Annotated in this window: 54 protein-coding genes (2 of these 54 cut by a window edge); 20 read left to right on the top strand and 34 right to left on the bottom strand. The window is 69.4% G+C overall.

Annotation, left to right across the window (positions count from 1 at the left end; genetic code table 11):
• A protein-coding gene (locus AC3EO7_RS21605; RefSeq protein ID WP_431966204.1) for a stage II sporulation protein M crosses the window boundary here: on the bottom strand, nucleotides 1–412 show its beginning. The gene continues 599 nt to the left of window position 1, outside the view; 412 of the gene's 1011 nt are visible here — the first part of the coding sequence; the start codon lies at nucleotides 410–412; its stop codon lies beyond the left edge, outside the window.
• Between the two features lie 44 nt (nucleotides 413–456).
• On the opposite strand from AC3EO7_RS21605, the gene AC3EO7_RS21600 reads away from it, so the two are divergent.
• Complete coding sequence (locus AC3EO7_RS21600; RefSeq protein ID WP_435592228.1) at nucleotides 457–1233, top strand: RDD family protein; 777 nt, start codon at nucleotides 457–459, stop codon at nucleotides 1231–1233.
• Nucleotides 1234–1329: 96 nt separating this feature from the next.
• Here the strand turns inward: AC3EO7_RS21600 and AC3EO7_RS21595 are convergent, their stop codons facing one another.
• The 5 genes from AC3EO7_RS21595 to AC3EO7_RS21575 form a co-directional block, all read right to left on the bottom strand.
• A complete protein-coding gene (locus AC3EO7_RS21595) occupies nucleotides 1330–2616 on the bottom strand; it encodes a DUF58 domain-containing protein (protein ID WP_435592227.1) in 1287 nt (428 codons plus the stop codon).
• 2 nt (nucleotides 2617–2618) lie between these two features.
• Complete coding sequence (locus AC3EO7_RS21590; RefSeq protein WP_431966210.1) at nucleotides 2619–3599, bottom strand: AAA family ATPase; 981 nt, start codon at nucleotides 3597–3599, stop codon at nucleotides 2619–2621.
• A 144-nt stretch (nucleotides 3600–3743) separates the two neighbouring features.
• A complete protein-coding gene (locus AC3EO7_RS21585) occupies nucleotides 3744–4769 on the bottom strand; it encodes a DUF4129 domain-containing protein (protein ID WP_431966212.1) in 1026 nt (341 codons plus the stop codon).
• The gene (locus AC3EO7_RS21580; RefSeq protein WP_435592226.1) at nucleotides 4766–5563 is read right to left on the bottom strand and encodes a hypothetical protein; all 798 of its coding nucleotides are present in this window, start codon (nucleotides 5561–5563) and stop codon (nucleotides 4766–4768) included. Before AC3EO7_RS21580 ends, AC3EO7_RS21585 begins: the two co-directional genes overlap by 4 nt.
• Before the next feature lie 203 nt (nucleotides 5564–5766).
• On the bottom strand, nucleotides 5767–6312 hold the full coding sequence (locus AC3EO7_RS21575; protein WP_431966216.1) for a TetR/AcrR family transcriptional regulator: 546 nt from the start codon (nucleotides 6310–6312) through the stop codon (nucleotides 5767–5769).
• A gap of 88 nt (nucleotides 6313–6400) precedes the next feature.
• On the opposite strand from AC3EO7_RS21575, the gene AC3EO7_RS21570 reads away from it, so the two are divergent.
• Nucleotides 6401–7948 (top strand): MFS transporter, encoded by a 1548-nt coding sequence (locus AC3EO7_RS21570; RefSeq protein WP_431966218.1) that lies wholly within the window; start codon nucleotides 6401–6403, stop codon nucleotides 7946–7948.
• A gap of 181 nt (nucleotides 7949–8129) precedes the next feature.
• Here AC3EO7_RS21570 and AC3EO7_RS21565 read toward each other — a convergent pair whose 3' ends face one another.
• Both AC3EO7_RS21565 and AC3EO7_RS21560 read right to left on the bottom strand, forming a co-directional pair.
• Nucleotides 8130–9683, bottom strand: coding sequence for an adenylate/guanylate cyclase domain-containing protein (locus tag AC3EO7_RS21565; RefSeq protein ID WP_435592225.1), 1554 nt, complete (start codon nucleotides 9681–9683; stop codon nucleotides 8130–8132).
• A gap of 138 nt (nucleotides 9684–9821) precedes the next feature.
• Nucleotides 9822–11606: a DUF4407 domain-containing protein gene (locus AC3EO7_RS21560; RefSeq protein WP_435592224.1), complete on the bottom strand. Its 1785-nt coding sequence runs from the start codon at nucleotides 11604–11606 to the stop codon at nucleotides 9822–9824.
• A gap of 192 nt (nucleotides 11607–11798) precedes the next feature.
• On the opposite strand from AC3EO7_RS21560, the gene aroQ reads away from it, so the two are divergent.
• From aroQ to AC3EO7_RS21540, 4 genes are all read left to right on the top strand, one after another.
• On the top strand, nucleotides 11799–12374 hold the full coding sequence (gene aroQ, locus AC3EO7_RS21555) for a gamma subclass chorismate mutase AroQ (protein WP_435592223.1): 576 nt from the start codon (nucleotides 11799–11801) through the stop codon (nucleotides 12372–12374).
• 721 nt (nucleotides 12375–13095) lie between these two features.
• Nucleotides 13096–17742 (top strand): glutamate synthase large subunit, encoded by a 4647-nt coding sequence (gene gltB / locus AC3EO7_RS21550; RefSeq protein ID WP_431966226.1) that lies wholly within the window; start codon nucleotides 13096–13098, stop codon nucleotides 17740–17742.
• A gap of 59 nt (nucleotides 17743–17801) precedes the next feature.
• Entirely contained in the window at nucleotides 17802–19271 is a 1470-nt protein-coding gene (locus tag AC3EO7_RS21545; RefSeq protein ID WP_435592222.1) for a glutamate synthase subunit beta, read from the top strand.
• A gap of 302 nt (nucleotides 19272–19573) precedes the next feature.
• Entirely contained in the window at nucleotides 19574–20470 is an 897-nt protein-coding gene (locus tag AC3EO7_RS21540; RefSeq protein WP_431966230.1) for a cutinase family protein, read from the top strand.
• A 64-nt stretch (nucleotides 20471–20534) separates the two neighbouring features.
• On the opposite strand, the gene AC3EO7_RS21535 is transcribed toward AC3EO7_RS21540, so the two are convergent.
• Both AC3EO7_RS21535 and AC3EO7_RS21530 read right to left on the bottom strand, forming a co-directional pair.
• A complete protein-coding gene (locus AC3EO7_RS21535) occupies nucleotides 20535–20840 on the bottom strand; it encodes a hypothetical protein (protein WP_431966232.1) in 306 nt (101 codons plus the stop codon).
• Between the two features lie 163 nt (nucleotides 20841–21003).
• The gene (locus AC3EO7_RS21530) at nucleotides 21004–21615 is read right to left on the bottom strand and encodes a histidine phosphatase family protein (RefSeq protein ID WP_431966234.1); all 612 of its coding nucleotides are present in this window, start codon (nucleotides 21613–21615) and stop codon (nucleotides 21004–21006) included.
• Nucleotides 21616–21788: 173 nt separating this feature from the next.
• On the opposite strand from AC3EO7_RS21530, the gene AC3EO7_RS21525 reads away from it, so the two are divergent.
• Nucleotides 21789–22358, top strand: coding sequence for a Uma2 family endonuclease (locus AC3EO7_RS21525; RefSeq protein WP_431966236.1), 570 nt, complete (start codon nucleotides 21789–21791; stop codon nucleotides 22356–22358).
• 116 nt (nucleotides 22359–22474) lie between these two features.
• On the opposite strand, the gene AC3EO7_RS21520 is transcribed toward AC3EO7_RS21525, so the two are convergent.
• Nucleotides 22475–22780, bottom strand: coding sequence for a hypothetical protein (locus tag AC3EO7_RS21520; protein WP_431966238.1), 306 nt, complete (start codon nucleotides 22778–22780; stop codon nucleotides 22475–22477).
• 133 nt (nucleotides 22781–22913) lie between these two features.
• Nucleotides 22914–26237, bottom strand: a complete 3324-nt coding sequence (lysX, locus tag AC3EO7_RS21515; protein ID WP_435592221.1) for a bifunctional lysylphosphatidylglycerol synthetase/lysine--tRNA ligase LysX — start codon at nucleotides 26235–26237, stop codon at nucleotides 22914–22916.
• Between the two features lie 273 nt (nucleotides 26238–26510).
• On the opposite strand from lysX, the gene AC3EO7_RS21510 reads away from it, so the two are divergent.
• A complete protein-coding gene (locus AC3EO7_RS21510; protein ID WP_068066219.1) occupies nucleotides 26511–26732 on the top strand; it encodes an RNA-binding S4 domain-containing protein in 222 nt (73 codons plus the stop codon).
• A 10-nt stretch (nucleotides 26733–26742) separates the two neighbouring features.
• Here AC3EO7_RS21510 and rraA read toward each other — a convergent pair whose 3' ends face one another.
• From rraA to AC3EO7_RS21465, 9 genes are all read right to left on the bottom strand, one after another.
• Nucleotides 26743–27228 (bottom strand): ribonuclease E activity regulator RraA, encoded by a 486-nt coding sequence (rraA, locus tag AC3EO7_RS21505; RefSeq protein WP_431966242.1) that lies wholly within the window; start codon nucleotides 27226–27228, stop codon nucleotides 26743–26745.
• Between the two features lie 122 nt (nucleotides 27229–27350).
• On the bottom strand, nucleotides 27351–27716 hold the full coding sequence (locus tag AC3EO7_RS21500; RefSeq protein WP_431966244.1) for a DUF5313 family protein: 366 nt from the start codon (nucleotides 27714–27716) through the stop codon (nucleotides 27351–27353).
• 95 nt (nucleotides 27717–27811) lie between these two features.
• Nucleotides 27812–28192: a DUF5313 family protein gene (locus tag AC3EO7_RS21495; protein WP_431966246.1), complete on the bottom strand. Its 381-nt coding sequence runs from the start codon at nucleotides 28190–28192 to the stop codon at nucleotides 27812–27814.
• Between the two features lie 54 nt (nucleotides 28193–28246).
• Nucleotides 28247–28702 carry an SRPBCC family protein gene (locus tag AC3EO7_RS21490; protein ID WP_435592220.1) on the bottom strand — a complete coding sequence of 152 codons (456 nt, stop codon included), beginning with the start codon at nucleotides 28700–28702 and terminating at the stop codon, nucleotides 28247–28249.
• A 37-nt stretch (nucleotides 28703–28739) separates the two neighbouring features.
• On the bottom strand, nucleotides 28740–29669 hold the full coding sequence (locus AC3EO7_RS21485; protein WP_435592219.1) for a CopD family protein: 930 nt from the start codon (nucleotides 29667–29669) through the stop codon (nucleotides 28740–28742).
• 7 nt (nucleotides 29670–29676) lie between these two features.
• The gene (locus AC3EO7_RS21480) at nucleotides 29677–30222 is read right to left on the bottom strand and encodes a copper resistance CopC family protein (RefSeq protein ID WP_431966252.1); all 546 of its coding nucleotides are present in this window, start codon (nucleotides 30220–30222) and stop codon (nucleotides 29677–29679) included.
• Nucleotides 30219–30869, bottom strand: coding sequence for a YcnI family copper-binding membrane protein (locus tag AC3EO7_RS21475; protein WP_435592218.1), 651 nt, complete (start codon nucleotides 30867–30869; stop codon nucleotides 30219–30221). Before AC3EO7_RS21475 ends, AC3EO7_RS21480 begins: the two co-directional genes overlap by 4 nt.
• Nucleotides 30870–30909: 40 nt before the next feature.
• Complete coding sequence (locus AC3EO7_RS21470; protein ID WP_435592217.1) at nucleotides 30910–31629, bottom strand: hypothetical protein; 720 nt, start codon at nucleotides 31627–31629, stop codon at nucleotides 30910–30912.
• Nucleotides 31630–31643: 14 nt separating this feature from the next.
• Nucleotides 31644–32273 carry a DUF6474 family protein gene (locus AC3EO7_RS21465; protein ID WP_431966258.1) on the bottom strand — a complete coding sequence of 210 codons (630 nt, stop codon included), beginning with the start codon at nucleotides 32271–32273 and terminating at the stop codon, nucleotides 31644–31646.
• 303 nt (nucleotides 32274–32576) lie between these two features.
• Between AC3EO7_RS21465 and AC3EO7_RS21460 the strand changes: the two genes are divergently transcribed.
• The 3 genes from AC3EO7_RS21460 to AC3EO7_RS21450 all read left to right on the top strand — a co-directional run bounded on the left by AC3EO7_RS21460 (nucleotide 32577) and on the right by AC3EO7_RS21450 (nucleotide 37542).
• Nucleotides 32577–34256 (top strand): TM0106 family RecB-like putative nuclease, encoded by a 1680-nt coding sequence (locus tag AC3EO7_RS21460; protein WP_431966769.1) that lies wholly within the window; start codon nucleotides 32577–32579, stop codon nucleotides 34254–34256.
• A 46-nt stretch (nucleotides 34257–34302) separates the two neighbouring features.
• Entirely contained in the window at nucleotides 34303–36261 is a 1959-nt protein-coding gene (gene htpG, locus AC3EO7_RS21455; protein ID WP_435592216.1) for a molecular chaperone HtpG, read from the top strand.
• 552 nt (nucleotides 36262–36813) lie between these two features.
• Nucleotides 36814–37542 (top strand): TMEM165/GDT1 family protein, encoded by a 729-nt coding sequence (locus AC3EO7_RS21450; RefSeq protein ID WP_431966262.1) that lies wholly within the window; start codon nucleotides 36814–36816, stop codon nucleotides 37540–37542.
• Nucleotides 37543–37667: 125 nt separating this feature from the next.
• Here AC3EO7_RS21450 and AC3EO7_RS21445 read toward each other — a convergent pair whose 3' ends face one another.
• Nucleotides 37668–38339 (bottom strand): TetR/AcrR family transcriptional regulator, encoded by a 672-nt coding sequence (locus tag AC3EO7_RS21445; protein WP_431966264.1) that lies wholly within the window; start codon nucleotides 38337–38339, stop codon nucleotides 37668–37670.
• A gap of 63 nt (nucleotides 38340–38402) precedes the next feature.
• Nucleotides 38403–39290, bottom strand: a complete 888-nt coding sequence (locus AC3EO7_RS21440; protein ID WP_431966266.1) for an SDR family NAD(P)-dependent oxidoreductase — start codon at nucleotides 39288–39290, stop codon at nucleotides 38403–38405.
• A 196-nt stretch (nucleotides 39291–39486) separates the two neighbouring features.
• On the opposite strand from AC3EO7_RS21440, the gene AC3EO7_RS21435 reads away from it, so the two are divergent.
• A complete protein-coding gene (locus tag AC3EO7_RS21435) occupies nucleotides 39487–40254 on the top strand; it encodes an SDR family NAD(P)-dependent oxidoreductase (protein WP_357448794.1) in 768 nt (255 codons plus the stop codon).
• Nucleotides 40255–40318: 64 nt separating this feature from the next.
• Here AC3EO7_RS21435 and AC3EO7_RS21430 read toward each other — a convergent pair whose 3' ends face one another.
• From AC3EO7_RS21430 to AC3EO7_RS21420, 3 genes are all read right to left on the bottom strand, one after another.
• The gene (locus tag AC3EO7_RS21430; protein WP_435592215.1) at nucleotides 40319–41137 is read right to left on the bottom strand and encodes a class I SAM-dependent methyltransferase; all 819 of its coding nucleotides are present in this window, start codon (nucleotides 41135–41137) and stop codon (nucleotides 40319–40321) included.
• 147 nt (nucleotides 41138–41284) lie between these two features.
• The gene (locus AC3EO7_RS21425; protein ID WP_431966270.1) at nucleotides 41285–41812 is read right to left on the bottom strand and encodes a peptidase; all 528 of its coding nucleotides are present in this window, start codon (nucleotides 41810–41812) and stop codon (nucleotides 41285–41287) included.
• A gap of 209 nt (nucleotides 41813–42021) precedes the next feature.
• On the bottom strand, nucleotides 42022–42645 hold the full coding sequence (locus tag AC3EO7_RS21420; protein WP_067844217.1) for a superoxide dismutase: 624 nt from the start codon (nucleotides 42643–42645) through the stop codon (nucleotides 42022–42024).
• Between the two features lie 197 nt (nucleotides 42646–42842).
• Here AC3EO7_RS21420 and msrA point away from each other — a divergent pair, with 197 nt between their 5' ends.
• Nucleotides 42843–43547 (top strand): peptide-methionine (S)-S-oxide reductase MsrA, encoded by a 705-nt coding sequence (msrA, locus tag AC3EO7_RS21415; protein ID WP_431966771.1) that lies wholly within the window; start codon nucleotides 42843–42845, stop codon nucleotides 43545–43547.
• Between the two features lie 70 nt (nucleotides 43548–43617).
• Here the strand turns inward: msrA and AC3EO7_RS21410 are convergent, their stop codons facing one another.
• Nucleotides 43618–44229, bottom strand: coding sequence for a hypothetical protein (locus AC3EO7_RS21410; RefSeq protein WP_431966272.1), 612 nt, complete (start codon nucleotides 44227–44229; stop codon nucleotides 43618–43620).
• Between the two features lie 606 nt (nucleotides 44230–44835).
• Here AC3EO7_RS21410 and AC3EO7_RS21405 point away from each other — a divergent pair.
• The 4 genes from AC3EO7_RS21405 to AC3EO7_RS21390 all read left to right on the top strand — a co-directional run bounded on the left by AC3EO7_RS21405 (nucleotide 44836) and on the right by AC3EO7_RS21390 (nucleotide 48122).
• On the top strand, nucleotides 44836–45201 hold the full coding sequence (locus AC3EO7_RS21405; RefSeq protein ID WP_435592214.1) for a rhodanese-like domain-containing protein: 366 nt from the start codon (nucleotides 44836–44838) through the stop codon (nucleotides 45199–45201).
• An 84-nt stretch (nucleotides 45202–45285) separates the two neighbouring features.
• A complete protein-coding gene (locus tag AC3EO7_RS21400) occupies nucleotides 45286–46347 on the top strand; it encodes a DUF4328 domain-containing protein (protein ID WP_435592213.1) in 1062 nt (353 codons plus the stop codon).
• Nucleotides 46344–47111, top strand: a complete 768-nt coding sequence (locus AC3EO7_RS21395; RefSeq protein WP_431966278.1) for a glycerophosphodiester phosphodiesterase — start codon at nucleotides 46344–46346, stop codon at nucleotides 47109–47111. Before AC3EO7_RS21400 ends, AC3EO7_RS21395 begins: the two co-directional genes overlap by 4 nt.
• Nucleotides 47112–47201: 90 nt before the next feature.
• On the top strand, nucleotides 47202–48122 hold the full coding sequence (locus tag AC3EO7_RS21390; RefSeq protein ID WP_435592212.1) for a DUF5926 family protein: 921 nt from the start codon (nucleotides 47202–47204) through the stop codon (nucleotides 48120–48122).
• A 262-nt stretch (nucleotides 48123–48384) separates the two neighbouring features.
• On the opposite strand, the gene AC3EO7_RS21385 is transcribed toward AC3EO7_RS21390, so the two are convergent.
• The 5 genes from AC3EO7_RS21385 to AC3EO7_RS21365 form a co-directional block, all read right to left on the bottom strand.
• The gene (locus AC3EO7_RS21385; protein ID WP_431966282.1) at nucleotides 48385–48933 is read right to left on the bottom strand and encodes a ferritin; all 549 of its coding nucleotides are present in this window, start codon (nucleotides 48931–48933) and stop codon (nucleotides 48385–48387) included.
• Between the two features lie 70 nt (nucleotides 48934–49003).
• A complete protein-coding gene (locus AC3EO7_RS21380) occupies nucleotides 49004–49549 on the bottom strand; it encodes a ferritin (RefSeq protein ID WP_431966284.1) in 546 nt (181 codons plus the stop codon).
• A 9-nt stretch (nucleotides 49550–49558) separates the two neighbouring features.
• On the bottom strand, nucleotides 49559–50743 hold the full coding sequence (locus AC3EO7_RS21375) for an LCP family protein (protein WP_435592211.1): 1185 nt from the start codon (nucleotides 50741–50743) through the stop codon (nucleotides 49559–49561).
• A gap of 507 nt (nucleotides 50744–51250) precedes the next feature.
• Nucleotides 51251–52039 (bottom strand): CPBP family intramembrane glutamic endopeptidase, encoded by a 789-nt coding sequence (locus AC3EO7_RS21370; RefSeq protein WP_431966288.1) that lies wholly within the window; start codon nucleotides 52037–52039, stop codon nucleotides 51251–51253.
• Between the two features lie 43 nt (nucleotides 52040–52082).
• Entirely contained in the window at nucleotides 52083–52844 is a 762-nt protein-coding gene (locus AC3EO7_RS21365) for a DUF2470 domain-containing protein (protein WP_431966290.1), read from the bottom strand.
• A 123-nt stretch (nucleotides 52845–52967) separates the two neighbouring features.
• Here AC3EO7_RS21365 and AC3EO7_RS21360 point away from each other — a divergent pair, with 123 nt between their 5' ends.
• From AC3EO7_RS21360 to AC3EO7_RS21350, 3 genes are all read left to right on the top strand, one after another.
• Nucleotides 52968–53393, top strand: coding sequence for a hypothetical protein (locus AC3EO7_RS21360; RefSeq protein ID WP_435592210.1), 426 nt, complete (start codon nucleotides 52968–52970; stop codon nucleotides 53391–53393).
• A 229-nt stretch (nucleotides 53394–53622) separates the two neighbouring features.
• Nucleotides 53623–54537 (top strand): prephenate dehydratase, encoded by a 915-nt coding sequence (gene pheA / locus AC3EO7_RS21355; protein ID WP_431966294.1) that lies wholly within the window; start codon nucleotides 53623–53625, stop codon nucleotides 54535–54537.
• 5 nt (nucleotides 54538–54542) lie between these two features.
• Nucleotides 54543–55208 carry a histidine phosphatase family protein gene (locus AC3EO7_RS21350; RefSeq protein ID WP_435592233.1) on the top strand — a complete coding sequence of 222 codons (666 nt, stop codon included), beginning with the start codon at nucleotides 54543–54545 and terminating at the stop codon, nucleotides 55206–55208.
• 70 nt (nucleotides 55209–55278) lie between these two features.
• Here the strand turns inward: AC3EO7_RS21350 and AC3EO7_RS21345 are convergent, their stop codons facing one another.
• Together AC3EO7_RS21345 and AC3EO7_RS21340 are read right to left on the bottom strand one after the other, a co-directional pair.
• Nucleotides 55279–56112, bottom strand: a complete 834-nt coding sequence (locus tag AC3EO7_RS21345; RefSeq protein ID WP_435592209.1) for an ESX secretion-associated protein EspG — start codon at nucleotides 56110–56112, stop codon at nucleotides 55279–55281.
• Nucleotides 56109–56867, bottom strand: partial view of a PPE domain-containing protein gene (locus AC3EO7_RS21340; protein ID WP_435592208.1) — the 3' portion only. 402 nt of this gene lie beyond the right edge of the window; 759 of the gene's 1161 nt are visible here — the last part of the coding sequence; the start codon falls outside the window, past its right edge; its stop codon occupies nucleotides 56109–56111. Before AC3EO7_RS21340 ends, AC3EO7_RS21345 begins: the two co-directional genes overlap by 4 nt.

Raw genomic sequence — 56867 nt, 5'->3', positions numbered from 1 at the left:
CGGAGTTGTCGGCGGGAATGCCGAACAGCTCGCGAGCCCGGCCCGATCCCTCGATCCAGATCGCCAGCCATGCCGAGACCGCGACGAACAGCGCGGCCACCGACGCCCACCACGGCCACGCCCGGTAGACCGCGGCAGGGAAGCGGTGGGTGAAGAAGTGACCGATCTCACCCCAGGTGTCGGCGCGGGTGCCGAGCACCCGTCCGCGCGCCCTGGCCAGCAGGGCGCTGAGCCCGGCGATGAGTTCCGGATCGGGACTATGCGATTGCAGCCTGGCCAGCTGCTGTGACGTCCGCCGGTACAGCGCGACGAGTTCGTCGGACTCCGCCCCGCTCAGCTTGCGCCTGCGCGACAGCTGATCCAGCCGGTCCCAGGACCGCCGGTGCGCGTAACTGTATGCGTCTACGTCCATATCGGTTGCCTCCCACTACCGCCGGTCGCAAGAATGCTATCGAGATGGCTGAGTTCACCACCGGCGAAGCGGTCGCCCTCGAGCTTCCGATCGCGCGGATACCGACACGCGCCACCGCGTTCCTCATCGACCTGGTGGTGCAACTGACGCTGGGCGTGCTGTGCGTGGCCGTCGCGGGCCTCCTGGTGGTGCGCAGCGGCGCCGACCCGGCGTGGGGTGACGCGATCATGCTGACGACCGTCGTCGCGGTCCTGGTCGGCTATCCGGTGGCGTGGGAGACGCTCAGCCGCGGCCGGTCGCTCGGCAAGCTGGCGCTCGGGCTGCGGGTCGTCCGCACCGACGGCGGGCCCATCGATTTCCGCCACGCCATGACGCGCGGTCTGGCCGGCGTCATCGTCGACTTCTGGATGCTCGGCGGTTTCGGCGCCATCGCCGTGATCACCTCGATGTGCTCCCCGAACGCCCGGCGCGTCGGCGACGTGCTCGCGGGCACGGTCGTCGTGCACGCCCAGCGCGGACTGCCCGCGCCCGCCCTCGCCTTCGCGCCGCCCTGGCTCGTGGGCTGGGCCGCACGCCTCGACCTCTCCGGCATACCGGAGGATCTCGCCCTGGCCATTCGCCAGTACCTGACCCGCCTGCGCACCCTCACCCCGGCGGCCCAGGCGACCCTCGGCCAGGCTCTGGTCACCGCCCTCTGCGCCCACCTGCGCGTGCCCGTTCCACAGGGCTACCCGCCGATCCAGATCCTCGGCGCCATCGTCGCCGAACGCCAACGCCGCGCCCTCGCCCCGCAGACCCCCGGCCTCGTCCGCGTGGCGTAGAGAGCGTTCCCACAGACCGTTCTCACGCCTCACAAGGCTGATGCCTACGTGAGGCGTACGAAGGGTGTGTGAATCCAGCCGGGGACGGCGGGTGGTTCAGAGGGAGCCGGACTGTTTGAGTTCGAGGTATTCGTCGGCCAGCGCCTCGGGGAGGCGGTCCGGGGGTGCGGAGACGACCGCAATGCCCTTGCGGCGCAGGGATTCCTGTACCAGGGCGCGTTCGGCGAGGATCGTTTCCGCGGCGGCCGCGGCGTAGATGTCGTCGCGGGTGGTGGCGGCCGCGGCGACGTCGGGGTCGATCACCGAGACGATGAGGACGCGGTGGCGGTGCGCGAGGACGGGCAGCACCGGCAGCAGGTTCTCCTCGACGGCCGCGCCGTCCAGGCTGGTGAACCACACCACCAGGCTGCGGCGGCGAGCCCGTTCGATGGTGGCGCGCACCAGCCCCGCGCTGTCGGTGTCGACGAGCGCGGGGGTCACGCCCGCCAGCGCGTGCATGAGCTGGAGTTGCAGGCGGTTGCCGCGCACGCCGCGCACCTCGGTGCGGACGGTGCGGTCGTAGGCGAGCAGATCGACGCCGTCGCCCGCCGCCGCGGCCAGCCCGCCGAGCAGCAACGCGGCTTCGATCGCGGCGTCGAGACGGGTGCCTTCGCCGACCCGGCCCGCGCTGACCCGCCCGGTGTCCAGCAGCATCAGCACATGCCGGTTGCGCTCGGGGCGCCAGGTGCGCACCAGCACGTCGGTGGCGCGTGCGGTGGCGCGCCAGTCGATGGAGCGCACATCGTCGCCCGCGACGTACTCGCGGAACGAATCGAATTCGCTGCCCTGGCCGCGGGTGTTGGCGACGTTGCGGCCCTCGAGGTGTTGCAGCCGCTTCACTTTCGAGCGCATCAGCCGCTCGCTGCGGAACGCGGGCAGCGCCCGCACCCGGGCGGGCACGGTGCGCCTGGTCTGCCTGCCCGCCAGGCCGAGCGGGCCGAGCAGCCGCAATGTCACCGGACCCGCGACGCGGTCGCCGCGGTGCACCGGCCGCAGCGAGGTACGCAGCCGCACCTTGGTGTTGGGCGCGAGTTCCAGGGTGTGCCTGCGGTTTTCGGTGCGCGCGCTGCGCGGCCAGTCGTCCCAGAGCAGGCCACGCACCGTGTGTGCGCCGGTGTTCACGACGGTGAGCTCCACCTCGGTGGCGCGGCCCTGCCGCACGGCGGTCAGCTCCGGCCTGGTCAGCGTCAGGTCGCCCGCCGCGCCCGCCGCGACCAGGTCGACGAGCACCGCGATCGCCAGCGCGGCGCACGCCAGCGCGACGCCGTACCAGGACGGCAGCACGACAGCCACGAACAACCCGAGCACCGCCGCGACGGTGACCAGACGACCGGTGACGACCACGGCTAGACCGGAACCGGGACCGAGCCGAGCAGCGAGGACATGACGCCCTCGGTGGTGACACCGTCCAGCTCCGCCTCCGGCCGCAAGTGCAGCCGGTGCCGCAGCACCGCCACCGCGACGAACTTCACGTCGTCGGGCGTGACGAAGCCGCGCCCGTTCAACCACGCGAACGCCCGCGAGGCCGCCATCAGCGCGGTCGCGCCGCGTGTCGACGCGCCGTGCTGCACGGCGGGCGCGGTGCGGGTGGCCCGGCACAGGTCGACGGTGTAGGCCAGCACCTCGGGACTGATCGTCACGGTGGCGATGGCGGCACGCGCGGCGGCGATGTGCGCGGGCCCGGCCACCGGCCGCAACCCGGCCGCCGCGAGATCGCGCGGGTCGAAACCGGCCGCGTGCCGTTGCAGGACGCGGAATTCGTCGTCGCGCCCGGGCAATTGGATGTCGACCTTGAACAGGAACCGGTCCAGCTGCGCCTCCGGCAGCGGATAGGTGCCCTCTTGTTCGATCGGGTTCTGCGTGGCGATCACGACGAACGGGTCGGGCAGCGGCTGCGGCTTGCCGTCGACCGAGACCTGCCGCTCCTCCATCGATTCCAGCAGCGCGGACTGGGTTTTGGGCGGCGTGCGGTTGATCTCGTCGGCGAGCAGCAGATTGGTGAACACCGGGCCGTGCCGGAAGGTGAACTCGGCCGAATGCGGGTCGTAGATCTGCGATCCCGTGACATCGCCGGGCATCAGGTCGGGCGTGAACTGCACCCGCGCGTACTCCAGATCGAGCGCGGTGGCCAGCGCGCGGACGAGCAGCGTCTTCGCCACGCCCGGCACGCCTTCCAGCAGCACGTGACCGCGGCACAGCAAGGCGAGCACGAGGTACATGACCGCGTTGTCGTTGCCGACCACCGCCTTGCCGATCTCCGCGCGCAGCGCGCCGAACGCCGCACCGGCCTGCTCGGCGGTGGCGGCCTTCGTGATGTCCGTGGTCATCCGACCTCCTGTACTCGGCGGGCGTTCCCGCGTCTCGTCGGCCGGGTGAGCGCGAGGCGATAGTCGCTCATGCCTCCGCCTCGCTGGCGCTCCGCTGCGGCATGCGCGCCGCGCGCTGGCACATGATTCGCTCACTTCGTTCGCTCATCCGATCTCCGTCTCGATCCATTCCAGTTGTGCGGCGACGATGTGCAGCGCGCCCGCGTCCGGCACCGGGCCGAAGAACGCGTTCCCGACCAGCTGCCGGTCCGCGCCGATGCGTGCCGTGACGGCCGCGACGAGCAGGTCGGGCGGCGCGTCGGCGCCCATCCCGAGCAGCGGCCGCAGCCTGCGTAGCGTGGCCGCGCGCAGTTTCGCCGCGACGTACTCGTGGTCGCGGGAGCGGCGATACAGCGCGGCCTGGCCCGCGAGCAGTTCGTTCGCGGCGACCTCCACCGGGCGCGGTTCGCCGACCAGCGCGCCACGCCGCCGGGCCCGCCACCACACCAGCAGCGCGGCGGCGATCAGAAACTGCAAGCCGCCGAAGGCGAGCGGCGCGGGCAGCCGGGCGAAGATCGAGTCCTGGCCGGGGCCGATGTCCGGCCGGTCGATATCGCCGTTGGAGGGCGGCGGCTGCGGGGGCGGGATGTCGGGCGGCGGTTTCGGCGCGGTGGGCGCGCCGCAGGATTGCATCGCGCCGTAGACGATCAGCAGGAGCACGGCCACCGCGGCGAGCGCGGCCCAGAACTTCGGATCGCGCAATAGTGCAGGCAGCGGCGGCAGCTTGCGGCGGGTGCGTGGCGCGGTCTCCACCGGCGTCAGCTCGGTGGGTTCGGCGACGGGAGGCGGGGCCTCGGCCGAGAAGCGGTCGGCGTATTCGAGCCTGCGGTACTCGTCCTCGGTGGCCGTGCGGCCGCCGTAGACCACCTCGTCGAAACTGCGTGCGGCGGGCTGGAGTTCGGTGGTGACCTCCAGCGGCAGCACCGACGAGACGTCGTCGACCGTCTCGTCGGCGGTCCGGGAGCGGCGCACTTCGAGCACACCGCGTTGTTCCATGCCGCGCAGCACGGCGCGGAAGCGCTCGCGCAGCGCGCGGTCGTAGTCGCGGCGCTGGGCGGCTTCCTCGGCGGCGGCGCGGTGGTCGGCGGCCGGACCGAGGCGCGGGGGCGGCGGGGTCTCGGGATGCGTCACCGCGCGCCTCCGGACGGGATCCGGATGTCCAGACCTTCGCGGCGGCACCGCAGATCGATGTAGGACGCCACCCGCGTGCTGGCCTCGACGATCTCGCCGAAGGCGACGAGCAGCAGCGCCGCCGAGGTGAGCAGCACGATCACCGGCCAGCGGTGGGTGCCGGAGAAGTCCGAGACGAACCACGGAATCGCCAGCAGCGGAACGGCGAGCAGCGTGAACAACAGACGCTGACTCAACCACAGCCCGGTCAGCGACCATTCCGAGCCGCCGACAAGGAGTTTCGTGCGGCGCACCGCGTTGCCGTGCGAGCCGTGCTCGGCGAACAGCACCGGCGCGACCAGGAACCGCTTGGCGCGCAGGTAGCCGAGCCAGATCACCGCGAACGGAAAGGTGATGATCAGAATCGCGCCGACGGACAGGACGCCGATACCGACGAGGGTGAACAGCAGCTGCCCGATCAGCAGCGCGGGTGCGTTCCCGCGCAGCCGGACCAGCGCGGCCCGCCATCCGATACGCTCGCCCGCGATGCTCGCCAACCCGACCGGCACCGTCACGCCGCGCAGCAGCAGGCGGAGGAACCACGCGCCGACCACGGTCGACAGGATCGCCGCCCACGCGGTGCCCGCGTCGGACCCGTCGGTCGCCTCGGAGACGCTCGCGGTGATCACCACGACGACGACCTCGGCCACCACCAGTCCGGCCGCCGCCGTACCGGCCAGCGTGGCGATGTTGGCCTGAATCAGGGCGAACGGCAGGTCGAGCAGTTCGCGGAAGGTCAGCGGCCGGATCGGCACCGTCGTTCCAGGGGACCCTGGTACCGGATCGCTCCCCGCCCCAACGGCACCGGCCGGGTCAGCGGCTGGTAACACGCGGCCGAGTCTAATGGGCACCGCGGCCGGGCGTCAGGGCTGGAGGAGGCAGCGCAGCGTAATCACGCAGGCCCCGAGGCTGTCACACCATTGGGTACAGCGGCACCGAGCCCGCTATCAGGTTCGCGTCAGCGTTCCAGCAGACGAGCGACCACATGGCGGTAGCGCTCCGGGTCGATCGGCGGGATGCCGAGCAGCGCCCGCAGGTACACCCCGTCGCCGACGAGCCGGATGATGTCGGCGCGCACCGGGTCGTCGATCTCGGCGTCCAGGCTGTCGGACCAGGAGGTCATGAGTTCGGTCAGCGCCCGCTGGACATTGTCGAGGTCGGGACCGGAATTGGCGTCGATGGTGCGCATGGTGGCGAGCAGCGAGCGGTAGAGCTCGAGTTCCACGGCATCAGCGGCGTTGTCCTGGTTGGGGGTTTGGAGATACCACTCCGTCGCGGAAATGCCTTTGGCTCGCGCGTCGGTGAGCTGCTGGGTGGCCCGTTCGCCGACTCGGCGGACCAAGCCCGCGAGCAGCGAGTCCTTGCTCTTGAAGTGATAGAGCAGCCCGCCTTTGGAGACGCCCGCCGCGGCGGCCACGTTCTCCAGCGTCACCTGGGACATGCCTTTGTCCAGCAGCAACGTCTCCAGTGCGTCCAGGATCCGGTCGCGGGTGTTTGCCGTCACGCGAGGAACTATACCGGCTGGACGGTAAGGTGCTGTACTGTACCGTCTGGACGGTAAATGAACCTGACGACGAAAGTCGAGAAAGTCGATGAACGCCCAGACCTCAACCGCGGCCACCGCCGCGTCGACAACCACGCCCGCCCCGCCGCGCGCCACCGCGCGCGAGTGGGCGGGCCTCGCCGTACTCGCCCTCGCCCTGCTGCTGCTCGCGGTAGACGCCACCGTTCTGGACCTCGCGGTGCCCGCCATCAGCGCCGACCTCGCACCGACCACCCCGCAGCTGCTGTGGATCATCGACGTGTACTCGTTCGTGCTCGCCGGTCTGCTCGTGGTGATGGGCAATCTCGGCGACCGGATCGGGCGGCGCAGGTTGCTGCTCATCGGCGCGGTCGGCTTCGGCCTCGCCTCCGCTGTCGCGGCATGGGCGGTCTCGCCGCACATGCTCATCGCGGCGCGCGTGCTGCAAGGCGTCGCCGGCGCGACGTTGATGCCCGCGACCCTCGGCCTGATCCGGTCGATGTTCCTCGATCCGCGTCAGCGCACCGTCGCGATCGCGGTGTGGAGCGCGATGGCCGGTGGCGGCGCGGCGGCCGGTCCGCTGCTCGGCGGCTGGCTGCTCGAGCACTACTGGTGGGGTTCGGTGTTCCTGGTGAACCTGCCGGTCATGCTGGTGCTCGTAGCGCTGGGTCCGGTGCTGATCCCGGAATCACGCGACCCGAATCCGGGCCGCTTCGATCTGCCGAGCGCGGTGCTGTCGATGCTGGCCCTCGTGCCGCTCGTGTACGCGGTGAAGGAAGCCGCGGCGCACGGTCCGAGCGCGGCGCTGGTCGCCGTCGGCGCGGTGGGTGTGCTCGCGGGCGTGCTTTTCGTGCGCAGGCAGCGCAGGCTCGCGCACCCGATGCTGGACCTGAAGCTGTTCGCGCTGCCCAGGTTCCGCACCGCGGTGGTGACCAACCTGCTCGCGGTGTTCGCGTTGGCGGGCGTGCTGTTCTTCGGCTCGCAGTATCTGCAGCTGGTGCTCGGCAGGTCACCGATGCAGGCCGGTCTGCTGTTGCTGCCGGGGCTGGTGGCCAGCGTGGCCGCCTCGCTCGCGGCCGCCTGGCTGCTGCGGCGCTGGCGGCCGGGCGCGGTGCTGGCGGGCGCGCTGGTGACGGCGGCCCTCGGCGCGGTGCTGTTCCGCTGGCTCAGCCCCGACGCCGCGACCAGCACGGTGCTGTTCGTCCTCGGGTTCCTCGGCATCGGCGCGGGCGTCGGTGTGGCGCTGACGGTGTCGTCGGACCTGGTGATCAGCTCCGCCCCGGCGGAGCGAGCGGGCGCGGCGGCGGCGGTCTCCGAGACCGCCTACGAGACCGGCATCGCGCTCGGCGTCGCGCTGCTCGGCAGCGTGGTCATGGCGATCTTCCGCAACGGTCTCGACGTGTCCGAGTTGCCCGCGGAGTCGGCTGGTCCCGCGTCCGAATCCCTCGGCGCCGCCACCGAATTCGCCCGTCAGCTCCCGGAAGCCGCGGCCGAGACCTTCCTGGTCTCGGTGCACGAGGCCTTCGTCTCCGGCATCCACCTGGCCGCGCTCGGCACCGCGTCGGTGCTGCTGATTGCCGCCTGGGTGGCGTTCCGCCTGCGCGCGGCGCGTTCGTGATGCAGCGAGGACTCGCACCCCCGGTGGGTGCGAGTCCGTCGCGTTCGTCGTGTGATCACTTCAGCAGGGCCGTGCTCGGTGCGACAGGGAGACCCGGCCTTCAGTGCGGGTGGGTGGTCGGCGTCACGAGGCGGCGCGTCTTCCCGAGTTCCGATCAGGAAGCGCTGTGGCGCCGTCGGTTTCAGCGGGGCCGTGCCAGGGTGGTCGGTGCGATGCGGCCGCGCAGGGTGACCGACTCGCCCAGCTGCCAGTGCTCGCCCTCGCCCGCGTCCGCGGCGGCGACGGTCGACCCGGACGCCAGCAGCAGCCCCGAATCCTGTTTGGCGAGTTCGCACAGCCGCGCGGCCTCGTTGACCGCGTCGCCGATGACGGTGAATTCGTAGCGCTGGTGCGCGCCGACATTGCCCGCGACCACGCGTCCCGCCGCCACGCCGAGACTCGCGGTGAGCTCCGGGATTTCGCCGAGACGCGCGCGGATGGCGCGGGCGCAGGACAGGGCCGCGCCCGCCGCGTCGGGCAGGGGAGTGGGGGTGCCGAAGACCGCGAGCGCCGCGTCGCCCTCGAACTTGTTGAGCAGCCCGCCGCAGCGCTCGACCTCGTCGACCACGAGCCCGAAGAAGCGGTTCAGCAGGGCGACGGTCTCGGTGGCGGATCGGGTCGCGGTGATCGTCGTCGAGCCGATGATGTCGATGAACAGTGCCGCCGCGTCGGTTTCCACGCCGCCCAGCTCCGGCTCGGCGGCCAGCGCGGCGTCCGCGACGTCTTGGCCGACGTGCCTGCCGAACAGGTCGCGGATCTGTTCGCGCTCCCGCAACCCCTGCACCATGTGGTTGAAACCGCTTTGCAGCTCGCCCAATTCGGTGCCGTCGTACACCGCGAGCCGGATGTCCAGATCGCCCTTCTCCACCTGGCGCATCGCCTGGCGCACCCCGCGGATCGGCGCCACGGTGGCGGCCAGGGTCTGGGTCATCAGCAGCAGGCCGAACACCAGCGTGGCGCCGCCGAGCGCGAGCACGCACACGGCCAAGCGCTCGGCGCTCACGTCCGAACGGCCCAGCGCGAGCACGGCGATCACCATCAGTCCGGCCACCGGCACGCCGGAGCCGAGCATCCAGGCCAGCAGCGAGCGCCCGAAGACGCCGATGCCGCGGCGGCGATGGGCGGGCGCGGCCTCGAGCACCCGCGTCGTCACCGGTCGCAGCGCGAACTCGATGATCAGATAGCTGTTCGCGCACACCACGATCGCGCTGATGCCGACGGCGAACGCGACCTTCGGGATCAGTTCCGGATCCGCCAATCCGTACAGCGTCGTGAGCAGGACGAGCCCGCCGAACCACAGCAGACCCTGCTGCACCACCAGCGACCGGGGCACGGCGGCCGCGGCCGCCTGTTCGGCCTCGGTGGGGACGTGATCGAGATCGGTCGCCCAGCGCAGGGCGCGCAGTCCGCGCGTCGTGCCCCACCCCATGCCGAAGGCCATCGCCAGCCCGGCGTAGACGGGTGCGGCGATCACGTCGAGCAGCAGCAGGTCGCGGGTGAACACCGAGGGGCCGGGCAGCACGAACCCGCCGAGCGCGATCGAGACGACCATGCCTGTGACGTTGGCGAGGAGCAGCGGCACCGTCAGCAGCAGCTGAATTCGCAGCCGGCGCATCCGCGAGGATTCCTGCGCTGACCCGAGCAGCCGCGAACCCCACGGCGCGGTCCGCGTCGACACCTCACCCACCACCGGCATGCGTGCAGAGTAGAACGCCGCGCGCGAACCCACTCGGAGATCTCTGGCGGACGGGATGCAGGCCAGTGCGCGCTCGGCAGGATCGGGTCTCCGCACGAACGGCGCGACATCGCCCGGACCGCGCGGCCGATCGCTCGATCAGCGGCCGGGAGGAAGCTCCCGTCGGCCGGAGCCCGGCAGTTCCCGCTGCTCGCGCGCGGTCAGCTCGTCATGGTGCGCGACGGGCGGCAGTCCGTAGTACGGCCCGTATCCCTGGTGGAGCGCGGCGTACCGCGGATCGTGCGCCGCCGGGTGCGGCGCGTCGACCACGGTCGAGGCGATGCGGTGCGCGTGCCAGGCCTCCGGCGAGCCGGGCGGCAGCTGGTAGCCGGCCTGCGGCGCGACCGCCTGCGGCTGGGCCGGTGCGTGCGAATCCTGCGAGTCCACCGTCACCTTCCTGGTGCGGCGCAGCGTGAAGGTGATCTCCTCCACCTCCTCGAACGCCTGCCGCGCGGTGCGCAGCGGGTGCGTCGCGGTGTCGATCGCGTTGGCGACGAAGGAGGGCACCAGCGGCCGGATCCAGCGTGCCGCGGTATCGGTGAACGGCACGGTGCCGATGATCGGCAATTCCAGGCCGCCGCCCTTGGGCTCCTCGGTTCTCGGCGCGACCGGGGCGAGCGCGCCCGCGCCCGTGATCGGTGCGAGCGGAGTCGCGCCGACGGTCGCGGGCAGGTTCGGTGTCACGATCCCGTCCTGAGACACGGAACTGTCCTTTCGATCGGCAGCCGGTGCGGCTGGCAGTTCGGGGTGCCTCGGCTTGTCGAGGCCACGCGGTTCGGAGATGCCGATCTCCAGCCCGCCGATGGCCGCGATGATCCGGGTGCGCTGGCGCTCCCTGTCGATGGCGGTGTCGGCCTCCACGGCGAGCCGGGCGGCGGTGAGCTGCTGTTCGGCGCGCATCTGCTCGGCCTCCGCGCGCACCTCGGCCTGCTTGATCGCGATGGCCGCGTCGGCTTCGCGTTCGGCGCGGTCGACCACGGCGCGGGCGGCGGCGTGCCGGTCGAACGAGGTCTCTCCGCGCCACCAGCGCAGCAGCAGCGGCAGCAGGGCGAGCAGCACGAAGGAGATCAGGCTCGCCAGCCGCAGCAGCAGCGCGCCGCCGGTCGCCGCGGTGTGGTCGTTCATCGCGACCCAGCGCGCGCCCAGCCCCCGATCACCGTCCGTGAAGGCGGCGGATCGGGCTGCGGCCGTTGCCCTTTCGGCCTCGGTCAGGCGCTGGTCCAGCGCGGCCGCCCGGTCCTGCGCCGCGGCGAGCCGGTGGCGGGCGTCGTCGAGCATCTCGTTGGCGGTCTGGGATTCCGGTCCCCGGCCTGGCACGCCGGTGATCCGGGTCTGCGGGCATTCCGGGGTCGGATTGAATTCGCACCGCGCGATCACCAGTGCGCGGTCGATATCTGCCTGCGCGGCGGCGATGGTCTGATCCAGCGCGGTGCGGTCGGCGCGCGCCCGGTCGAGGTCGGCGCGGGCGGCGGCCACCGCGGGTGCGGATTCGACGGCGGCGTGGGCCTTTTCGTCGAGTACGCGGTTCACCGAACCGCCGAACAACGCCGTGCTCGCCAGTTCGCCCAGCAGCACGCCCGCGAGGATCGCCACCGCGATGCGCCCGGCCAACCCGAGCCGGTCGGGCATGCGGCCGGGCCGCGCGGTGGCGAGCGCGCGGCCGACGGTGCCCGCGAGCAGCGCGACGATCAGCGCGACCGGCACGATGGCGAACAGCGGCCAGCCGTCGGTCACAGCCAGCGCCAGGGTCGTCACGACCCCCGCTACCAGCGCGAACAGTGCGACCGCCGCACCGGTGACGGCGTAGCTGGCGTGTTCGTGGCGTTCGGTGAGTTCACCGGTCTGACCTCCGCCGAGCCAGGTGAACAAGCCGGTGACGGTCATGGGATCTCACATCCTCTACGTCCCAGTCGTATGGCAGCTTGGCGAAACTGTCACAGATTCGTTGTCCCAGCGTGACAGGCAGTAGCCCGACACACCGAGTACGGCCCAGTGGATGTGGCAAGGCTCACAGCGAAGGCGGCGGTTTCGCCTAACCTGACTGGGTGATTCGTTGTCCAGCGAACGGGCGGGAGTATGCGCGCACTCGCGGCGGCACTGCTGTCGGCGGTGCTGCTCGTGTGGGCCGCGGGTAGCGCTCGGCCGGTTCCCGGCGAGCCGATGGACAGGTCACTCGACCGGCTCGTCGTCCTGATCGCCGAGCGTCTCGACACCGCCGACGCCGTCGCCGCCGCCAAGTGGGCCGACGCCGCGCGCGACGGATCGGCGCCGACCATCGACGACCCGGCCCGCGAGGCGGAGGTCTACGACGCGATGGCGCGCCTCGGCGTGGCCAAGGGGCTGCCCGAAAACTGGGTCAGGCGGGTGTTTTTCGGCCAGATCGAGGCCAGTAAGACGGTGCAATACGGCCTGATCACGCGCTGGCGGTTCGACCCCGCGGGCGCCCCGAGTACGCCACCGGATCTGACCGACGTGCGTCCGACGATCGATCGGCTGAACGCGGCGATCATCGACCAACTTGCCGAGCACCGGGCCGAACTGGCCTCGCCGGACTGCATGGAACGGCTGTCGCACGGCGTGTTCGCCCTGCTCGAGGCCATGGATCCGCTGCATCGGCTGGCACTGATCCGGGCCGCTTCCGCACTGTGCTGAGCGACGGTCGCCGAGCGTCCGGCGCGGTGTGTTCAAGACCACTGATCTTGTTTGCTGAAAATGTGCTGTAAAGCACAAAGCGCAAAAGAACCCGGACGGTCGGATACCTCCTGAGGCTTGTCACACCCCTGTCGCAAATATCTCATCGAGGTCGCGCGCGAGTTAGCCGCAGCACAAGTGGTTTGCCGTCCTCCGGGCAGGGGAAATCATCTTCGATGCAGGTGAGCGCCTGTTCTCGGGGTTGTTCGGCCTCGCGGGGCGGTCGCGCGGTGGGCCGTGTCCACCACTCGGCACCGGGTGCCGGGGGATCGATCCAGGTCCATTCGCTGCTTTACACTGGACGACGCGCACACGTGGAGGACCGTATGAAGAAGCCCAGCTAGACCAGGTTATTAGTGCTACCTAAGTTGGTTGGGCCCCGGACCTGACTTATCGTTTGCTCTTACGCCGAACACGAAAAGCTCGGCAACCATCGCCCGCTCGGGCTCACCAAGCAGGTGCCCAGAGTAGCGGGTGAACACCCGCGCGGAGGTAAGGAACACGTAAGCGTTCCGTTACCTACGAGCACCCACTTATCCATCGCGGGTGGACAACTGGAGACGTGACTGCACGCCGAAGACCATCAGCGCGGCTGGCTTCGGAACGTACGGGCGCAGTCTTGACGGAGGCGTTCGACGAAAGGCCGTTTTTCATCGAAGGCCACTTTCTTGAAGGCAGAGGCATGACGCAACTTCCTGGCCACAGGTCACCTGGACCCATCGGTCTCTACGACCCGGCGAACGAACACGACGCTTGCGGCGTCGCATTCGTCGTCGATATGCACGGCCGCCGCAGCCGCGACATCGTGGACAAGGCTATTACGGCACTGTTGAACCTGGAGCACCGTGGTGCTGCGGGCGCCGAGCCGAACTCCGGCGACGGCGCGGGCATCCTGATCCAGATCCCGGACCGTTTCTTCCGCGCGATCGTGGACTTCGAGCTGCCCGCCGAAGGGTCCTACGCGTCCGGCATCGCCTTCCTGCCGCAGGCCCGCCGCGAGGCCGCGCGCGCCGCCTACGGCGTGGAGAAGATCGTCAAGGAAGAGGGCCTCGAGGTCCTCGGCTGGCGCGAGGTGCCGATCGACGAGTCGTCGCTCGGCGCGCTGTCGCGCGACGCCATGCCGACCTTCCGTCAGATCTTCATCGCGTCCCCGCAGGGCGCCGCCGAGCAGCTGTCCGGCATGGACCTGGAGCGTCGCGCCTACGTCATCCGCAAGCGCGTCGAGCACGAGCTCGGCTCGGCGGGCGCGGGCCAGGGCGCCGTCGGCAAGGAGTCGGTGTACTTCCCGAGCCTGTCCGGCCAGACCTTCGTCTACAAGGGCATGTTCACCACGCCCCAGCTGCGCGCCTTCTATCTGGACCTGCAGGACGGCCGGGTGGAGTCCTCCCTCGGCATCGTGCACTCCCGGTTCTCCACGAACACCTTCCCGTCGTGGCCGCTCGCGCACCCGTTCCGCCGGGTGGCGCACAACGGTGAGATCAACACCGTCACCGGCAACGAGAACTGGATGCGCGCCCGTGAGGCGCTGCTGAACAGCGACGTGTTCGGGACCGACTCCGCGGGCAAGAACCGCTTGGAGAAGATCTTCCCCGTCTGTACCCCGGGGGCGAGCGACACGGCCCGCTTCGACGAGGTGCTGGAACTGCTGCACCTCGGCGGCCGCAGCCTGCCCCACGCCGTGCTGATGATGATTCCCGAGGCCTGGGAACGCAACGAGAACATGGACCCGCAGCGGCGGGCGTTCTACGAGTACCACTCGATGCTGATGGAGCCGTGGGACGGCCCCGCATCGGTGTGCTTCACCGACGGCACCGTGATCGGCGCCGTACTCGACCGCAACGGCCTGCGTCCGAGCCGGATCTGGGTCACCGAGGACGGCCTCGTCGTGATGGCCTCCGAGGTCGGCGTGCTCGACATCGACCAGTCCAAGGTCGTCAAGAAGGCCCGCCTGCAGCCGGGCCGCATGTTCCTGGTGGACACCTCCAAGGGCCGCATCGTCACCGACGACGAGTTCAAGACCGAGCTCGCCGCCGAGCACCCGTACCAGCAGTGGCTGGACGAGGGCGTGACCCGCCTGGCGGATCTGCCGGACCGTCCGCACGTGCACATGTCGCACGACCGCGTGCTGATCCGTCAGCAGATCTTCGGATACACCAACGAAGAGCTGAACCTGCTGATCTCGCCGATGGCCAAGTCCGGCCTCGAGGCGCTCGGCTCGATGGGCACCGACACCCCGATCGCGGTGCTCTCGGCGCGCCCGCGCCTGCTGTTCGACTACTTCTCGCAGCTGTTCGCGCAGGTGACCAACCCGCCGCTGGACGCGATCCGGGAAGAGGTCGTCACCAGCCTCAAGCGCAACATCGGTCCCGAGGCCGATCTGATGCACCCCGGCCCCGAGTCGTGCAAGCAGATCGCCATCGAGCAGCCGATCCTGGACAACGACGAGCTGGCCAAGCTCGTGCACATCAACGACGACGGCTCGCGTCCCGAGCTGCGTTCGGTGGTCGTGCGCGGTCTGTACCCGGTGAAGAAGGGTGGCAAGGGCCTGCGCAAGGCGCTCGAAGCCATCAACACCCAGGTCTCGGCGGCCATCGACGGTGGAGCGCGGATCATCGTGCTCTCCGACCGCGAATCCAACGAGAAGCTGGCGCCGATCCCGTCGCTGCTGCTGACCTCCTCGGTGCACCACCACCTGGTGCGCGAGCGCACCCGCACCAAGGTCGGCCTGATCGTGGAGGCCGGTGACGCCCGCGAGGTGCACCACATGGCCATGCTGGTCGGCTTCGGCGCAGCCGCGATCAACCCGTACATGGCCTTCGAGACGATCGAGGACATGCTGGAGCGCGGCGCGCTCGACCTCGGCACCGGCAGCCTGGAGGCCGACTACCGCAAGGCCGTCGCCAACTACAACAAGGCGGCGGGCAAGGGCGTGCTGAAGGTGATGTCCAAGATGGGCATCTCCACCCTGGCCTCCTACAACGGCGCGCAGCTGTTCCAGGTGATCGGCCTGTCGCAGGAACTGGTGAACGAGTACTTCACCGGCCTGCGCTCGCACCTGGACGGCATCGGCCTGGACGAGATCGCCGACGACGTGGCGGCGCGGCACCGGGTGGCGTTCCTGGAGAACCGCAACGAGCGCGCGCACCGCGAGCTCGAGGTGGGCGGCGAGTACCAGTGGCGTCGCGAGGGCGAATACCACCTGTTCAACCCGGACACCGTCTTCAAGCTGCAGCACGCGACCCGCTCGGGCCAGTACTCGATCTTCAAGGAGTACACCAAGCTGGTCGACGACCAGTCCGAGCGACTGGCCTCGCTGCGCGGCCTGTTCAAGTTCAAGTCCGGTCAGCGCGCGCCGATCTCGATCGACGAGGTCGAGCCCGCCTCGGAGATCGTGAAGCGGTTCTCCACCGGCGCGATGAGCTACGGCTCCATCTCGGCCGAGGCGCACGAGACCCTCGCGATCGCGATGAACCGGCTCGGCGGCCGCTCGAACTCCGGTGAGGGCGGCGAGCACCCGGCCCGCTTCGAGGTCGAGGAGAACGGCGACTGGCGTCGTTCGGCGATCAAGCAGGTGGCCTCGGGTCGCTTCGGCGTCACCGCGCACTACCTGACCAACTGCACCGACATCCAGATCAAGATGGCCCAGGGCGCCAAGCCGGGCGAGGGCGGCCAGCTGCCCGCGCACAAGGTGTACCCGTGGGTCGCCGAGGTGCGGCACTCGACGCCGGGCGTCGGCCTGATCTCGCCGCCGCCGCACCACGACATCTACTCGATCGAGGACCTGGCGCAGCTGATCCACGACCTGAAGAACGCGAACCCGCAGGCGCGGATTCACGTGAAACTTGTCGCGGAGCCCGGCGTCGGCACCGTCGCCGCGGGTGTGTCGAAGGCGCACGCGGACGTCGTGCTGATCTCTGGCCACGACGGCGGCACCGGCGCGTCCCCGCTGACCTCGCTCAAGCACGCGGGCGGTCCCTGGGAGCTCGGCCTCGCCGAGACCCAGCAGACGCTGCTGCTGAACGGTCTGCGCGATCGCATCGTGGTGCAGGTCGACGGTCAGATGAAGACCGGCCGCGACGTCGTGATCGCCGCGCTGCTCGGCGCCGAGGAGTACGGCTTCGCGACCGCCCCGCTGGTGGTCTCGGGCTGCATCATGATGCGCGTCTGCCACCTCGACACCTGCCCCGTCGGTGTCGCCACGCAGAACCCGGTGCTGCGCGAACGCTTCACCGGCAAGGCGGAATTCGTCGAGAACTTCTTCCTGTTCATCGCCGAAGAGGTCCGCGAACTGCTGGCGTCGCTCGGCTTCCGCACGCTGGACGAGGCCATCGGCCGGGTCGACATGCTCGACACCGCCAAGGCCAAGGAGCACTGGAAGGCCAGCAAGCTCGACCTGTCGCCGATCCTGGACGACGTCGAGACGGCGTTCATGTACCAGGACCGCCGCTGCACCAAGTCGCAGGACCACGGCCTGGACAAGGCGCTGGACCAGCAGCTGATCACGCAGAGCCGGGACGCGCTGGAGCGCGGCCAGGCGGTGAAGTTCGAGACCAAGATCACGAACGTGAACCGCACGGTCGGCACCATGCTCGGCCACGAGGTGACCAAGCTGTACGGCGGCACCGGCCTGCCCGACGACACCATCGACATCACGTTCACCGGTTCCGCGGGCAACAGCTTCGGCGCCTTCGTGCCGGCGGGCATCACGCTGCGGGTGCAGGGTGACGCGAACGACTATGTCGGCAAGGGCCTTTCGGGCGGTCACATCGTCGTGCGCCCGTCGCAGAGCGCGCCGTCGGACTTCGTCGCCGACCAGAACATCATCGCGGGCAACGTGATCCTGTTCGGCGCCACGAGCGGCAAGGCGTTCATCAGCGGCGTGGTCGGCGAGCGTTTCGCCGTGCGCAACTCGGGCGCCACCGCGGTGGTCGAGGGCGTGGGCGACCACGGCCTCGAGTACATGACCGGTGGCCGGGTGGTCATCCTCGGCGAGACCGGACGCAACTTCGGCGCCGGTATGTCCGGCGGTGTCGCGTTCGTCTACGACCCGGAAGGCACGTTCGCCGCGCGGGTCAACCCGGAACAGACCGACGCGATCGAGCAGCTCGCGGGTGACGACTTCACCTGGCTGCACGACATCGTGACCGAGCACCGTGACCAGACGGGTTCGGCTGTCGCCGATCGCATCCTGAGCGATTGGTCGCAGCAGGTGAACCACTTCGTCAAGGTCATGCCGCGCGAATACAAGAAGGTTTTGCTCGCCATCTCCGAAGCTGAGAAGAGCGGCAAGGACGTGGACGAAGCGATCATGGAGGCCGCACGTGGATAACGCGCGACGCTTGCAGAAGCCGAGTCCGACTTCGATAGGCGAGAATACGGAGGCCGCACGTGGCTGACCCACAGGGATTTCTGAAGCACACCTCGCGGGAACTGCCCAAGCGGCGTCCGGTTCCGCTGCGCCTGATGGACTGGAAAGAGGTCTACGAGGAGAAGTTCTCCCAGGACACTCTGAAGACCCAGGCCAGCCGGTGCATGGACTGCGGTATCCCGTTCTGTCACAACGGCTGTCCGCTCGGGAACCTGATTCCCGAGTGGAACGACCTGGTGTACAAGGGCCAGTGGCGGGAGGGCATCGACCGCCTGCACGCGACCAACAACTTCCCGGAGTTCACCGGTCGCCTGTGCCCCGCGCCGTGTGAGGCGTCCTGCGTCCTCGGCATCAACCAGGACCCGGTGACGATCAAGCAGGTCGAGGTCGAGCTCATCGAGAACGCCTTCGACGAGGGCTGGGTGACCCCGGTCTACCCGACCCGCATCACCGGCAAGAAGGTCGCCGTCGTCGGTTCCGGCCCGGCCGGTCTCGCCGCAGCCCAGCAGCTGACCCGCGCCGGTCACACCGTGACCGTGTTCGAGCGCGCCGACCGTATCGGCGGCCTGCTGCGCTACGGCATCCCGGAATTCAAGATGGAGAAGCGCTTCATCGACCGCCGTCTCGCGCAGATGGAGGCCGAGGGCACCATCTTCAAGACCGGCGTGAACGTGGGCGTCGACATCACCGCCGACGAGCTGCGCGAGCAGTTCGACGCGGTCGTGCTCGCCGGCGGCGCCACCCTGGCCCGCGACCTGCCGATCCCGGGTCGTGAGCTGGACGGCATCCACCAGGCGATGGAGTTCCTGCCCTGGGCCAACCGGGTGCAGCTGGGCGACGACGTCACCGACGCCGAAGGCCTGCCGCCGATCCACGCCAAGGGCAAGAAGGTCGTCATCATCGGTGGCGGCGACACCGGCGCGGACTGCCTCGGCACCTCGCACCGCCAGGGCGCGGAGTCGGTGCACCAGTTCGAGATCATGCCGCGTCCGCCGGAGGAGCGCGCCGCGTCCACCCCGTGGCCGACCTACCCGCTGATGTACCGGGTTTCCTCGGCGCACGAAGAGGGCGGCGAGCGGGTGTTCTCCGTGAACACCGAGCGCTTCGTCGGCAAGGACGGCAAGGTCACCGGCCTGGAGGCGCACGAGGTCAAGATGGTCAACGGCCGCTTCGAGAAGGTCGACGGCACCGACTTCACCCTCGAGGCCGATCTGGTGCTGCTGGCCATGGGCTTCGTCGGACCCGAGAAGCCGGGCCTGCTCACCGATCTCGGTGTCGGCTACGACCAGCGCGGCAACGTCCAGCGCGACAAGAACTGGGCCACCAACATTCCCGGCGTTTTCGTCGCCGGTGACATCGGCCGCGGCCAGTCGCTGATCGTCTGGGCCATCGCCGAAGGCCGCGCCGCGGCCTCCGCGGTCGACCAGTTCCTCGAGGGCGAGACGGCGCTTCCCGCACCGGTCACCCCGACGATGGTCGCCCAGCGCTGAGCGTCGCCTGAGCAAACACGAGGCGCCCGTGGACAACTCGTCCACGGGCGCTTTCGTGTGTTCGCTGTCGGAAATCGGACATTCGCGGAGCCCGAATGGCGAATGGGACGCGCGACCCCTATTGTGATCAACGGTGTGCGGCGGACCTGCGGGCTCGTCGTACACGTCGTACAGGCGTTAACGCGGTGGGTGGCTCGGGTTGACTTCGCGTCCACGAGAACGACATCCGCCGCGTTCAGCATGTGAGCGGCAACTCGACGGGGAGCGCCCCACCACCGGGGCCAGGTTTGAACTGGAGCAGTATGCAGTTGAAGAAGCTTGTCGCGGCCCTCGGCGCGTCCGCGACGATCGCCTCGGGCTTGGTGTTCGGCAGTGGGACCGCGGCGGCGGACAACTGCCCCAGCCTCTATGTGGTGGCCATCCCCGGTACCTGGGAGACCGGTCACGACAAGAAGCCGCAGCCCGGCATGCTGGCCGGCGTCACCCGCGGCCTGCCCGGCTCGGTCGACGTCGACTACGTGACCTACGCGGCGACCGCCTTCCCCTGGGAGGGCGAGATCTACGGCAACTCGAAGAAAGAGGCGGTCACCGCCGCGCGCGGCTTGATCGGCGACGTGGCCCAGCGTTGCGGCGCGACGAAGATCGCGCTGGTCGGCTACAGCCAGGGCGCGGACGCCGCCGGTGATCTCGCGGCCGAGATCGGCACCGGCCTCAGTGTGGTCTCCCCCGATCGCGTCGCGGGCGTCGGCCTGATCTCCGACCCGCGCCGCTCGCCGACCGACACTCAGGTCGGTCCGGTGGCGCCCGGCGCGGGCGCGGGCGGCGCGCGGGTCGGCGGCTTCGGCTGGGTGAGCGACCGCACCCGCACCATCTGCGCGGTCGACGACCTGTACTGCGCGACCGCGACCGACGACTTCGTCACCCGTTTCGCCGGCTTCCTCGCCCAGAGCTCGGACGCCAACCCGGCCAACATCTGGCGCTACCAGATCGAGGCGGGCGCGATCATCAACGATCTGATGGCCTTCGGCGGCGTGCCGCTCCTGCAGTCGCAGCTGACCGACGCGGCGAACCAGCAGCGCGCCAAGGACCTGGAGCGTTTCTACCGCTCGCAGGCGCACACCGTGTACGGCAGCTACTCGGTCGGCGGCGGGCAGACCGCGGTCTCCTGGATGCACAACTGGATCGCGGGCATGGCCTGATCGGTTCGTAGACACAGCGAAGGCCACCTTTCCGGCGCGGGAGGTGGCCTTCGTCGTCTCCCGATCAGTTGCCGGACGTGGTCGGCGGGATACCCTCCTGGTGGACGCGTGGCCCGGCACCCGGCGAGGTGTAGTAGTCCGAGTCGTGGGAATCCGTTCTGTCGTTGCCCGGCCGGCCCGGGTACCCGTGGTTCCCACCCGGATGTGGATAGCTGACATCGGTCAGCACGAGGCCCTCCGTCCCCTGCTGAGCGGTGTCGGCAGCGGGCGCTTCCGCACTGGCCGTCGCCGCCAGCGGAATCGTCACCATCGCGCCCGCCACGGCGGCCAGGAGGGCACCTCGGCGGATGTTCTTAGTCTTGGAAAACATTCGGAACTCCCTTCTCTCAGAGCGTGAGTCGCGGTGACTCACGAACTCCCATCGAAGGGCGCGGCGCTGTGACTGGGGTGCGACGATTCTGGTAGTCCGCTGTGAGCGGCGGGCTTCGCTGTGAATCCGCGGCCGATGTTAACGGCGGCGGGCTCTCCCGCGATCAGCGGCCGATGTTACGGGGCAACAGGTCCCACACGTGCCCGTTCTCGTTCACGGTCGCGGCGGTGCGGCGGCCGGTGCGGGAGAACAGGATTCGGGTCACCGAGCAGTAGTCGATCGGGAAAGTCAGCGGCCGCGGCAGGCCGAGCACCTCCTGGAGCAGCACGTTGATCACGCCGCCGTGGGCGAAGGCGACCACGGTCTCGGCGGGATCGGTGCTCGCGGCGATCTCCGTCGCGGCCTCGCGCACCCGGTGCACGAACGCGGGACCGTCGATCTGCTCGGGCAGATACCCCGCCTTGATCCGTTCGTAGGCGTCGCGGAACTCCAGCTTGGCGTCCTCGATCGGAATGTAGGCGGGTAGGTCGCGATCGTATTCGGCCAGATCGTCCACGATCTCCACCGGCAGCCCCAGCTTGGCCGCCGTCGGCGCCGCGGTCTCCCGCGCCCGCCGCTGCGGACTGCTCAGCACCCGCGTGATCCGATGGTGGCTCAACGCCCCCGGCACGCGCTCCGCCTGCTCCCGCCCCACCTCGGACAGCTCGGGATCGGCGGGACCGGACGCGTTCAGCATCCGAAACGGCTGAGCATGGCGAACGAGAATCAACTGCACCCACCCACTGTGCCGCATGCTCCCGCGGCGGTCCGGTTCAGGTGGCGTTGTCGGACGGAAAAGGCTCCGGGTCGCGGGCGACGACCGGGGTTTTCGCTCTGCATCTCTGTTGTTCACTTCAGGCAGTGCTTTTCGGATACATCGCGTCGAAGTGCGGTGACATACTCGTCGCCGTGACCGCCGAACCGTTCCCACAGTGGTTGCGTCCGCCGCCCGGCGGGTTCGTCGCCGAGGACCTGGACCGCCTGCCGGACCTGCCGCCGCACACCGAGTTGATCGACGGGAGTTTCGTCTTCGCGTGCCCGCAGGCGAAGTTTCACGTGCAGGTCATCGCCTTGCTCGAATCGATGCTCGGTCGCTTCGCGCCTGCCGGCATGCGGGTTCGCCACGCGATGACGGTCACGCTCGGCCGGGACCAGCGGCCCGAACCGGATGTGCTGGTGGTGCGTGCGCACACCGAGGGCGGTAGGGAAAGGACGACCTATTGGCCCGAGGAAGTCGTGCTGGCCGTGGAGGTCGTGTCGATCGAAACCCGAACCCGGGATCGCGAGCGGAAACCTCAGCTGTACGCCAAGGCCGGTATCGCACACTTCTGGCGAGTGGAGAACAGCGACGGGCACCCGGTCGTCTACGTGTACGAACTCGACCCCGCGACAAAGGCATACGCGCTCACCGGCATCCACCACGACCGCCTGCGCCTGAGCGTTCCGTTCCCTATCGACATCGACCTGACCGGGATCTGATCGGATGTAGTCCGCGGGCGAACCCACTCGCCGCCCTACGGCGGACCGAGCCGATTCCGCAGCACACGAAAGCCCGGGTCGCGTACGCGGCCCGGGCTTTTCGCGTCAGAGCTCGATCAGTGCTGGCCGTATGGCGGCTGGCCCGGCTGGCCGTAAGGGGGCTGGCCCGGCTGGCCGTACGGCGGCTGACCCGGTGCGCCGTAGGGCGGCTGGCCGTTCGGCGGCTGCTGGTCTTTCTTCTTCTTGTTCAGCAGCAGGTATATACCCACTCCGATGGCGACGACCACGAGCAGGCAGCAGAGGCCGCCGAAGAGCAGACCGTTGTTGCTCTTCTTCTTTTTCTTGGCCGCGTATTCCATGGCCGTTGTCCAGGTGTCCGGGCTCGCCCACACGGACGGATCCAGCAGGCTGGCATTGGTCAACAGGTCAACGTACATATGTCCCATCCCGATCGTCGAAGGTGTCGGCCTCCTCCCGGAGCCGAGTCTCAAAGGTTATCGGGCGGTTTCGATCATCGTTAATCCTTCGACGATGCAATCTCTCATAGTGAGATCCTCAGCGCGGCTTCACCAATGGGAACGGCAGCGTCTCGCGGATGCTGCGGCCCGTGATCAGCATGACGATCCGGTCGACGCCCATGCCGAGACCTCCGGTGGGCGGCATGGCGTGTTCGAGCGCCTGCAGGAAGTCCTCGTCCAGCTCCATGGCCTCCGGATCGCCGTTCGCCGCGAGCATGGATTGCTCGGTGAGCCTGCGCCGCTGCTCGACCGGATCGGTGAGTTCGCTGTAGGCGGTGCCGAGTTCGACACCCCACGCCACCAGATCCCAGCGCTCGGTGACACCCGGGATGCTGCGGTGCGCGCGGGTCAGCGGCGACACCGAGGTGGGGAAGTCGATGTAGAAGGTGGGTTCCTGGGTCTGCGATTCCACCAGGTGCTCATACATTTCCAGCACCACCTGCCCCGCGTCCCAACCGTGCTGGTACGGGATGGCGGCCCCATCGCACAGCGTCCGCAGTTCTTCCACGGACGTCTGCGGGGTGATAGTGGACCCGATGGCCTCCGACACCGCGCCGTGCACCGTCTTCACCGGCCACTCGCCGGAGATGTCGACGGCCTCGAACTCGCCGTCGTCGGTGGGCCGCATCGCGACCATGGCGCCGTTGGCGGCCATCGCGGCGTCCTGGATCAAGTGGCGGGCGGTGTGCATCATGCGCTCGTAGTCGCTGTGCGCCTCGTACGCCTCGAGGATGGTGAATTCCGGGTTGTGGCTGAAGTCGACGCCTTCGTTACGGAAGGTGCGGCCCAGCTCGAACACCTTCTCCATGCCGCCGACGCATAGTCGTTTCAGGTATAGCTCGGGTGCGATGCGCAGGTAGAGGTCCAGATCGTAGGCATTGATGTGGGTGATGAACGGCGTCGCGTTGGCGCCGCCGTGCACCTGCTGCAGGATCGGCGTCTCGACCTCGAGGTAGCCCCAGGAGTTCAACGAGTCGCGCAGCGAGCGCACCACCGCGCTGCGCCTGGCGAGCACCTCGCGGGTCTCCTGGTTGATGGCCATGTCGACGTAGCGCTGGCGCACCTTGGCCTCGGGATCGGCGAGGCCCTTCCACTTGTCCGGCAGCGGGTGCAGGCATTTGCCGTTCATCCGCCAGTCGGCCGCCAGCAGGGAGAGTTCGCCGCGTCGGCTGTGCCCGATCTGGCCGCTCACCTCGATCAGATCGCCGAGGTCGAAGTACTCGCCGAACTCGGCGCTGCGCTCGGCGCCGACCCGTTCGCGGTCGATGACCAGCTGGATGTCGTCGGACCAGTCGCGCAGCACCGCGAAGATCACCCCGCCGTAGTCGCGGATGCGCAGCAGCCTGCCGCACACCCGGACCGTGGTGCCGCGCGGTGAGCGCCGGGCCGCGGCCACGGTGTGCGTCGGGGGATAGGCGATCGGGTATGGGTCGATGCCCGCCGCGGCCAGCCGGTCCAGCTTGTCCATCCGCACCCGGACCTGCTCGGGGCGGCGCGCGAGGAGTTCGGCGACACCGACTTCCGGTATGTCCGGCGCGCTGCCGTCGGCGTGCAGGCCGGTGATGGTGTCGGGCACCGCGCTGTGCAGACCGGTGTGCACCGCGGTCTCGGGTTCTTTGCCGAAGCGCGGCAGGAAGCCTTCGGCCAAGCCGCTGGCCATCGCGACCCGCGGCAACTGCCTGCGCTCCTCGAACAGGAAGAAGCGCGGCACCCAGTGCGGCTGGTATTTCACATTGGACCGGTACAGCGCCTCGAGCTGCCACCACCGCGAGAAGAACAGCAGTACTCCGCGCCAGAGCCGCAGCACCGGGCCCGCGCCGATCCGCCCGCCCTCCTCGAACACCGACCGGAACACCGCGAAGTTCAGCGACACCCTGGTGATGGCGTGCTGCTCGGAGGTCAGCGCCAGCTGCGAGATCATCAGCTCCATCACGCCGTTGGGGCTCTGCGGGTCGCGGCGCATCAACTCCAGCGACGCCCCCGTGCGGCCCCACGGCACCAGCGACAGCATGCTGAGCACCCGGTCCTGCTGATTCACCGCCTCGACGAGCAAGCAGTCGCCGTCCAGCGGATCGCCCAGCCTGCCGAGGGCCATGGAGAAGCCGCGCTCGGTCTCGGTGTCGCGCCAGGCGTCGGCCCTGGCGATGACCTGCGGGAACTCCTCGGCGGGGATATCACCGTGCCTGCGGATACGCACCGAGATGCCGTGCTTGCGCAGGCGGTTCGCGGCCTGGCGGACCTGCTTCAGCTCCGGCCCCGCCAGCGAGAAACTCCTGGTGTCGAGAATGGCTTCGTCGCCGAGGCGCAGCGCGGAGAGCCCGGCCCTGCGGTAGGCGGTCGCTCCGAGTTCGCTGGCCCCCATGACGGCGGGCGTCCAGCCGAATCGGTCGGCCAGCCGTAGCCAGGCGTCGATCGCCTGCGGCCAAGCCTCGCGGATGCCGATCGGATCACCGCTGGCCAGGCAGACGCCCAGCTCCACGCGATAGGTGACGGCGGCCTTCGCGCTCGGCGCGAAGACCACCGCCTTGTCGCGGCGGGTGGCGAAGTAGCCGAGCGAATCGTCCACGTCCGAGCCCTCGAGCAGCCCTCGGATCGCCGACTCGTCCAGGCCGGTCATGGCGTTCTCCGCGCGCTGCGAGCGCAGCAGCGTGATCACCGCGGCCAGCAGCGCGATCGCGCCGAACAGGCCGAGCAGGAAGTTGACGAACGGACGCGGGTGACCGTCGAAATGCTCGTTGTCCACCAGGATCGCCGCGGTCACCCGGTAGACCGCCCAGGCGGGCCGCTGCACACCGGGCGGCAGCGTGCCGGGGAACAGCTCGACCAGGGCCCAGCCGAGCAGACAGCCCACCGCCAGCCCGCCTGCCAGGACGCCGAGCGCCTTCCAGGCCGCACCGCGGCGCACCTTGGTGTAGAACTCCCGCCACGAGGCGATCAGCACGCCGATAACGCCGAGCTGCACGATCATCGCGACGAGCGCGTCGATATTGCCTTCGGTCACGAATTCCACGGCGTTGGTCAGCGCGAACAGCGCGAGATAGCCGACGAGCAACCACCAGGCGATCCGTTTGCGGCTGGCGATCGCGCCGGCCAAGAGGCCGACGATCAGCGCCCACATCAGGTTGGTGTCCGGCGCGTCGAAGTAGTAGTCGTCGAGGTAACGGCGCGGCACCTCGGTCAGGAATCGCAGCGCCGGCGAGAGGCTCCACAGAAAGCACGACACCGCGAAGACGCCGAGCACAGTGCCCGCGATATGCGGGACCTGGGCGAACCGGCCGTGCCCGCGGTGCGGGACCGGGGGAATCGGTCTGTCCGCCAGTGGCTCGATATCGATACGCTCACCGGCTTGCGTGAAAGTCACCAATCCAGTGTGGACGCTTCCGGGTTTGTTTGCCGAGCCTTCGCGCGGCGTGTTCGCGGCCCCCTGATATATCGCGTCCCAGCGGCCGAGACTCGCGACTATGTCGCATGCGCTTCGACCGCTGGGACGCGAGACGGGCAGCGAACGGGCTCATAAGACTCGCCCTCGAGGTGGTCGAGAATTCTCCCGGCTCAGGTTGGCGCATGCCTCCGCCGAAGTGCGTGCTGGCAGGCGGTTTGCCGATCCGGGGTTCCTGGCGCGAGGATGTACGCCATGTCGGATCCAGTCGATGTGCCGATTGATGACGACGTCATTCGGCTCGGTCAGTTCCTGAAATTGGCGAATCTGATCGATTCCGGTTCGGAGGCCAAGACGGTGATCGCCGCGGGCCTGGTCCGGGTGAACGACGAGGTCGAACTACGGCGCGGACGGCAGTTGCACGTCGGCGACGTCGTCGCCCTCGCCGGACACAAGGCGCGGGTCGCCCCGGACTAGCCGGGGCCGTTCAGGATTCGGCGCGCACCACGATGCCGTCGTGGTCGCTGTAGAGCACCTCGCCGGGCACGAAGGTGACGCCGCCGAACTCGACCGTCACGTCGCGCTCACCGCTGCCGGTCTGGGTGCTCTTGCGCGGGTTGGTGCCCAGCGCCTTGATGCCGATGTCGAGGGTGCGCAGGATCGCCGAATCGCGGACGGCGCCGTTGACGATCACGCCTGCCCAGCCGTTGTCGACGCCGCGGCCCGCGATGATGTCGCCCACCAGCGCGGTGTGCACGCTCGCGCCGCCGTCGACGACCAGCACCGCGCCGTTGCCCGGTTCGCTCAGCGTCTGCTTGACCAGCAGGTTGTCCTGGAAGCAGCGGATGGTGGTGATGCGTCCGGAGAACACCTCGCGGCCGCCGAACTGAATGAACTGCGTGTCGCAGCTGCGGATCTCGGGGCCGATCTCGTCGGCCAGATCGGCGGTGGCAATGTTCACTGATTCGGTCACGGTGTCAGCTTAGGGGTGGCGCGCCGAAGGGTGGCCGCGGCCGGTTGCTCGATGTGAGCTCGGTCGCTGTCGCTCTCGGCGGCTTGCCGGGGCGGTCACCGGTGTTCGGATGATGTCCGGCGTCAATGGTGTCGGTAGCGCAGTTCGTACTTCTCGCGATCGATGTCGGAGATCCGGCCGTGGTCCAACAGGTCCGGGCTCAGGCCGTGCTGGATCAAGCGGAAGCGGCGCCACACGTAGGTCAGCGCCACCGTGAAGACGATCAGCGGCACGATCATCATCACGATCATGCCGATCTTGAGCGGCATCGGTCCGGGGAACAGCAGCACCAGCGCGAAGAACGGGATGATCGGCACGAGGAAGCGGACGAGGTACCGCTCCGATGCCCCGTGTCCGACGAGGTCGTGGACGACCCACTCGTGCAGCTCCTCCGGGAGCTCGCGGCCCAGATCGTAGGCGATCCGTTGCCCGAATGTGGGTTTCTTCATGTCTACAGGCTATGCCCGTGAGATGAGTCACCGCCAGCGTCGCGGCGGCGGTCGACCGCCGTCCGACCATGCGTTTTCCGGCCGCCGAGCGGGCGTCAGGCGCGGCCGTGCTTGCGCTCGTAGGCCAGCCGGTCCGCGGCGGACCGCTCCCTGGCGTCGGCGTCGGCCAGCGCGGGGTCGAGTCCGTGTTTGATCAGGCGGTGCCGCCGGTAGACGTACATCAGCGCCACCGTGAAATAGATCAGCGGCAGATAGAGCAGCGCCATCATCGCCAAGCCCATCCACAGCGGGCCGGGGACCAGCAGGAACAGGCTCAGCACCGGGATGATCGGCACCAGGATGCGCACCAGGTAGCGGCGGGTGGCCCCGGGGCCGGTCAGGTCGGCGCGCACCCACTCCGACATCGCCGGGGGCAGCGTGCGGCCCCAGATGTAGCCGATCCGCTGGGCGAAGGTCGGGGTGGTGCGCTCGCTCATGGTTTCAGCATCCCATCGGCCGCGCGGTTTTCCCGCCCTTCGCCCGGCGCGAGGTCAGGCGCGGGCGGCGTGGTATGCGGCGATCTCCTTCACGAGATTGTCCGTCGTGTGCTTGACCGCGATCTTCACGAACGGCTCGATGGTCTTGCCGAGCGCCTTGCCCGCCAGACCACCGGGCACCCGGAAGTCGATGATGGCATCGACGGTGCACAGTGCGTCGCTCTTGGGGTGGAACAGGAAGGTCGACACGATCTCGAAGCCCTTGATCGACTTGATGCCGATGGCGTAGTTCTGCTCCCAGCGGATCACCTCGACGCGCGAGTGCAGCGAGGCCGGACCGAGCTTCATGTGCCCGTCGAAGACGGCGCCGACGCCCTCGGTCTGCTCGCCGACCGGCGTGAAGGACTGAATGCCATGCAGGAAGCTCGGCAGGTTCCGGTAATCGTTGACGTACTGGAACGCGGATTCGGCCGTCGCGGCACAGTCTTCGACGATCTTCACTTCGGTCATGCGGGCCACTGTAACGGGTTTCCCCTGCGGTAGCGGATCACGCTGTGACGGCCAGGGTCGCCGCCAAACCGAAGGCCACGGCCATGACGGTCACCTCGAGCACGGCGCGGCGCAGCGAGCTCGCCGCGTCCATCCGATGGTCGGCGGCGCGGCGCACCCAGGTGCGCCGCCACCACCAGCCGAGCGCGAGCAGCACCGCGAGCACCGTGGTCTTGGCCAGCAGGATGCGGCCGTACCCGGTGCCGAACAGCGGGCCCAGACCGCCGAGCCGGACGAGTCCGTTCACCACGCCCGTCGCCGCGACCACGCCGATCAGCGGAAAAGCCACCGCCGAGTACCGCGGCAGTGTCGCCGCCCATTCGCCGCGCGTGCGGACCACCAGCGCCAGCGCGACCAGCAGTCCGAACCAGGCCCCGGCAGCGAGAGCGTGCACGGCGGCCAGGACCGAGCCGAACGCCTGCTGCGACATGTGCCCGGTGATCGGGCGCAGCGCCACCGCCACGGCGGCGAATACCAGTACCAGGTCGGTCGAGGCCGTGCCCGCGCCGCGGAAGGCCAGCGTCGAATAGCCGGCCACCGCGGCGGTCGCGATCAGGATGGCGATGCCGACCTGACCGCCGCTGATCTCGGTGAGAAAGGTGCCGAACTGGCCTGCCGCCAGCCGTCGCACGGGAACGCCGACCACCTCGGCCGCCTCGAAGACGAGCACCGCGAACTCGGTCACGCACCAGGCGCCGGCCAGCGCGGCGAGCATGCGCCACGGCGGCGCCAGCCGTTCGTGCACACGGGGAAGCGCGGCGAGTCCGAGCACCGTCGCGCCCAGACCGTCCGCGATGACCCGCACGGCGCCTTCGGCGGGCGCCGATCCCGTGGTGAGCAGCCAAGCCAACCCGACACCGAGCAGCCCGGCCGGGACGATCAGCAGCAGCGCTCCCGTGTCGCGGACGCCGGTCGCCCCGCTGCTCACCGCGTGCTCATCGGCGCTGCCCGCCGCGGAAGCCGATCAGCGCGAGTGCGAGACCGCCGCCGAACAGCACGACCGCGCCGATCACGAAGATCCACACCGGGATTCCGTCGGAGCCGTCATCCTCGGTGGCCCTGCCCTTGGCGTCCGCACGCGGGCCCGGCGTGCCCTTGCCGGGCTGGCTCAGCGTGAACGTCCGCTTGCCGCTGACCGGGTGACCGTCGGCGGACGTCACGCGGTAGGCGATGACGTAGTCACCCACCGGGCCGAGCTCGCCGACCTCGATGCTCACCGTCTTGCCGTCGACGACCGGCTCGCCCTTGGACCAGAGGTTGCCGTCCGGACCCGTGAGCGTCAGCGACGGGAAGTTCGGCTGTAACTCCTCGTTGAAGGTGACGCTGATCCGCCCCGGGCTGGTGTCCACAGTCGAGCCGTCCTCCGGCACGCTGCCGACGGCGCCGGAATGCGCGGCGGCGACGGCAGCGGTGGCCAGCCCGACACCGAACAGCAGCAGTACGGCGACCAGCGCGGCGCCGAGACGTCGGATGGTCCTCATGAGCGCCTCCCGATCAGGCTGCCGAGTCCGAATGCGACACCGAGCGCGCCGAGGGCAAGGCCGATGCCGCCGAGCCAGCGCGCCGCGTTGTCGGTGCTGTCGTCCTGCGCGGCCGCGCCGTTGTCGACGCTGTGGCCGTCGGCGTGATCGCCCGAGCCCGCCGCGAGGGTCAGCGTGGGCGCCGGGTGCTCCGGTTCCGCGCCGTCCGGGCCGACGGGCTGATTCCAGTCGACCACCTTGCCGTCGCTGTAGGTCTGCTTGGCCGGGAAGCTCACCGTCTCCGCGGCGGGCAGCGGGCCGAGCGAGACGACGAAACGCTGGAACTGGCCGGGGCCCACGCCGGGCGCGCCGGGGTCGGCGGTCCAGGTCACCGCGACGGCCTCGGATTTGTCGTTGCGTTCCACCCGGGCGGTCCAGCCCGACATGGGTTCGGTGCGCGCGCTGCGCACGTTGGGCAGCGTGACGGTGAGCGCGGTCGTCGACGCGGTGTCCGATTCGGTCGGTACGCGGAAGGTGACGACGGAGTACTTGCCTTGCTGAGCGCCGGGCGCGTCGACCGTCACGTGCGCGGCGGCGATACCGCCGGAGAGCAGCACGAAACCAACGGTCGCCACCGCACCGCAGGCATGTGAAAGAGAACTTCGCATGGGGAGGCTTTCTGTCCGAAAGGAATTGGGGGTGCGCGGATCAGGCGAACGCCGGTGGCGCGCGCGGCCCGATCGGTCCCCGCGGCGGAAAGCGGTAGGTCGGTGTCCGGTGATCGGCCCAGCGGCCCGCTCTCGCGACCGGGAGATGCCGAGGTTCGCCGAGGATGGCTCGGGCCGCGCCGGAGACGATCCCGTAGAGACGTTCGGCGGCCAGGATCGCGACCGCGCAGGCGAGGGTCGCGAGAAGATGCGCGCACAGCATCCAGCCGGTCGGCAGGAAACCCGCCAGCGGTGCGTCGTCGCGCGCGATGTGCGAGACGCGCTCGCCGTGCGCGTGCCCGAGCAGGCCGGTCAGTACCGCGTGCCCGGCGAGTTGTCCGGCCGCGAGCGCACCCAACACGGGCGCGGCGGCGTGCGCCTGTCCCGCACGGCGTCGAGCACCCTCGAGCCATTCGCCGCGTCGGGTGCTGAGCTGGGCACTGTGCTGATCGCCGCGTCGGGTGCTGAGCCGATCGCCGTGCCAATCACCGCGTCGGAGCCCGAGCCGACCGCTGCCGATCGTGCTGCGGGATCGGTCGGAGCTCCGCGAGAAACCCGTCGCCGCGCACCCCGCCAACGCCGAAACCGTCAGCAGCAGGGCCGATTCCGGCGAATCCGGATAGCCCCCGCCCGCGGCGCCGTGCGCGGCAGCGCTGAGCAGACCGACCAGCGCGCCGACCAGGCCGCCGCGCGGCCAGCCGGTACTCGGGCCGGGGTTCATCGCGGAGACGGCATTCAGCTCACGCCGAGCCGGGCGAGCACGTCGGCCTCGATGCCGGACAGCTCGTGCGAGATGGAGGTGTGCACGGCGCGCCTGCGCGCGGCGGGCATCTGTTCGGCGGTGCGGACCGCGGCGCCGAGACTGTCGAGCCGGGCGCGGGTGGCGATGACGAACTTCTGCCCGTCGCCCTTGTCGTCGATCTTGCCGAGCGCGGCCTCGGCGTTGGCGAGGCGGGCCTGGAGCTTCGCGCCGTGCCCGGTGTAATCGCCGAGCTGGTCGATGCCGATGCCGAGTTGCTGCGCGCGACGGGTGTCGAGCTGGCCGCGGACGAAGGTGGCGCCGCGGTAGGCCAGCGGCGCGAGCACCGGAACGAGCACACGGGCCACGCCGAGGTACTTGCGCACCTGGCCCGCGCTGAACACGTCACGCTCGGCCTTGGCGGCCACCTTCAGCGCGGCCTTCTCCTCGGCCTGCAGGGTGGCGATCTGCTGCTTGGCGACCTTGGCCTGAGTGCGGGCCTCGGCGCGCTTGGCCTTGCGATCGTTCTTCGCGAACAGCTTGGCTTCCATCGCCGCCTTGTGCTTGAGGGCTTTGGCCTCGGCCCGGCGACTCGGACGCCGCTTGCGCTTCGTGAACAACCCCATCGGAAGGCCCTCCGTCAATGCTGTGTGCCAGGGCAGCGCTATCGGCGCGAGGCCGTCTGCCGTCTACCACGCGGTTTGCGCCCACCTTATCCGGTCGACGGCGGCGGCAGCGAGGGCACGCCATGTCCTGTCGGGGGTCTGGACCATACTGCATACGTGTATTCGGGCAGCGGTGACCGCGAGGGTCGCAAGGTGGACGGCTCGGCCGCGGACCGGTCGGGCGAGCTCGCCGCCGCGCCGATCGAGGACGCGCCGATCGAGAACGAGCCGGTCGAAAACGCGCCGATCGAGAGCGGTCCGATCGTGAACGCGCAGGTCGCGTTCATCGATGCGCGCGCGTTGATCGGATGCAGGCACCGGCTGCACCTTGACGCGGCCCACCCGCAGATGCTCACGGGCGTACTCGAGGATCCGGGTGTGCGCCAGCGGCGGGAGGCCGCGACCGCGCATCGCAATCGGGTCCGCGACGCGCTCGTCGCCGCCGATCCGGACAACTGGCTGATCATCGACCCCACGCTGCGGGCGTCGGATCGCGCCGCGGCCACCATGAGCGCGTGCGCCGCTGGGGCGCAGAACATCTGGGGCGGGCTGCTGCCACAGGAACCGGACACCGGCAGACGCGGCGGCTCGGAGATCCTGCTGCGCGACCGCGATCGCGGCGGCTACATCCCGGTCATCGTGGTCAACCACAAGGTGACCGATCCACGCAAACCCGAACCGGCCGAGTTCCATCCGACCACCTCGGACCCGTATCGCTGGGACCCGCGCCCGGATCCGGCCCGCAAGCTGCGTCAGCAGCCGCGCGACCAGCAGCGCCTCGCCCACCTCTACCGGATGCTGCAACGTCACGGGCTCGCCAGTCCGTCGCTGGTCGGCGGCGTCATCGGCTACCACTTCGACCGCATCCTCGTCCACGATCTCGGCCCGCTGCTCGACGAATACGACCGCCGCTACGCCGACCGCATCGCGGTGGTGCGCGGCGAGCTGCCGACGGTGCCGTCCAAGGTGCCCGAATGCAGGCAATGCCCTTGGTGGACACGGGGAGTCGAGGGAGCGAGCTGCGAGGGCTGGCTGGCCGAGCACCGCGACGTCAGCCTGGTCGCGCCGGGCTCGCGGGCCGACGTGCTGCGCGGCCACGGTGTGGAGACGATCGACGACCTGGCGGCGTGGACCGGCGACGACCCGGAGGACTGGCAGCACGGCCCCTTCGACGAGGCCGTGGTCACCGCGCGCGCCTGGCTCGCGGGCGCGCCGCTGGTGCGCCGCTACGACCGGGTGCAGGTGCGCCGCGCCGACGTCGAGGTGGACGTGGACCTGGAGAGCTTCCAGGAGCACGGCGCGTACCTGTGGGGCACCCTGCTCGACGGGCGCTACCGCCCGTTCGTCACCTGGGACCCGCTGCCGACCGAGGACGAGGGCCGCTCCTTCGGCGAGTTCTGGACCTGGCTGATGACGGTGCGCGCCGAGGCCGCGACGGCAGGGAAGACCTTTGCCGCCTACTGCTATTCGCGCACCGCCGAGGACAAGTGGCTGTACGAGTCGGCGCGCCGGTTCGCCGGGCGTCCCGGGGTGCCGACGGTGGACCAGGTGCGCGCGTTCGTGGACGGACCCGAGTGGGTCGACATGTTCCAGGCCGTGACCGACCAGTTCATCTGCCCGAACGGCAAGGGGCTCAAGAAGATCGCGCCGGTGGCCGGTTTCTCCTGGCGCGATCCCGAGGCGGGCGGCGAGGCGTCGATGAGCTGGTACCGCCAAGCCGTCGGCTACGACGGTGCACCCGATCCGACCCAGCGCACCCGGTTGCTCGAATACAACGAGGACGACGTGCGGGCCACCCAGGTGCTGCGCGAATGGATGTCGCCGCTGGTGCCGAACCCGCACTGCGCCGAGTTGGAGGTGCCCGCCCTGGCCGACTTCGGGCGTGCGCCGGAGTTGCCCGCCGGTGGCCGCGGCGCGGCGTCTTCCTTCGGCCGCGGCGCCTGATCGGGCATGCGTCCGTGCCGTCGGCCCGCGGCGGTACCATCGCGACGTGACTCAGCACGTCGAACAACTCGAGTTCCAGGCAGAGACCCATCAGCTGCTCGAGCTGATGATCCATTCCGTCTACTCCAACAAGGACACGTTCCTGCGGGAGCTGATCTCGAACGCCTCCGACGCGCTGGACAAGCTGCGGCTGGCGTCTTTCCAGGACAAGGACCTGCACGTCGACACGTCCGACCTGCACATCGAGCTGGAGGTCGACAAGGACAACCGGGTACTCACCGTCCGAGACAACGGCATCGGCATGTCCCGCGCCGAGGTGGTCGACCTGATCGGCACCCTCGCCAAGTCGGGTACCGCGGAGCTGCGCAAGCAGCTGAAGGACGCGAAGACCGACGCGGCGGCCGAAGAGCTGATCGGCCAGTTCGGCATCGGCTTCTACTCGACCTTCATGGTGGCCGACAAGGTCATCCTGACCACCCGCAAGGCGGGCGAGACCGAGGGCACCCGCTGGGAGGCGGGCGCGGGCAGCTCGATCTACACCATCGAGGCCGTCGACGACGCGCCGCAGGGCACCGCGGTGACGTTGGAGCTCAAGCCCGCCGACGAGGAGGATCACCTCTTCGACTACACCCTGGAGTGGAAGCTCAGGGAGATCGTCAAGAAGTACTCCGACTTCATCGCCTGGCCGATCCGCATGCAGGTGGAGCGGACGGTCACCGAGGGCGAGGGCGAGGACAAGCAGGAGAAGACGGTCCTCGAGGAGCAGACCCTCAACTCGCAGAAAGCGCTGTGGACGCGTCCGAAGAGCGAGGTCTCCGAAGAGGAGTACAAGGAGTTCTACAAGCACGTCAGCCACGCGTGGGACGACCCGCTGGAGATCGTTCCGCTCAAGGCCGAGGGCACGTTCGAATACCAGGCGCTGCTGTTCATTCCGTCGCACGCGCCGTTCGACCTGTTCACCCGCGAGCACAAGCGCGGCGTGCAGCTCTACGTCAAGCGGGTGTTCATCATGGACAACTGCGAAGAGCTGATGCCGGAGTACCTGCGCTTCGTCAAGGGTGTGGTGGACGCGCAGGATCTCTCGCTCAACGTCTCCCGCGAGATCCTGCAGCAGGACCGGCAGATCCAGATGATCCGCAAGCGCCTGGTGAAGAAGGTGCTCTCGACGGTGAAGGAGCTGCAGGGCGCCGAGGATCAGGAGAAGTACCAGACCTTCTGGACGGAGTTCGGCCGCGTCCTCAAGGAGGGCCTGCTCTCGGACTTCGACAACCGCGAGACCATCCTGCAGGTCTCCTCGTTCTCCTCGACGCACTCCGAGGCCGAGCTGACCACGCTCGCGCAGTACGTCGAGCGGATGAAGGACGGCCAGGACGCGATCTACTACATGACCGGCGAGTCCCGCCAGCAGGTGGTGAGCTCCCCGCACATGGAGGCGCTCGCGGCCAAGGGTCTCGAGGTGCTCATCCTGACCGATCCCGTCGACGAGATGTGGGTCGGTTCGGTGCCGGAGTTCGACGGCAAGCGGTTCCAGTCCATCGCCAAGGGCGAGGTGGATCTGGAGACCGAGGAGGAGAAGAAGGAGTCCGAGGCGCTGCGCGAGCAGCAGGACAAGGACTTCGCCGAGCTGCTGACCTGGCTGGGCAAGACCCTCGACGAGAGCGTCAAGGAGGTGCGCCTCTCCAACCGGCTCACCACCTCGCCCGCCTGCCTGGTCGGTGACGTCTTCGACTTCACGCCGATGCTGGAGCGGATGTACCGTGCCTCGGGCCAGATCCTCCCGGAGACCAAGCGCATCCTCGAGCTCAACCCGACCCATCCGCTGGTCACCGGCCTGCGCGACGCGTACGACACCCGCAAGCAGGATGCGGACGAGGGCAAGGTCCCGGAACTCACCGAAACCGCCGAGCTCCTCTACGGCACCGCGGTGCTCGCCGAGGGCGGCGAACTGAAGGACCCGGCGCGCTTCGCCCACATCCTCACCGACCGCCTCACCCGCACCCTGTAAACGCACTCCGCGAAGGCCCCCTCCCGCATCGGGAGGGGGCCTTCGTCGTTTCCCATGGGCCCCTCCCACACATGCCGCATACGCCGCACAGAGGCGGCGGCTGTGTGCGGCGTATGGGAAGGGTGTGGCGACGTCGCCAGGGCGGCGACCGTGGGCCGGTGCCTGCCTTGTTCGCGGTGGGTCCCGGACGGGGTACCCGGATGTCTTCGTCCAGCGTCCCTGCATCGGCGATAAGGGTTTGCTGAAGGGTTCGTAAGGGTTACCGAAACTCGCTGGCAGGTGCTCCAAACTTATTGTGCGCATTGCGATTTGGCTTACAGCGGGTTGGCGTGCGGAAGGTTGCTGGGGTAGGGTCGGAGACAGCGAAGGGGAGTAGCCCCCAATCACGCAGTCGACATACTGGCCCGCTGCCTCCCCGAGGCTCGGGTCCGGTTGTGTGAACCGGGTTTTCATCCGGTGGGCGAGACCTTCGGCCTGAACAACCACACGTTGTCGGCCGGAGGCGTACCCAGATCTCCGGCAGGCAGGCCGGAGACCGGGAGTGCGCCACACATGATCGCCACCATCCTGCTGAGCATCGGCATCGTCTTCCTTGCCGAACTCGGAGACAAGTCCCAGCTCATGGCGTTGACGTTCGCGTTGCGCTATCGCTGGTGGGTGGTTCTCGGCGGCATCGCGACCGCCACAGCGGGCGTGCACCTGATCTCGGTCGCCGTGGGCTACTTCCTCGGCGCGGCCCTGCCCACCCGGGCCATCTCACTGGTCGCCGCCCTCACCTTCTTGGCCGTCGGCCTGTGGACCTTGCGCGAACACCTCGGCGCTCCCGACGATGACGCCGAGCCGCGGCCACCCCGCTCCACCGCCGCCCCGTTCCTCGTGGTCCTCTCCGCCTTCCTCCTCGCCGAACTCGGCGACCGCACCATGTTCGCCACCGCCGCCCTCGCCACCGACAACAGCTGGTTCGGCGTGTGGCTCGGCTCCACCATCGGCATGGTCGCCGCCGACGCCCTCGCCATCGCCGTCGGCATCGCGGTCGGCAAGCATCTGCCCGAACGACTGATCGGCATCTGCTCCGGGCTGCTGTTCCTGTACTTCGGAAGTGCGACGTTGCTCGGTGCGGCGGTGCCGTCGATGGGTGTACTGGCGGGAGCGGGGCTTGCTGCGATCACGCCGGTGGTAGTGGGTGTCGTGCTGCTCGTGCGGCGGGGGCGTTCGCGCGGGGAGAGGCTCAGTGGCCAGGTTGAGGGAGTTGTCGCGGAGGGTGTGCGCCCGCAGGGGTGAGGGCCCCGCCCCGGGTTCGGTCGGGGGCTCGTCCGGTCGGCGGGTTGTCGCGTTGGCGGACGTTGTTTCTTGGGTGATCCTTGCGATTCGCGCCACCACGGAGTTGGCGCGATACCGCTGAGACCTCAGGCCCGCACCTCATCGACTATCGCCGACCCGTACAGATCCCCACTCCGCCGCACCATATCCAGCAGCGGCGCGCACAGGCCCCGCAGTCCTTCCAGGTCAGCCGCAGCGATCCGCGCGGTGACCATCGCGCTCACCGCGGCGGCGAAGGTCTGACAGGCGAACCGCTGTTCCTCGCTGCGGGCGTCGAGCACCTCGGCGATCACCGCGACGAACGAGTCCTGGAGTTGGGCGCGGCGCGCCAGCGCGTCGGAACCCACCGCGTAGACCTCGACCAAGTAGAGCCTGGCGTAGGCGGGGTCCTCGATCAGCCCTTCGAAATACGCGTCGAGCAGACGTCCCATCCGGTCGAGATTCGTTTCGCTCGTGCCGTTTTCGTCCTCCAGCGGTCCGGATGCCTCCGCGATCCGGACGACCAGCCGCTCGACGGCCCGCTCGTAGGCGGCGGTGAAACAGTCCTCCTTGGAACGGAATTGCTCGTAGAAGGTCTCCCGGGAGACGCCCGCCAGTTTGAGGACCGCCGCGACGGAGGTGCCGACGTAGCCGGTGACCGCCATGGTCTCGGCCATCGCGTCCAGGATCCGATCCCGCTGCGACGCGATCACCTGCTCCCGAGGTAAACCGTGCCTGCCCCTGGGGAGTTGGCGGGCGGTGCCTTGGGTGTCGGTCATGCGGTGGCTCCGGACGGTTCGGTGGGGCAGGTGTTCGGCGAGCGCGGCGCCGGGCGACCGGCGTCACGCCCCTCGGGCGGGTCGCTCCATTCTGCGTGGTCTGCTGGGTTGATCGGTGGTGAAGGGCGCGTCCTCGGCGCGGGCGATCTCCAGCGCCTCGGCCACTCCGCGGCGCAGCGTGGCGTCCACGAGGCGCTGGGCGAGCGGGCGGAACGGCAGCGCCACCGCCACCCACCAGGGCGAGACGATCTGGCGGTGGCGGCGCGCGATGGCCCGTTCGGTGGCGTCGATGGCGGGTCCGAGCGGCGCCACGCCGGAGACGGTGGCGCGGCCGAGGATGGCGCGCGCCGCTGCCGTGCCGAAACCGCGAGCGGTCATGTCGGTGTCCAGTTCGGCGAAGTACGCGATGCCGACCTTGGCGCCGGTGTGCCTGATCTCGTGGCGCAGGGTGTGGCCGAGCGCCTCGACGCCGGCCTTCGACGCGCTGTACGCGCCCGCCAGCGGCAGATTCACGGCGGCGGCCAGCGACGAGACGATGAGCGCGTAGCCCTGTGCGTGACAGATGTGCGGGCCCGCGGCGCGCAGCGTGTAGTAGACGCCGAGCACGTTCACCGCCAGCGTCTCCTCCATCACCGAAGGATCTCCGCCGATCAGCGCCAGCTGCTTGGCCACACCGGCGTTCGCGACCACCACGTCCAAGCCGCCGAGCTCGCTCGCCAGCGTGGTCACCACCCGCTCCACTTGGGCATGGTCGCCGACGTCGCAGTAGCGCCACGGGGCGTCGCCGCATTCGCGCGCCACCTCCGCCAGCAGGTCGGGTTCGAGTCCGAGCAGCGCGACCGACGCCCCGTGCGCGTGCAGCTGCTTGGCCAGCGCGGCCCCGATGCCTCGCGCCGCCCCGGTGATCAACACCCTTCTACCGGCGACGACTGGGCCGGAGAACAGCTTCATGTGGCGACGATACCACCGATGAACAGCAATGTTCGCAAATATGTTCGCCTCGCGCGCGGCGTGAGAGAATGTCATGCATTGTCTCTCACGAGGCCTCGCCGGGTACGCCCGGGTCGGGGGCGGACTTCGCTCCACAGCATCTATTAGTGTGCAATTGACACAAGGCCAACTGGCTGTCACGAACGAGAGGACCATCGTGGAGATTTCGGGTTCCGCCGCCATCGTCACCGGAGGCGCATCCGGCCTCGGCGCCGCCACCGCCAAGCGTTTCGCCGAGCTGGGCGCCACCGTCTTCGGCCTGGACGTGCCGCAGTCGATCGAGCGCGCCGGTGACAACGTGCCTGCCGGGGTCACCCTCATTCCGGCCGACGTGACCAGCAACGACGAGGTCTCGGCCGCCGTCGCGAAGGTGGTCGAGTCGGGCGCGCCGCTGCGCATCGTGGTCAACTGCGCCGGCGTCGGCTGGGCCGGTCGCATCCTGTCCAAGAACGGCCCGCACGATCTGGAGCTGTTCCGCACCGTCATCACCGTGAACCTGCTCGGCACCTTCAACGTCATGCGGCTGGCCGCCGACGCGATCGCCAAGACCGATCCCGTCGACGAGTACGGCCAGCGCGGCGTCGTCATCAACACCGCCTCGGTCGCGGCGTTCGAGGGCCAGGTCGGCCAGATCGCCTACTCGGCCTCCAAGGGCGGCGTGCACGGCATGACCGTGCCTGCCGCGCGCGACCTGGCGCAGTTCGGCATTCGCGTGAACACCATCGCCCCCGGCATCATCGACACCCCGATGCTGGCCGGCGTCACCGAGGAGTACCGCAAGGGCCTCGAGGCGGGCGTGCCCTTCCCGTCGCGTCTCGGCCGCCCGGACGAGTACGCGCAGCTGTCGCAGTACATCGTCGAGCACGACTACCTGAACGGCGAGACCATCCGCATGGACGGCGCGCTGCGCATGGCGCCGCGGTAATTCGGCGTACCACGCGAAGGCCGCCTCCGATTCGCTTCGGGGGCGGCCTTTTTCGGCCAGGTGATCAGGGCAGGGGCTTGTGACCGATGCCGAGGAACGCCGTGGTGGCCAGTGGGGTGTTGGGCCGGTAGTTCTCGGCGAGATGGGCCCGCATGGACTCCGCGCGGGCGGCCCACGCGTCCTCGCCGATCGAGCGCCGCAGCAGCATCATCGGCGCGCTGCTGCGCGACATCTCCTCCCACAGCCGGTCCGCGTCCGGGTAGGCCACCGAGGTGGTGTGCCGCTGGATGGACACCCCGGCGAACCCAGCTCCCCGCAGCTCGGTGGCGAAGACCTCCGGATTCTCCAAGCTCAGGAAGTTGGGCTGCGGCTCCTGGATGGCCGGATCGCCCGCCGCCAACGCCCCGAACATCATTCGCATCAGCGGGGACTCGGCCACCGGCGCCCAGCTCGACACCACCGCGACCCCGCCGGGGCGCAACACCCGGAACAGCTCGGCGAAGCCTTTGATCCGATCCGGGAAGAACATCAGGCCGAACATCGAGAAGCCCGCGTCGAAGCTGTCGTCGTCGAACGGCAGCGCCTGACCGTCACCCACCCGCACGTCGACATTGGTGATTCCGGCGTCTCGCGCGGCATTCCGGAGGCGTTCGAGCATGTGCTCGGCGAAATCGACGGCCTGCACCCGGCCGACCCGCGCGGCGGCGGGCAGACTCAGCGTGCCCGGCCCCGCCGCGACATCGATGACATGCGCGTCGGCGGGCAGATCGGCGAGTTCGAGGGCGCGATCGGAGAACGGCGCCATGATCGCGAGCGCGGATTCGGCGTAGCCGTCGGCGACCAGATCCCATGGTTCGGCGGAGGCGAGGGGATTACCGGACATCTTCCACGATCCTTTCGACCGTGACAGGCTAACTGTGCAGCACCCTCGCAAACCACCAACTCACGCGAATACGGCTGTGCACGAATGCGTTCGAGGCCGCGGCGAAGCGCAGGCGTCCGCATTCGCCGAGCATCGGGGCGGCACCGCTCAGGCCGCGAGCAGCATCGCGAGCACGGCGGTATCCGGATCGCTGATCGGATCCAGCCCGACCCGGCTGACCAGCGAGGTGACGGTGCCGTCGGATTCCGCCTCGGCCCACGCCGCGCGGTGTTCCAATCCCAGGTGCGGCACGCCCGGCAGCAGCACGCAGCCGGAGGCCGCGCCAACGCATTCGGGCAGCGTCGGGCGAGTCTCCGACGGCGGGTGCAGCATGAGCAGCGCGGGCGGCACGTGATCGGCGAACCGCCCCGGCTCCAGCGCCTGCTCGCCAAGCACCGTGCCCTCGGCCAGCACCAGCCCGACCGTGCCCGGCTCCGGATCGTCGGGCAGGTCCTCGCGGACGCCGAAGACGGTCGACGTGGACAGCAGCCCAGGCAGGCTCGCCACGCGCACGGCGAGCACCAGAACCTGCGCCCATTCCTTGGTGGTGTCCGGCCAGCGACCGGAAATGACGAACCCGCGCAGCGACCCGCGCGAGTGGAACGGCGTGACGCCGATCGGCCCGTTGGTTCGCATCGTGCCTCCCGAAATGAAACCGGGGGCGGCCTTGCCCGTCCTCGAACTGTATGGATTCAGAGGATGACCCACGAATCAACTGGCACACAAGTACCAATGAGTGCTAATCGGGCAGTGGACGCGCAGATCGGGCGGCGGACACGAAAAAGCCCGCCGGGCGATTCCACTACCCGGCGGGCTTCCAGCCGCGCGCCTCGGCGCGCGGAGATTCACCCGAAGATCAGGCCCTTGCCCTGGGTGACGGCGCGAGCGAAGCGCTCCTGCACGTCCTCCCAGTTGACGACGTTCCAGAACGCGGTCACGTAGTCGGCCTTGACGTTCTTGTACTGCAGGTAGAAGGCGTGCTCCCACATGTCGACCTGCAGCAGCGGGATGATGCCCAGCGGGACGTTGGCCTGCTGGTCGTAGAGCTGGAAGGTGAGCAGCTTCCCGCCGAGGGTGTCGTAGCCGAGCACCGCCCAGCCGGAGCCCTGCAGACCGTTGGCGGCCGCGGTGAACTGCGCGCGGAACTTGTCGAACGAACCGAACTGGTCGTCGATCGCGGCGGCCAGCTCGCCGACCGGCTTGTCACCGCCGTTCGGGGAGAGGTTCTTCCACCAGATGGAGTGGTTCACGTGGCCACCGAGGTGGAACGCGAGGTTCTTCTCGTAGAGGAAGATCGCGCCGTGATCGCCGGATTCGCGAGCCGCCTCGAGCTTCTCGAGTGCGGTGTTCGCGCCCGCAACGTAGGCCGCGTGGTGCTTGGAATGATGCAGCTCGTTGATCTGCCCGGAGATGTGGGGCTCCAGGGCGCTGTAGTCGTAATCCAGATCTGGCAGCGTGTACTCAGCCACGATGTCCCTTTCTCAGTTGTCGGGCTGTGACGCTCGGAGATTCGAGCGCTTCCAACCATCATTCGTACACCCGCTCGGTTCCAACCGGGCCGTGTGCCCCCTCATTCCATCGGAGATTCGTCGATAACGCAGTGGTTGGTACCGGCGTGAGCGGAAGGGCGGTTCGAGCAAGAGCATTCGTGAGTAGCATCGGAACCATGTCGTTCTTCGACGAGCTGGTCGGACGGATCCGTCTCCCGGAGCCGGCGATGGTGACGCCCGAGCAGGCGCTCCCCGGCCGGGAGGAGCCAATCCTGGTGCCGGATACCCATTTCGTGAACGGCAATCCCCTCCGTCCGCCATTTCCTGACGGCATGCGGGTCGCGGTCGTCGGGATGGGTTGTTTCTGGGGTGCGGAGAAGGGCTTCTGGGAGCTCGACGGCGTCTACACGACCGCGGTCGGGTACGCGGGCGGGTACACGCCGAATCCGACCTACGAGGAAGTGTGCAGCGGCCGCACCGGGCACACCGAGGCGGTGCTCGTCGTCTTCGATCCCGCGGTGCTGGATTACGCCACCGTGCTGAAACACTTCTGGGAGGACCACGATCCGACCCAGGGCATGCGCCAGGGCAACGATCGCGGCACGCAGTATCGCTCGGCGATCTTCGCGCTGAGCGACGAACAAGCCGCCCTGGCCGGAAGCAGCGCGGAGACCTACGGCAAGCGGCTCGCCGAGGCGGGGTACGGGTCCATCACCACCGAGATCGCGCCGCTGCCGACTCCGGAAGCAGGTCCGGCGCCGAATCTGTCCGGGTTCTATTACGCCGAGGGCTATCACCAGCAGTACCTCGCGAAGAACCCGGGCGGCTACTGCCCGGTGCACGCCACCGGGGTGACCTGCCCGGTCGGGCTGGGGGCCTGAAAGACCTTGCGCGAACGGCGAACCGCCGCGCATCCGAAGTGATCGGACGCGCGGCAGTCGCGGGGCTCGGTTACAGCGGCGGCACGACGCCGGGGCGAAGGGTGCGCGGATCGGCCGCGTCATGGGCCTTCCACCAGCGCACGCCGCCCGCGATGAAGTCGGCGGGCGCGATCTCCTTGCCCTTGGCGTCGTACACCGTGACGTTGTCGAACCACACGCGCACATCGAGTTCGCGCGGGTCGATGCCCTCCTCCTGGGAGAACTCCAGCACGTGCGAGGGGGTGTGATCGTCGATCTCGGTGTCGAAGCTGAGCAGTTCGCGCCACAGCGCCCAGCCGCTGTCGTCGACGTCGATGAATTCCCAGCCGTGCAGGCGGCCGCCGCCGAAGCTGCGGATCGCGTGGTCGAGGCCGTCGAGCGTGAGCGGAAGTATCTTGGCCGCGATGTCGTCCCAGCGCTGGATCCGCAGTGAGGCCGCGACTCGGCTGACGCCGGTGAAGTCCAGCCGGACCTGATGGTCCTGTGGCGGCGCGCCGTCGGCGGGCACCGTCATGACTGTCAGATCGAGGCGCAGCGTGGCCGCCTTCGTATCCACCTCGAGCCCGAGGCAGGTCGCCTCCGAGATCGCGGTGTTGAGTCCGGTCGAGTCCAATCCGTCGAATAGCCCCCTGCGCACATCCATGCCCTCAGGCTACCGACAGCGCCAGCTGGAGCCCGGTATTTCAGTTTTTCGCTAGTGTTCTCGTTTTTTCTGGAACCGAATCGTTCGCCGTTCCGTCCAAGTAGATGTCGGGACCCGCTCGGCCGCGGTTCCGAGGCAGCGGCGAACGACCGCTCCGGGATGGACAAGGAGGGGAGTCCCGGATCGGTCGTTCGTGACCCCCGCTTCGCCGAGGATGAGCTGGACAGGGCCGTGTGGGTCCCGATCCCGGTCCGCTGGGGCGAGATTGGATTCGCGTGAAGTTTGCTTATAGCCGCGCCCTGTGACTGTCCCCGACGGTGATAGGCGGGGCCTGTGGATCAGGTTGTGGATTCTGTGGATAACTCCCACGAAGATATGCACAGGTGGTCGCGGAGCGGGGCGGGAATGGGTTAACGGCGGCGGAAACGGACTCGGGGTACGAAATTTGCGGACGGGTACCGACCCCGCAACCACCTGGCGATACGGACATCGTCGCCGCCGGGGTGGTTGTGGGCGGCGGTCCGCCCGAAAACCCGCGCGCGATCGGACCGGATGCGGAAGTACGCCTGATCCCCGGCGCTGCGGCGATCATGGCAGGATCGAGTCGTGACGAGCCCCGAGATTCCGTCGGTGCCGGTGGAAGACCTGCCCGGCGAATTCGACCACGGCGAGCGGCCGGACCCGATCCGGGCGATCCTGCTCGACGTGCGCGAAGTCGACGAGTGGCAGCTCGGGCACGCCCCCGGCGCGATCCACATCCCGATGGTCGATGTGCCCGCGCGCACCGACGAGCTGGACTACGACGCCGAGGTCTATGTCGTCTGCAGGCAGGGCGGCCGGTCCATCGAAGTGGCGAAGTACCTGGCCTATATCGGTTTCGAAGCGGTGCAGGTCGACGGCGGCATGGTGGCCTGGCAGCGGATGGGTCGCCCGCTGGTCGCCGAGGGTGACCATCCGGCGAAGATCTACTGACGGAAGAGCGAGGTGCCCAGGCAATGAGCGTCAGGCCGGAAGCGGCAGCCCGTGGGACAACGCCGGGCGAGCGAAGGACACGCTGTGAGTAGCGTGCTGCAGCCCTGTGCCCGCTGCGGCGCGCGGTGGGCCGTGCACGGCACCCCGATGCACTGGTGCCCGCGCTGCCACGGCGTGCTGCTCTCGCCCGCGCCCATCGACGCCCCCGCCGATCGGCGCAACTATCGGTGGGTGGCGCGCCGCCCGGATCACCGGAACGGCAGACCCGTCACGGCGGCGCGGCGCAGGCCGACAGCGCCGACCCCGCGCTACCCGCAGATCCCGCGCTGGGGCCTGCGCGACGAGCTGCCCGCCTCGGCCCTGGCCGCGCCGCGCGGTCGCGCCGCCGCGCTCGCGAGCTGGGTCACGCCGCTGCTGCTTGTCACCGCGGGGATGTTCGCGCTGGCCGCGGTCGCCGAGCTGGTGCGCTACGTGATCCTGCTGGTCAACCGGACACGTCTCATCGACCCGCTGGCGTTGCGGTTCTCGGACTGGCTCCTCACCGGGTCGTCCCTGCTGGCCCTCGCGCTCGCGCTCGGTAGCGGCGTCGCTGTGCTCGGTTGGTTGATCGAGACCCGAAGCGCGGTGTTCGCGCGGGCGGGTCGCCGCGATTCCCGTCCCGTGCCGCTGCTCGTGCTCGGCTGCCTCGTCCCGGTGGCCAACCTGGTGTATCCGGGGGTCTTCCTCACCGAGATCGCCGCCGAACGGGGCGACCCGAGGGCGCTGCGCGCGATCCGGATCTGGTGGTGCGCCTGGATTCTCGGCGGGCTGATGGCCGCGGCCGCGCTGTTCTGGCGGACCGCGGACTCGCTGCAGGTCAAGGCGGACGGCGTCCTGTTCACGGCGTGGACGGACGCGGTCGCTGTCGCGCTGACGGTGCTGACGCTCTGGGTGGTGCGGCTGCTCGACGGACACGATCTGTTCGGCCGGGTCCGGCTGGCCCGCCGCTGGGTGGTCGCGGTCGACCCGGCGGTGCCGGTCATCGAGCCGGTTCATCCGGGCGGCGCGGCGCGCACCGAGGCGCCGGATGCGGCCGACGCCGAGATCCCCGATGATCGGGATACCGACAACGGTGCTGTTCAGCACGAGGAGGTCATGGCCAAGTGAGCCAGAGCAGTCGCGCACCGTTCGTCGTCGCGCACCGTGGCGCCTCCGCGGCGCGTCCCGAGCACACGCTCGCCGCATACGATCTCGCGCTCCAGGAGGGCGCCGACGGCGTGGAGTGCGACGTCCGGCTGACCAGGGACGGACATCTGGTCTGCGTGCACGACCGCACGGTCGACCGCACGTCCTCGGGCTCCGGGCTGGTCAGCGAGATGACTCTCGACGAGTTGCGTGCGCTGGATTTCGGCGCCGACGGCGAGCCCGCCTCGGTGCTCACCCTCAGCGAACTCATCGAGCTGGTCCTCGACTGGCGCAGCAGGCCGACCAAGCTGTTCATCGAGACCAAGCACCCGGTCCGCTACGGCGGGCTGGTGGAGAACAAACTGCTCGCCGAGCTCCAGCGCTTCGGCATCGCCACGCCCGCCTCGGCGGATCATTCGCGCGCCGTGGTCATGTCATTCGCGGCGCTCGCGGTGTGGCGTATCCGTCGCGCGGCGCCGCTGCTGCCCACGGTGCTGCTCGGCGAGTCCTCGATCTACCTCGGCGGCGGGGCCGCGACCACCGTCGGCGCCACGGCCGTCGGCCCTTCGGTGAAGACGCTGCGCGAGCACCCGGATCTGGTGGACAAGGCCGCGGCGGCGGGCCGCGCCACGTACTGCTGGACGGTGGACGAACCCGAGGACGTACGCCTGTGCGCCGACCTCGGCGTCAGCTGGGTCGCGACCAACCACCCCGGTCGCACGAAGACCCTGCTCGCCGCCGCCTGAGTCGCGTCCGAGGAGCGGTTCGACATTCCTCGGGGGCCGCGCCGTGGCGCATTGCTGCGACGGTCACAGCACCATGTAGTTTGACCCCTCGTGGGTAAGAGCAAGCGCAACAGTCCGAAGCCCGGAGGGAACCGGGCGCAGCGTCTCGCCGAGCGAAAGGTGGCGCTGGACCAGGCGGCTCAGGCCGTCACCCGCCCGTTCGAGGGGCTGGCCGCGGAATGCGATCTGGTCGCACTGCGGGAGTTCGTGCCGTCGGCGACCGCGACGCTGAAGCTGTCGCCCGAGGTGGCCGCCGAGCGTTCCGTCGTGCTCGCCACGGTGCTGCCCGGCGCGGTGGCCGCGCTGGTGCGCGCGGGCGATCAGCCGACCGGTTACGTCGGCACCCAGATGCAGTTCCATGGACCCGATCCGGCCGCCGACCTCGCCGCGGCGATCCTGTGGACCCAGTCCGCCGAGCCCGGCGACTCGCTCACCTCCGTCGAGAGCATCGCGGGCGGTCCGCGCCTGGCCGACGTGATCGATCCGGGCGCCGACCTGGAACTCGTCGTGCACCAGGACTTCGACTGGTGGGTGCCGGCGGGCGTGACGCCCGATCCGCAGGTGGCCGCGACCATCGAACAGGCCAAGCAGGCGATCATGCCGTCGGCGCGGCTGGAACTCGGCGCCGATTCCGTAGGCGCGGCGTGGTGGGTGGACGCGGGCGAGAAGGCGCACGTGCGCTGGGTGCGTCCGGAGAACGAGGACGACCTGATGCTGGCGCTGGCCAGGCTGCACGCCTCGGGTGGGCTGCACATGGGCGAGGGTTCCCGTTTCGCCGGTTCGTTCCGCACGCACGGACTGCTGGTGCCGGTGTTCGACCTGGACCCGGAGCGCCACTCCAGCGAGTGGACCGCGCCCGCCGCCGAGTTCGGCGCCCGCCTGCTCGCCGCGCTGGCCACGGACGCGCCGCTCACTTCCGAGGAGCGCCGTTCGCGCGACGGTCTGCGGTCGCGTCAGGTGACCTTGCGCTGACTCCGAAATTTCCCGGAGGGAATTTTGTGAAAAACGCCTCTTTCAGACTCTGTGGCGGGTTAGGTTCTGAACATCACCGTTACTGGTGATGGTGAGGATTGCCTTACCGCACAGATGAGGAAAGTAGGAACACCATGGAAGCCATTCTTGCGCTGCTCAAGACGCTGCTCAGCTCGTTGAGCGCCAGCTGAGGCAACCATCTCGGTCGAAACAGGCCCAGCTCGTCGCGAAGAGCTGGGCCTGTTTTCCGGAATAACCTCTTCTATAGCGAACCGCCCGCTGTCGAGGGTGCGCCGGAGGCATCGGCCGGAGAACTCATCTCCCGCGCGATGAAATTCTCCAGATCGAACAGGTTCGAGCCGGCGCGGTCGGCGATGTTGAGCAAGGTCGTCATATTCGCGACCTCCTCGACCTGCTCCTTCAGGAACCATTGCATGAACTGCTCGCCGAGGTAATCGCCCTCCTCGCGGGCCGTGCTCGCCAGCCGGATGATCTGGTCGGTGACGGTCTTCTCCTGATTGAGGGCCAGGGCGATCGGTTCCCGGACACCGTCGAAATGCGACTTCGCCGGATCGATGCCGGAAAGCTCGACGCTGATATCCCGGTCGAGGAAGTACTGCACGATCATCATCGCGTGATTGCGTTCTTCCACGGCCTGTGCGTAGAACCGCTTGGCCAGCTGAGGCAGATCCGTATTGTCGAACCACACCGCGATCGCGATGTATTGGTGTTCGGCATTGAATTCGTGCCGGATCTGGTCGTGGAGCAGGCTGTGGAATTTGCTGCGCGGGGACTCCGAATGGCTGGACATGCCGCCACATTATCGCTGGTCAGGGCGCGTGTCATCCAAGTGCACCCTTATTGAGGCTAGTGTTGCCTAATTAAATGTTTGCTGCGCCAGCCATTTTCGGCGCCGAATTGCCTGGCTTCGCGGGCGCGCGCACCTCGCGCGCCACGAACTGCTCGACGTCGAACAGGTTGCCTTCCCGATCGATCACGGTGAGCAGCGTCGTCATCCCGGCGACGTTGTCCACCTGCTCTTTCAGGAACCACTGGATGAACCGCTCGCCGAGATAGTCGCCGCTCTCCCGCGCCGCCTTCGCGAGCGCCGTCACCTGCGAGGTGCAATTGCGCTCGGCCTCCAGCAGGAATGCCGTTGCCGCGCGCGGAGATTCGAAGTCCGAGCGGATCGAGTCCAAGCCGCCGACCCGGACCTCCAGATCCCTGTCGAGCAGGTACTGCACCATGCGCATCGCGTGCGCGCGATGCTCCTCCGAGCGGGTGTAGCAATGTCGGGCCAGTTGTGGAAGCCGCAGCGAGTCGAAGTAGACCGCGGCGGCGAGATACTGCTGCGCGACGGTGAAGCCGTGCCGGATCTGATCGCGCAGCAGGGCCGGGAAGGACTGGGCGCCATCGGTGTCGGACATGCCTCGACGCTACCGCGTGAGCAGTTCTTCCGGGATGGATCTGTCGTTCGCGAGTGCTTCGAAGAACGCGCTCGCCTTCGTCTTGTCCCACAGCAGCACGTTGCCGCTGCCGTCGACGTCGTCGAAACCGCCGATCGGCACCGTCGTCGCCACCGTGTCGCCGCGCATCGCCCAGCCGAGGCGGCCGAGATCCCAGATGTGATCGTCCTCGTCGACCTTCAGCGAGCCCGCGGTGTCGGCCGCCAACGGCCAGAGTGTGAACGGATTGGCCAGGGTGGCGCCGCTGGTCGCCTTCTTCAGCAGCGCGGCCATGAAGAGGCGCTGGTTGTTCATCCGGTCGATGTCGGCGAGTGCGGTCGCCCTGCTGCGCACGAAACCGAGCGACTCCGGTCCGTTCAGCTTCTGGCAGCCCGCCTCCAGATTGATGCCCGCGAGCGGGTCGTCGATGGGTTTGGGCACGCAGACGTCGATGCCGCCCAGCGTGTCGACGATGCCCGCGAAGCCGGCGAACCCGATCTGCGCGTAGTGGTCGATGCGCAGGCCGGTCGCGCCTTCCACGGTTTGTACGAGCAACTGCGGGCCGCCGAAGGCGAAGGCGGCGTTGAGCTTGTCCTTGCCGTGGCCGGGGATGCTCACGTACGAGTCGCGCGGCAGGCTGACCAAGGTGGTGCGACCCGACTTCGGGATGTGCACCAGCATGATCGTGTCGGTGCGCTCCGGACCGACGTCGCCGCCGGTGGCCAGCTCCTGCTCCTGTTCGCTGGAGAGCCCGCCGCGCCCGTCGGAGCCGACGAGCAGCCAGTTGGTGCCCGGCGTGTTGCCGACCTGGTCGGCGTATCCGGCCAGGGCGTCGATGCGGGACAGCTTGCCGTCGAGGTTGATCACCGCGGCGACCGAGGCGACGACGAGAACCAGCAGGAACACCAGGAACCACCGGAACGGATGCCGTTTGCGTCGCGGGCGCGGGGCACGGTCGGCGCGCGGCGGCGCGGCAGGCGGTGGTGGCGGTGGTGTGCCGCGGCGTCCGCGCGGGCTCGGGGCGTGGGTGCGCGGGACGGGCTCGTGGAACGGCTCCGGCTGCTGCGTCGGCGCGTACTCCGGTTCCGCTTTGTGGAGCCGCGGCGGCGCCTCCTGCGGGACCTTCGAATACGCGAGCGGCTGTGCGTGCGGATCGGCGCCGTCGCGGCGCAGCACTTTGGTCCGTTCGACAGGCGGCGGGTGGCCTTCGCGGCCCTGTCGTGCCGGCGGGGCGGCCGCACCGTGTGGCGGCACGGCGGTACGACCCTGCGCGGGAGGAGGGGGCGCGGCGCCGTGCCCCTGCGGCGGCGGGCCCGGGCGGCGCGACCTCGGATCGGCGCCCTGCGGTGCGTGCGGCGGGGGGACTCGTCCAGGTCCGCCGCCCTGTCGTGGCGGCGGGGCCGCGTGACGCTGCGGAGGCAGCGGCTCACGACCCTGTCCGGGCGGTGGGGTGGCACGGCGCTGCGACGGGGGGACCGCGCCGCCCGACGGGACGCCGGGTGACGAAGGCGGAACGGCTGCGCCACCGGGCGGCGGGGGTGGTTGCGGCACGCCGGGGCGGCCCTGCGGCGGCGGCACCCGGCGCGTCCGCGCGTTGCGGGGGTCGTCGCCGTTCATCACACTGACTTTACTTATCGGGGCGGCAGGGGGTTTCTCCGATAATCACCCGGCGGCCTGTTTCCGTTACGGCAGCCAGGAAACGTGTCCGCGCAGTGCCGTGTAGCCGATGTAGGCGACCGCATCGATGGTGGCGTGCGCCAGTATCAGCGGCCACAGCCGGTTGGTGCGCTGCCAGTAGCGGCCGAAGATCAAGCCCATCACCAGGTTTCCCAGACCGCCGCCGAGGCCCTGGTAGAGGTGGTAGCTGCCGCGCAGCAGCGCCGAGGCGAGCAGCGACGAATTCTCCGTCCAGCCCAGTTGACGCAGCCGCGTGATGAGGTACGCCACAACGAGGATTTCCTCGGCGAACGAGTTCGCGCAGGCGGACAGGATGAGGACGGGCAGCCGCCACCAGTGCTCCTCCAGCGAACTCGGCACGATCGTCACGCTGAAGCCCATGGCGTGCGCGATCAGATACAACCCGAGCCCCGGCAGGCCGATGATCGCCGCCAGCGCCAGTCCCGGCACCCCATCCGCGCGCGACCGGAACCGTCCGAGCCCGATCAGGCGCGGCCCGATGCCGCTGCGCCACAACAGGTACAGGCCCAGCGCCGCCCATCCGGCCAGCCGCAACACCCCGAGCAACTGGAACAGCAGGTCGATCAGCGACTGCTCGGAGCGCGAGGCGTTCAGCGCGATCGTGCGCCCGCCGATCCCGCCCGGCCCCAGCGCGCTGTCCAGCAGTGACAGCGCGGCGCTGATCCCGCTCAGCCCGAACGTGACGGTCAACACGACCGCGATCTCGATCCGGATCGCCAGCCGCTCCCGCTCCGTCAGCTCGGATTCGCCGGGGGCATCCGACTCAGCACGCATGCCGTCGAATCTAGCCAGCTGCGCAGGTTCGGGCTGGGTGCGGTCACATCCGGCGCAGGCCGTTGAGGAAGGGGCAGCCCGCCAGGGTGCGCACGGCGCGGCTGAGGGATTCGACGTCGTCGACCGGAGCGCCGAAGGGAAGGCGGAAGTCGTGGTCGCCGTCGTGGCCTTCGATCCGCAAGGTGACGCCGTACCGGTCGATGGCGAGCGGGTGCACGGTGCCGGTCTGCAGGCGCGGCGGCAGATGGCGCGCGAGCTGGGCGATGACGTCGGCGTGATCGGCGTCCATGTGCTGCAACCAGGCCGATTCCAGCGCGCAGAACGGGTCCGGCTCGGCCAGTCGCAGCTCCTCGACGCAGACCGATTCGGCGCCGGTCGAATCCGCCATCACGGCGCTGTTGATCACCAGGCGCAGCAGGGTCGAGCTGTATCCGACGTCCAACAGCGCGGGATCCGGGTTGTCCTTGGCGACCTCGCCCGCGAGTACGCGCTGCGCCTGGGCGGGCACGGCGCGCACGGTGCCGCGCAACCAGACGAGGGCGCGGACCGGCTCGCGCAGCGGCAGCGGCGCGTGATCGGTGAGTTCGAGCACCGCCGCCGCTCCGCCCGGGCCGGAGTTGCCGGTCAGCACCGCCGCCATCGAGCCGGTCGGCACTGCGATCACCACGTCGCCGCACTGCCGCACGTGATGCACCGAGGTCGGCGTCGGGTCGATCCCCGGCAGGGCGAGGACCGCCTGCTCCGCGTGAGCGCACGCGCTGCGTACCCGCTCGGCGGTGGTGGGCGCGACGGTCGGATTCGGCATGCGGACCTCCGTGGTGATGGCGGCGGCGATAATTAGGTAAACCTAAGCTAAGTGAGCCGCCCTCGATCTGCAAGCGTTACCTTCCGGCTGATTCCAGAATCAGGGCCCGCTACGGTGATCCTCGTGGGAGAAGCGACACCGACGGCAGGTCACGGCGCGAGCGAACCGGTACTGGTCTCGTTGTCCGCCCCCGCCCGCCGCAGCCTGGTCGACGGCTTGATCGGCCCGCCCGGCTCGGTCCCCGACGCCCCCATCCTCGCCGCCGACGCGTCCGACGCCGAGATCGCCGACTTCCTCGTCGGTGTCGTCCATGCCGACACCGGGTTCGTTGCGCGCACGGACGACGGTGAGCGCGCACTCGCTGTCGTCGCGGCGACCGCTGCCGCTTTGTGCGGCGAGGACATTCGCGGCGCGCTCGTCCAGCCGGATGTCGAATTTCTAGTCGGTCTGAAACCGCCTGCGGTGGAGGCGGTTCGCGGTGTTCTGCTCGCGGTGGAGACGGTCGCGCCGGATCGTGTCGGTGAGGTTCTCGCGGTGCTCCGCCGTTGAGGCGCGAGGTCTCGTCGGGTGATCGTGCGCGCCGAGGTCGGTCGACCTTGTGGCGGGGTGCGCGGATCTTGCGCAGGGTTCGGCCCGGTCCCCACCATGCCGAAGGGTTGCACACCCCACCCGATCCGGGCCCCACGTCGGCCCCCGCCGAGGCCCAGCAGCCGAACCCGAAGGACGCGCGTCGCACGAAGCGGTTTGCTGGCATCCCGGCGCTTGTAATGTCGTAGGGGTGCCGCGTATCGCGTATTTCGGACCGTCCGGAACCTTCACCGAGATGGCCCTCGCCAAGCTCGAGTCCTCGGCCGTCTTCGACGGACCCGTCGAGCGGGTCGCCGCGCCCAGTCAGGGGGCGGCGCTGGATCTGGTTCGGTCCGGTGACGTGGATGGCGCTGTCGTGCCGATCGAGAGTTCCGTGGAGGGTTCGATCTCGGCCACGCTGGATTCGCTGGCCATCGGGCCGCGATTGCAGATCGTCGCGGAGACCGAGTTGGAGGTCAGCTTCACCATCCTGGCGCGGGCGGGCACCGAGCTGGCCGACGTGCGCACGCTGGCCGCGTACCCGGTGGCCGCCGCGCAGGTGCGGATGTGGGTCGCGCGCCGGATGGCCGAGGCCGAGATCTACACGTCGGCCTCGAACGCCGCCGCCGCCGAGGATGTCGCGGCCGGTCGCGCCGATGCCGCCGTCTCGACCGCGCTGGCGGGGGAGCGGCTCGGGCTGATCGCCCTGGCCACCGGAGTGGCTGATCACGAGCAGGCGATCACCCGTTTCGTGCTGGTCACCCGGCCCCGCGTGGCGCCGTCGCCGACCGGCGCGGACCGCACCTCGATCGTGTTGGAACTGGCGAACGAGCCCGGCTCGCTGATGCGCGCGTTCGCCGAGTTCGCGACGCGCGGCATCGACCTGACCAGGATCGAATCCCGGCCCACCCGAACGGGTATGGGCACTTACCGGTTCTATCTGGACTGCGTCGGGCATATCGATGACACCGCGGTCGCCGAGGCGCTCAAGGCGCTGCACCGCACGGCCAGGATCCGCTTCCTCGGTTCCTGGCCCGCGACGTCGGCGACGGGTACGCCGCCGCCGTCCGACGAGGCGGCCGCGGAATGGCTGACTCAGTTACGAAAGGGGGTGGCGGACACATGAACGAGATCGCGGGCAAGCTGATCCTGGTCCGGCACGGGGAGACCGAAGGCAACGTCGCCAAGATTCTCGACACCAAGGTTCCCGGGCTGCCGCTGACCGAACGCGGTGCGGCCCAAGCGAAGACGTTCGGATCGAACCTGCTCGCGCCGCCGCGCGCGCTGCTCTCCTCGGCAGCACTGCGGGCCAGGCAGACGGCGGGATACATCGAGGCGGCGACGGGCGTCACCGCCGACGTCCTCGATGACGTGCACGAGGTCCAGGTCGGTGAACTGGAAGGACTGAACGACCCCGAATCGCACCGGTTCTTCCAGCGCATCTACCGCGCGTGGCACGAGGGCGATCTGTCCCCGCGGGTGCCGGGCGGCGAATCCGGCGAGGACGTCCTCGCCCGATTCCTGCCGGTCATCGAGAAGCTGCGCACGTCCTTCCTGCTGCCCGAGGCGGGCGGCGGCGATGTGCTGCTGGTGAACCACGGCGCCGCGATGCGACTCGTAGCGCGCACGCTGAGCGGGGTGACACCGCCCTTCACCACGAACAACCACCTCGACAACACCGAAACCATCGAGCTGGTCCCGCGCCCCGACGGCGGCTGGGACTGCATCCGGTGGGGCCGCTTCGTCCCACCCTTCGGCTACGAGGTCTCACCCACCGCCGACGATCCGATGGGTTAGGCGGCGCAGACCGTTTCACCGCCTCGCAGAGGTCAGAGCCTGTGCGAGGCGTGTGAGCGTGCTGCGAGCCTCAGGAATGCTTGGCCGCGGACCGGGGGAAGTCCTGCCGTTCCGGCAGCGAATTGATCAGGTCCAGCAGGGCGGTGCGCAGTCGCGCCGTGGTGCCGGAGCTGATCGACGACCACTTGGTGTCGTCGTCGGCGACGCTGGCGGTGATCAGGAACCGGCCGCCGCGGGTGTTGAAGATCGCGATGTGGTTGTCCGAGATGTCCCGGGTGCCGTCGCCGTACACCACACCGGAAATCTGCGCGTGCGAATGGATTTCGACCAGTGCGGAGGCCAGCACCTGCACGTCGCGGTTCGGGTTGCACACCTTCGCCAGCCGGTTGGCCGTCGCCGCGGCGTCGCCGGTTTCGCCGAAGATCGGGGCGAGCAACTCGGTCTGGGCGTTCATGCTCTCCAGCTCGAGCGGCTCGGCCGGGCCGAGCGCCGCGACGATCGGCCCGGGAAGATCCTCTTCGACCTCGTCGATGACGTAGGACTCCGGCCCGCGGAGGGCGACGACCACCATGTCGTCACCCTTCGCGAGACACATCCGGCTGATCTGTCCCTCGACGACCCACCGCAGGGCGAGCACCCAGTGCGGCCGGTACAGCGTCCGCAGCCGATCCTCGAGCTCCCCGTGGACGATGCCGTCGATCAGGAAGTCCCGATCGGCGAGCGTCTGGGCGGCCACGTCCATCGCGGCGTCGTGGTCGGCCTGGTTGTCGTAGCGTCCCATCGCTTGCAGCACGACGGGAAGCTCGTCGATCTCCAGTCTCTCCAGGAGAAACTGCATCTCGTCGAGCGACAACACGACGCCCTCGAGCATCGACGGGCCGCGGCCCGCTCCCAGAATCGTCACTTAGCCGTCCCGGCGGGGTCGGCGCCGATGACGCCGTCGGCGGAGAAACGGCCGTCGGTGAAGTGATCGCCACGCAGGTAGTCCGTGCCCTTGTGCACCGACTCGTCGTCCTCGGCGCCGCGGGTGTTCCCGAGCAGCGGGCTTCCGGACGGGTTGCCGGTGGCCGGACGGACCGGCGCGGCATCGACCCGGGCGACGACCTCGGCCGCCGGGGCCGCGGCGGGCGCGTTGTTCGGCAGACCCGAACCCCAGCCTTCCGGCAGCTTCAGCGAGCCGTTGTTCAGGTTGACGGCGGCGCCGGACCCGAAGGTCGCCGATCGGGTGGCCGCGGTGGTCGCCCCGACGCCGGCCATGCCGCCCGCCATCATCGTCACCGGAGCCGCGGGCGCGACGCTCGGCGCGCCCACGCTGGTGACCGCCGCGATCGCGTTGGCGCCGATGTTGCCGACGGTGCTGACACCGCCGGTGGCGACGGTGCCCGCCACGTTGGCGGCCTGGGTCGCGGCGCTGACCACGGCCGGGTTGTTCACCACCGAGACGGCGGTCGCGATGGCCGACTGCACCGGATCACCCTGGAACGACGACTCGGCGGCGCCCGGGTCGGCACTGCCCGCGCCGTTGGCGATCGGCGGCGGGTTGTAGAACTCGCCGGGGGTGGACACGGTCACCGAGGTCGCGGCCTCGTAGGTCTCCATGACCAGCGCGGCGCGAATGTCCATCGCGTGCTTGGCGACCTCGGCCGCTTCCAGCGCGCC

The organism is Nocardia sp. bgisy118 (assembly GCF_057708605.1).
The sequence above is the reverse complement of the archived record's forward strand: the minus strand, read 5'-3'. Positions and strand labels throughout refer to the sequence as shown.

Bases quoted from the DNA above. Each gene is read 5' to 3' on its own strand.
- AC3EO7_RS21600 (WP_435592228.1), top strand. From the start codon at position 457: ATGGCTGAGTTCACCACCGGCGAAGCGGTCGCCCTCGAGCTTCCGATC.
- AC3EO7_RS21590 (WP_431966210.1), bottom strand. From the start codon at position 3,599: ATGACCACGGACATCACGAAGGCCGCCACCGCCGAGCAGGCCGGTGCG.
- AC3EO7_RS21570 (WP_431966218.1), top strand. From the start codon at position 6,401: ATGAACGCCCAGACCTCAACCGCGGCCACCGCCGCGTCGACAACCACG.
- AC3EO7_RS21565 (WP_435592225.1), bottom strand. From the start codon at position 9,683: ATGCCGGTGGTGGGTGAGGTGTCGACGCGGACCGCGCCGTGGGGTTCG.
- AC3EO7_RS21560 (WP_435592224.1), bottom strand. From the start codon at position 11,606: ATGACCGTCACCGGCTTGTTCACCTGGCTCGGCGGAGGTCAGACCGGT.
- aroQ (WP_435592223.1), top strand. From the start codon at position 11,799: ATGCGCGCACTCGCGGCGGCACTGCTGTCGGCGGTGCTGCTCGTGTGG.
- gltB (WP_431966226.1), top strand. From the start codon at position 13,096: ATGACGCAACTTCCTGGCCACAGGTCACCTGGACCCATCGGTCTCTAC.
- AC3EO7_RS21540 (WP_431966230.1), top strand. From the start codon at position 19,574: ATGCAGTTGAAGAAGCTTGTCGCGGCCCTCGGCGCGTCCGCGACGATC.
- AC3EO7_RS21535 (WP_431966232.1), bottom strand. From the start codon at position 20,840: ATGTTTTCCAAGACTAAGAACATCCGCCGAGGTGCCCTCCTGGCCGCC.
- AC3EO7_RS21510 (WP_068066219.1), top strand. From the start codon at position 26,511: ATGTCGGATCCAGTCGATGTGCCGATTGATGACGACGTCATTCGGCTC.
- AC3EO7_RS21500 (WP_431966244.1), bottom strand. From the start codon at position 27,716: ATGAAGAAACCCACATTCGGGCAACGGATCGCCTACGATCTGGGCCGC.
- AC3EO7_RS21495 (WP_431966246.1), bottom strand. From the start codon at position 28,192: ATGAGCGAGCGCACCACCCCGACCTTCGCCCAGCGGATCGGCTACATC.
- AC3EO7_RS21490 (WP_435592220.1), bottom strand. From the start codon at position 28,702: ATGACCGAAGTGAAGATCGTCGAAGACTGTGCCGCGACGGCCGAATCC.
- AC3EO7_RS21480 (WP_431966252.1), bottom strand. From the start codon at position 30,222: ATGAGGACCATCCGACGTCTCGGCGCCGCGCTGGTCGCCGTACTGCTG.
- AC3EO7_RS21475 (WP_435592218.1), bottom strand. From the start codon at position 30,869: ATGCGAAGTTCTCTTTCACATGCCTGCGGTGCGGTGGCGACCGTTGGT.
- AC3EO7_RS21470 (WP_435592217.1), bottom strand. From the start codon at position 31,629: ATGAACCCCGGCCCGAGTACCGGCTGGCCGCGCGGCGGCCTGGTCGGC.
- AC3EO7_RS21465 (WP_431966258.1), bottom strand. From the start codon at position 32,273: ATGGGGTTGTTCACGAAGCGCAAGCGGCGTCCGAGTCGCCGGGCCGAG.
- AC3EO7_RS21450 (WP_431966262.1), top strand. From the start codon at position 36,814: ATGATCGCCACCATCCTGCTGAGCATCGGCATCGTCTTCCTTGCCGAA.
- AC3EO7_RS21445 (WP_431966264.1), bottom strand. From the start codon at position 38,339: ATGACCGACACCCAAGGCACCGCCCGCCAACTCCCCAGGGGCAGGCAC.
- AC3EO7_RS21440 (WP_431966266.1), bottom strand. From the start codon at position 39,290: ATGAAGCTGTTCTCCGGCCCAGTCGTCGCCGGTAGAAGGGTGTTGATC.
- AC3EO7_RS21430 (WP_435592215.1), bottom strand. From the start codon at position 41,137: ATGTCCGGTAATCCCCTCGCCTCCGCCGAACCATGGGATCTGGTCGCC.
- AC3EO7_RS21425 (WP_431966270.1), bottom strand. From the start codon at position 41,812: ATGCGAACCAACGGGCCGATCGGCGTCACGCCGTTCCACTCGCGCGGG.
- msrA (WP_431966771.1), top strand. From the start codon at position 42,843: ATGTCGTTCTTCGACGAGCTGGTCGGACGGATCCGTCTCCCGGAGCCG.
- AC3EO7_RS21410 (WP_431966272.1), bottom strand. From the start codon at position 44,229: ATGGATGTGCGCAGGGGGCTATTCGACGGATTGGACTCGACCGGACTC.
- AC3EO7_RS21385 (WP_431966282.1), bottom strand. From the start codon at position 48,933: ATGTCCAGCCATTCGGAGTCCCCGCGCAGCAAATTCCACAGCCTGCTC.
- AC3EO7_RS21380 (WP_431966284.1), bottom strand. From the start codon at position 49,549: ATGTCCGACACCGATGGCGCCCAGTCCTTCCCGGCCCTGCTGCGCGAT.
- AC3EO7_RS21370 (WP_431966288.1), bottom strand. From the start codon at position 52,039: ATGCGTGCTGAGTCGGATGCCCCCGGCGAATCCGAGCTGACGGAGCGG.
- AC3EO7_RS21365 (WP_431966290.1), bottom strand. From the start codon at position 52,844: ATGCCGAATCCGACCGTCGCGCCCACCACCGCCGAGCGGGTACGCAGC.